Origin of the sequence: Pseudomonas sp. MYb327 (genome assembly GCF_040438925.1) — a bacterium.
In the GTDB taxonomy this organism is placed as follows: domain Bacteria; phylum Pseudomonadota; class Gammaproteobacteria; order Pseudomonadales; family Pseudomonadaceae; genus Aquipseudomonas.
Window position 1 is genome coordinate 6,082,501 of sequence record NZ_CP159258.1, and the last position, 57,241, is coordinate 6,139,741.

General features: G+C 58.5%; 50 protein-coding genes, 3 tRNA genes, 2 rRNA genes and 2 pseudogenes (1 of these 57 cut by a window edge). 25 read left to right on the forward strand and 32 right to left on the reverse strand.

Features of this window, described 5'->3' with window-relative positions; all coding sequences use genetic code 11:
* The first annotated feature begins 5 nt into the window (after positions 1-5).
* The 6 genes from ABVN21_RS27575 to ABVN21_RS27600 all read left to right on the forward strand — a co-directional run bounded on the left by ABVN21_RS27575 (position 6) and on the right by ABVN21_RS27600 (position 7,216).
* Positions 6-81, forward strand: a tRNA-Ala gene (locus ABVN21_RS27575).
* Between the two features lie 248 nt (positions 82-329).
* Positions 330-3,221: ribosomal RNA gene (locus ABVN21_RS27580) — 23S ribosomal RNA — on the forward strand.
* Between the two features lie 169 nt (positions 3,222-3,390).
* Positions 3,391-3,506 (forward strand): 5S ribosomal RNA (gene rrf / locus ABVN21_RS27585).
* Positions 3,507-3,650: 144 nt separating this feature from the next.
* The gene (locus tag ABVN21_RS27590) at positions 3,651-4,310 is read left to right on the forward strand and encodes a paraquat-inducible protein A (RefSeq protein WP_339554587.1); all 660 of its coding nucleotides are present in this window, start codon (positions 3,651-3,653) and stop codon (positions 4,308-4,310) included.
* The gene (locus ABVN21_RS27595) at positions 4,297-4,920 is read left to right on the forward strand and encodes a paraquat-inducible protein A (protein WP_339554588.1); all 624 of its coding nucleotides are present in this window, start codon (positions 4,297-4,299) and stop codon (positions 4,918-4,920) included. The genes ABVN21_RS27590 and ABVN21_RS27595 overlap by 14 nt, the downstream gene beginning before the upstream one ends.
* Complete coding sequence (locus ABVN21_RS27600; protein ID WP_339554589.1) at positions 4,913-7,216, forward strand: MlaD family protein; 2,304 nt, start codon at positions 4,913-4,915, stop codon at positions 7,214-7,216. The genes ABVN21_RS27595 and ABVN21_RS27600 overlap by 8 nt, the downstream gene beginning before the upstream one ends.
* Positions 7,217-7,284: 68 nt before the next feature.
* Here the strand turns inward: ABVN21_RS27600 and mksF are convergent, their stop codons facing one another.
* From mksF to mksB, 3 genes are read right to left on the reverse strand one after another with little or no spacing between them, the layout of a single operon-like run.
* Complete coding sequence (gene mksF, locus ABVN21_RS27605) at positions 7,285-10,125, reverse strand: Mks condensin complex protein MksF (protein WP_034149630.1); 2,841 nt, start codon at positions 10,123-10,125, stop codon at positions 7,285-7,287.
* A complete protein-coding gene (gene mksE / locus ABVN21_RS27610) occupies positions 10,122-10,820 on the reverse strand; it encodes an Mks condensin complex protein MksE (protein ID WP_339554590.1) in 699 nt (232 codons plus the stop codon). Before mksE ends, mksF begins: the two co-directional genes overlap by 4 nt.
* Complete coding sequence (mksB, locus tag ABVN21_RS27615) at positions 10,810-12,090, reverse strand: Mks condensin complex protein MksB (RefSeq protein ID WP_339554591.1); 1,281 nt, start codon at positions 12,088-12,090, stop codon at positions 10,810-10,812. Before mksB ends, mksE begins: the two co-directional genes overlap by 11 nt.
* Positions 12,091-12,297: 207 nt before the next feature.
* Between mksB and ABVN21_RS27620 the strand changes: the two genes are divergently transcribed.
* The gene (locus ABVN21_RS27620; protein WP_339554783.1) at positions 12,298-13,041 is read left to right on the forward strand and encodes an energy transducer TonB; all 744 of its coding nucleotides are present in this window, start codon (positions 12,298-12,300) and stop codon (positions 13,039-13,041) included.
* Entirely contained in the window at positions 13,034-13,486 is a 453-nt protein-coding gene (rimI, locus tag ABVN21_RS27625; protein ID WP_007981794.1) for a ribosomal protein S18-alanine N-acetyltransferase, read from the forward strand. The genes ABVN21_RS27620 and rimI overlap by 8 nt, the downstream gene beginning before the upstream one ends.
* A 124-nt stretch (positions 13,487-13,610) precedes the next feature.
* Here rimI and ABVN21_RS27630 read toward each other — a convergent pair whose 3' ends face one another.
* Positions 13,611-14,015: a serine kinase/phosphatase gene (locus ABVN21_RS27630; protein ID WP_339554593.1), complete on the reverse strand. Its 405-nt coding sequence runs from the start codon at positions 14,013-14,015 to the stop codon at positions 13,611-13,613.
* A 169-nt stretch (positions 14,016-14,184) separates the two neighbouring features.
* On the opposite strand from ABVN21_RS27630, the gene can reads away from it, so the two are divergent.
* Positions 14,185-14,829, forward strand: a complete 645-nt coding sequence (can, locus tag ABVN21_RS27635; RefSeq protein WP_339554594.1) for a carbonate dehydratase — start codon at positions 14,185-14,187, stop codon at positions 14,827-14,829.
* 80 nt (positions 14,830-14,909) lie between these two features.
* On the opposite strand, the gene ABVN21_RS27640 is transcribed toward can, so the two are convergent.
* Both ABVN21_RS27640 and ABVN21_RS27645 read right to left on the reverse strand, forming a co-directional pair.
* Positions 14,910-16,088, reverse strand: coding sequence for a hypothetical protein (locus ABVN21_RS27640; RefSeq protein WP_339554597.1), 1,179 nt, complete (start codon positions 16,086-16,088; stop codon positions 14,910-14,912).
* Positions 16,089-16,300: 212 nt separating this feature from the next.
* The gene (locus ABVN21_RS27645; protein ID WP_339554598.1) at positions 16,301-17,719 is read right to left on the reverse strand and encodes a TIGR00366 family protein; all 1,419 of its coding nucleotides are present in this window, start codon (positions 17,717-17,719) and stop codon (positions 16,301-16,303) included.
* 201 nt (positions 17,720-17,920) lie between these two features.
* Between ABVN21_RS27645 and ABVN21_RS27650 the strand changes: the two genes are divergently transcribed.
* The 5 genes and pseudogenes from ABVN21_RS27650 to ABVN21_RS27670 form a co-directional block, all read left to right on the forward strand.
* A complete protein-coding gene (locus tag ABVN21_RS27650; protein ID WP_339554600.1) occupies positions 17,921-19,240 on the forward strand; it encodes an MFS transporter in 1,320 nt (439 codons plus the stop codon).
* 138 nt (positions 19,241-19,378) lie between these two features.
* Entirely contained in the window at positions 19,379-20,695 is a 1,317-nt protein-coding gene (locus ABVN21_RS27655) for a PAS domain-containing methyl-accepting chemotaxis protein (RefSeq protein ID WP_339554602.1), read from the forward strand.
* A gap of 142 nt (positions 20,696-20,837) precedes the next feature.
* Positions 20,838-21,437 carry a flavin reductase family protein gene (locus ABVN21_RS27660; RefSeq protein ID WP_339554604.1) on the forward strand — a complete coding sequence of 200 codons (600 nt, stop codon included), beginning with the start codon at positions 20,838-20,840 and terminating at the stop codon, positions 21,435-21,437.
* 47 nt (positions 21,438-21,484) lie between these two features.
* On the forward strand, positions 21,485-22,579 hold the full coding sequence (ddlA, locus tag ABVN21_RS27665; RefSeq protein WP_339554606.1) for a D-alanine--D-alanine ligase: 1,095 nt from the start codon (positions 21,485-21,487) through the stop codon (positions 22,577-22,579).
* 13 nt (positions 22,580-22,592) lie between these two features.
* A pseudogene (locus tag ABVN21_RS27670) lies at positions 22,593-22,792 on the forward strand (TOBE domain-containing protein); the annotation flags it as partial.
* A 24-nt stretch (positions 22,793-22,816) separates the two neighbouring features.
* On the opposite strand, the pseudogene ABVN21_RS27675 reads toward ABVN21_RS27670, so the two are convergent.
* Positions 22,817-22,993 (reverse strand): annotated as a pseudogene (locus ABVN21_RS27675) (helix-turn-helix domain-containing protein); the annotation flags it as partial.
* A gap of 74 nt (positions 22,994-23,067) precedes the next feature.
* The gene (gene ggt / locus ABVN21_RS27680; RefSeq protein WP_339554608.1) at positions 23,068-24,912 is read right to left on the reverse strand and encodes a gamma-glutamyltransferase; all 1,845 of its coding nucleotides are present in this window, start codon (positions 24,910-24,912) and stop codon (positions 23,068-23,070) included.
* Between the two features lie 165 nt (positions 24,913-25,077).
* On the opposite strand from ggt, the gene ABVN21_RS27685 reads away from it, so the two are divergent.
* The gene (locus ABVN21_RS27685) at positions 25,078-26,187 is read left to right on the forward strand and encodes a DUF2817 domain-containing protein (protein ID WP_339554610.1); all 1,110 of its coding nucleotides are present in this window, start codon (positions 25,078-25,080) and stop codon (positions 26,185-26,187) included.
* A 107-nt stretch (positions 26,188-26,294) separates the two neighbouring features.
* Here ABVN21_RS27685 and ABVN21_RS27690 read toward each other — a convergent pair.
* Both ABVN21_RS27690 and ABVN21_RS27695 read right to left on the reverse strand, forming a co-directional pair.
* Positions 26,295-26,371 (reverse strand) — tRNA-Met (locus ABVN21_RS27690).
* 115 nt (positions 26,372-26,486) lie between these two features.
* Positions 26,487-28,544, reverse strand: coding sequence for a methyl-accepting chemotaxis protein (locus ABVN21_RS27695; protein WP_339554612.1), 2,058 nt, complete (start codon positions 28,542-28,544; stop codon positions 26,487-26,489).
* A 333-nt stretch (positions 28,545-28,877) separates the two neighbouring features.
* Here ABVN21_RS27695 and ABVN21_RS27700 point away from each other — a divergent pair, with 333 nt between their 5' ends.
* Positions 28,878-30,095 carry an MFS transporter gene (locus tag ABVN21_RS27700; RefSeq protein ID WP_339554614.1) on the forward strand — a complete coding sequence of 406 codons (1,218 nt, stop codon included), beginning with the start codon at positions 28,878-28,880 and terminating at the stop codon, positions 30,093-30,095.
* A 151-nt stretch (positions 30,096-30,246) separates the two neighbouring features.
* Here ABVN21_RS27700 and ychF read toward each other — a convergent pair whose 3' ends face one another.
* The 8 genes from ychF to ABVN21_RS27740 form a co-directional block, all read right to left on the reverse strand.
* Positions 30,247-31,347: a redox-regulated ATPase YchF gene (ychF, locus tag ABVN21_RS27705; RefSeq protein WP_339554616.1), complete on the reverse strand. Its 1,101-nt coding sequence runs from the start codon at positions 31,345-31,347 to the stop codon at positions 30,247-30,249.
* Positions 31,348-31,369: 22 nt separating this feature from the next.
* A complete protein-coding gene (gene pth / locus ABVN21_RS27710) occupies positions 31,370-31,954 on the reverse strand; it encodes an aminoacyl-tRNA hydrolase (RefSeq protein WP_008037207.1) in 585 nt (194 codons plus the stop codon).
* A gap of 170 nt (positions 31,955-32,124) precedes the next feature.
* Positions 32,125-32,724, reverse strand: a complete 600-nt coding sequence (locus tag ABVN21_RS27715) for a 50S ribosomal protein L25/general stress protein Ctc (protein ID WP_339554619.1) — start codon at positions 32,722-32,724, stop codon at positions 32,125-32,127.
* A 141-nt stretch (positions 32,725-32,865) separates the two neighbouring features.
* Entirely contained in the window at positions 32,866-33,807 is a 942-nt protein-coding gene (locus tag ABVN21_RS27720; RefSeq protein WP_003171603.1) for a ribose-phosphate pyrophosphokinase, read from the reverse strand.
* A gap of 45 nt (positions 33,808-33,852) precedes the next feature.
* Positions 33,853-33,927 (reverse strand) — tRNA-Gln (locus tag ABVN21_RS27725).
* Between the two features lie 36 nt (positions 33,928-33,963).
* Positions 33,964-34,815 (reverse strand): 4-(cytidine 5'-diphospho)-2-C-methyl-D-erythritol kinase, encoded by an 852-nt coding sequence (gene ispE, locus ABVN21_RS27730; RefSeq protein ID WP_339554621.1) that lies wholly within the window; start codon positions 34,813-34,815, stop codon positions 33,964-33,966.
* A 1-nt stretch (position 34,816) separates the two neighbouring features.
* Positions 34,817-35,434, reverse strand: a complete 618-nt coding sequence (lolB, locus tag ABVN21_RS27735; RefSeq protein WP_339554623.1) for a lipoprotein insertase outer membrane protein LolB — start codon at positions 35,432-35,434, stop codon at positions 34,817-34,819.
* Between the two features lie 4 nt (positions 35,435-35,438).
* A complete protein-coding gene (locus tag ABVN21_RS27740; protein WP_339554624.1) occupies positions 35,439-37,163 on the reverse strand; it encodes a tetratricopeptide repeat protein in 1,725 nt (574 codons plus the stop codon).
* A gap of 201 nt (positions 37,164-37,364) precedes the next feature.
* Between ABVN21_RS27740 and hemA the strand changes: the two genes are divergently transcribed.
* From hemA to ABVN21_RS27770, 6 genes are all read left to right on the forward strand, one after another.
* Positions 37,365-38,654, forward strand: coding sequence for a glutamyl-tRNA reductase (gene hemA / locus ABVN21_RS27745; protein WP_339554626.1), 1,290 nt, complete (start codon positions 37,365-37,367; stop codon positions 38,652-38,654).
* A complete protein-coding gene (gene prfA, locus ABVN21_RS27750) occupies positions 38,651-39,733 on the forward strand; it encodes a peptide chain release factor 1 (RefSeq protein ID WP_339554628.1) in 1,083 nt (360 codons plus the stop codon). Before hemA ends, prfA begins: the two co-directional genes overlap by 4 nt.
* The gene (gene prmC / locus ABVN21_RS27755; RefSeq protein ID WP_339554630.1) at positions 39,734-40,564 is read left to right on the forward strand and encodes a peptide chain release factor N(5)-glutamine methyltransferase; all 831 of its coding nucleotides are present in this window, start codon (positions 39,734-39,736) and stop codon (positions 40,562-40,564) included.
* Positions 40,558-41,313: a molybdopterin-synthase adenylyltransferase MoeB gene (locus tag ABVN21_RS27760; protein WP_339554632.1), complete on the forward strand. Its 756-nt coding sequence runs from the start codon at positions 40,558-40,560 to the stop codon at positions 41,311-41,313. The genes prmC and ABVN21_RS27760 overlap by 7 nt, the downstream gene beginning before the upstream one ends.
* Positions 41,306-42,097, forward strand: a complete 792-nt coding sequence (gene murI / locus ABVN21_RS27765) for a glutamate racemase (RefSeq protein ID WP_339554634.1) — start codon at positions 41,306-41,308, stop codon at positions 42,095-42,097. The genes ABVN21_RS27760 and murI overlap by 8 nt, the downstream gene beginning before the upstream one ends.
* Before the next feature lie 118 nt (positions 42,098-42,215).
* A complete protein-coding gene (locus ABVN21_RS27770) occupies positions 42,216-42,734 on the forward strand; it encodes an acyloxyacyl hydrolase (protein WP_339554636.1) in 519 nt (172 codons plus the stop codon).
* 139 nt (positions 42,735-42,873) lie between these two features.
* Here ABVN21_RS27770 and ABVN21_RS27775 read toward each other — a convergent pair whose 3' ends face one another.
* From ABVN21_RS27775 to ABVN21_RS27830, 12 genes are all read right to left on the reverse strand, one after another.
* Positions 42,874-43,179 (reverse strand): YkgJ family cysteine cluster protein, encoded by a 306-nt coding sequence (locus ABVN21_RS27775; RefSeq protein ID WP_339554638.1) that lies wholly within the window; start codon positions 43,177-43,179, stop codon positions 42,874-42,876.
* 54 nt (positions 43,180-43,233) lie between these two features.
* Positions 43,234-43,737: a DUF2878 domain-containing protein gene (locus tag ABVN21_RS27780; protein ID WP_339554640.1), complete on the reverse strand. Its 504-nt coding sequence runs from the start codon at positions 43,735-43,737 to the stop codon at positions 43,234-43,236.
* Entirely contained in the window at positions 43,730-45,001 is a 1,272-nt protein-coding gene (locus ABVN21_RS27785; RefSeq protein WP_339554642.1) for a cyclopropane-fatty-acyl-phospholipid synthase family protein, read from the reverse strand. Before ABVN21_RS27785 ends, ABVN21_RS27780 begins: the two co-directional genes overlap by 8 nt.
* Entirely contained in the window at positions 44,988-45,803 is an 816-nt protein-coding gene (locus ABVN21_RS27790) for a DUF1365 domain-containing protein (RefSeq protein WP_339554644.1), read from the reverse strand. Before ABVN21_RS27790 ends, ABVN21_RS27785 begins: the two co-directional genes overlap by 14 nt.
* Positions 45,800-47,047: an FAD-dependent oxidoreductase gene (locus ABVN21_RS27795; protein WP_339554646.1), complete on the reverse strand. Its 1,248-nt coding sequence runs from the start codon at positions 47,045-47,047 to the stop codon at positions 45,800-45,802. Before ABVN21_RS27795 ends, ABVN21_RS27790 begins: the two co-directional genes overlap by 4 nt.
* Complete coding sequence (locus ABVN21_RS27800; RefSeq protein ID WP_339554648.1) at positions 47,044-47,826, reverse strand: SDR family NAD(P)-dependent oxidoreductase; 783 nt, start codon at positions 47,824-47,826, stop codon at positions 47,044-47,046. Before ABVN21_RS27800 ends, ABVN21_RS27795 begins: the two co-directional genes overlap by 4 nt.
* Complete coding sequence (locus ABVN21_RS27805; protein WP_339554650.1) at positions 47,823-48,245, reverse strand: nuclear transport factor 2 family protein; 423 nt, start codon at positions 48,243-48,245, stop codon at positions 47,823-47,825. The genes ABVN21_RS27800 and ABVN21_RS27805 overlap by 4 nt, the downstream gene beginning before the upstream one ends.
* On the reverse strand, positions 48,238-49,686 hold the full coding sequence (gene phrB / locus ABVN21_RS27810; RefSeq protein WP_339554652.1) for a deoxyribodipyrimidine photo-lyase: 1,449 nt from the start codon (positions 49,684-49,686) through the stop codon (positions 48,238-48,240). Before phrB ends, ABVN21_RS27805 begins: the two co-directional genes overlap by 8 nt.
* Before the next feature lie 21 nt (positions 49,687-49,707).
* The gene (locus ABVN21_RS27815) at positions 49,708-50,649 is read right to left on the reverse strand and encodes a MerR family transcriptional regulator (protein ID WP_339554654.1); all 942 of its coding nucleotides are present in this window, start codon (positions 50,647-50,649) and stop codon (positions 49,708-49,710) included.
* Positions 50,649-51,608: a DUF523 and DUF1722 domain-containing protein gene (locus ABVN21_RS27820; protein WP_339554656.1), complete on the reverse strand. Its 960-nt coding sequence runs from the start codon at positions 51,606-51,608 to the stop codon at positions 50,649-50,651. The genes ABVN21_RS27815 and ABVN21_RS27820 overlap by 1 nt, the downstream gene beginning before the upstream one ends.
* A 114-nt stretch (positions 51,609-51,722) precedes the next feature.
* Positions 51,723-51,938: a TIGR02450 family Trp-rich protein gene (locus ABVN21_RS27825; protein WP_339554658.1), complete on the reverse strand. Its 216-nt coding sequence runs from the start codon at positions 51,936-51,938 to the stop codon at positions 51,723-51,725.
* Positions 51,935-52,921: an NAD(P)/FAD-dependent oxidoreductase gene (locus ABVN21_RS27830; protein ID WP_034149576.1), complete on the reverse strand. Its 987-nt coding sequence runs from the start codon at positions 52,919-52,921 to the stop codon at positions 51,935-51,937. Before ABVN21_RS27830 ends, ABVN21_RS27825 begins: the two co-directional genes overlap by 4 nt.
* 198 nt (positions 52,922-53,119) lie before the next feature.
* Here ABVN21_RS27830 and ABVN21_RS27835 point away from each other — a divergent pair, with 198 nt between their 5' ends.
* Complete coding sequence (locus ABVN21_RS27835) at positions 53,120-54,022, forward strand: TIGR01777 family oxidoreductase (protein ID WP_339554661.1); 903 nt, start codon at positions 53,120-53,122, stop codon at positions 54,020-54,022.
* A gap of 13 nt (positions 54,023-54,035) precedes the next feature.
* Positions 54,036-55,061, forward strand: a complete 1,026-nt coding sequence (gene hemH / locus ABVN21_RS27840; protein WP_339554663.1) for a ferrochelatase — start codon at positions 54,036-54,038, stop codon at positions 55,059-55,061.
* 86 nt (positions 55,062-55,147) lie between these two features.
* On the opposite strand, the gene ABVN21_RS27845 is transcribed toward hemH, so the two are convergent.
* The gene (locus ABVN21_RS27845; RefSeq protein ID WP_339554665.1) at positions 55,148-56,422 is read right to left on the reverse strand and encodes a uracil-xanthine permease family protein; all 1,275 of its coding nucleotides are present in this window, start codon (positions 56,420-56,422) and stop codon (positions 55,148-55,150) included.
* A 2-nt stretch (positions 56,423-56,424) separates the two neighbouring features.
* A complete protein-coding gene (upp, locus tag ABVN21_RS27850) occupies positions 56,425-57,063 on the reverse strand; it encodes a uracil phosphoribosyltransferase (protein ID WP_008060213.1) in 639 nt (212 codons plus the stop codon).
* Positions 57,064-57,238: 175 nt separating this feature from the next.
* Between upp and ABVN21_RS27855 the strand changes: the two genes are divergently transcribed.
* A protein-coding gene (locus tag ABVN21_RS27855; RefSeq protein ID WP_056853257.1) for a hypoxanthine-guanine phosphoribosyltransferase crosses the window boundary here: on the forward strand, positions 57,239-57,241 show its 5' end (the start). It continues 555 nt past the right edge of the window; 3 of the gene's 558 nt are visible here — the first part of the coding sequence; its start codon is at positions 57,239-57,241; its stop codon lies off the right edge, out of view.

A 57,241-nucleotide genomic window follows, 5' to 3' on the forward strand; every position in this document is an offset into this window, starting at 1 on the left:
AATACGGGGCCATAGCTCAGCTGGGAGAGCGCCTGCCTTGCACGCAGGAGGTCAACGGTTCGATCCCGTTTGGCTCCACCACTACTGCTTCTGTTAGTAAGAAAGCTTAGAAATGAGCATTCCATCGCTGTGATGATGAATGTTGATTTCTAGTCTTTGACTAGTTCGTTCTTTAAAAATTTGGGTATGTGATAGAAAGATAGACTGGACGTTACTTTCACTGGTAACGGATCAGGCTAAGGTAAAATTTGTGAGTTCTCTTAGTTGAGAAATTCGAATTTTCGGCGAATGTCGTCTTCACAGTATAACCAGATTGCTTGGGGTTATATGGTCAAGTGAAGAAGCGCATACGGTGGATGCCTTGGCAGTCAGAGGCGATGAAAGACGTGGTAGCCTGCGAAAAGCTTCGGGGAGTCGGCAAACAGACTTTGATCCGGAGATGTCTGAATGGGGGAACCCAGCCATCATAAGATGGTTATCTTGTACTGAATACATAGGTGCAAGAGGCGAACCAGGGGAACTGAAACATCTAAGTACCCTGAGGAAAAGAAATCAACCGAGATTCCCTTAGTAGTGGCGAGCGAACGGGGACTAGCCCTTAAGTGGCTTTGAGATTAGCGGAACGCTCTGGAAAGTGCGGCCATAGTGGGTGATAGCCCTGTACGCGAAAATCTCTTAGTCATGAAATCGAGTAGGACGGAGCACGAGAAACTTTGTCTGAATATGGGGGGACCATCCTCCAAGGCTAAATACTACTGACTGACCGATAGTGAACTAGTACCGTGAGGGAAAGGCGAAAAGAACCCCGGAGAGGGGAGTGAAATAGATCCTGAAACCGTATGCGTACAAGCAGTGGGAGCCCACTTTGTTGGGTGACTGCGTACCTTTTGTATAATGGGTCAGCGACTTATTTTCAGTGGCGAGCTTAACCGAATAGGGGAGGCGTAGCGAAAGCGAGTCTTAATAGGGCGTCTAGTCGCTGGGAATAGACCCGAAACCGGGCGATCTATCCATGGGCAGGTTGAAGGTTAGGTAACACTGACTGGAGGACCGAACCGACTACCGTTGAAAAGTTAGCGGATGACCTGTGGATCGGAGTGAAAGGCTAATCAAGCTCGGAGATAGCTGGTTCTCCTCGAAAGCTATTTAGGTAGCGCCTCATGTATCACTGTAGGGGGTAGAGCACTGTTTCGGCTAGGGGGTCATCCCGACTTACCAAACCGATGCAAACTCCGAATACCTACAAGTGCCGAGCATGGGAGACACACGGCGGGTGCTAACGTCCGTCGTGAAAAGGGAAACAACCCAGACCGTCAGCTAAGGTCCCAAAGTTATGGTTAAGTGGGAAACGATGTGGGAAGGCTTAGACAGCTAGGAGGTTGGCTTAGAAGCAGCCACCCTTTAAAGAAAGCGTAATAGCTCACTAGTCGAGTCGGCCTGCGCGGAAGATGTAACGGGGCTCAAACCATACACCGAAGCTACGGGTATCACTTAGGTGATGCGGTAGAGGAGCGTTCTGTAAGCCTGTGAAGGTGAGTTGAGAAGCTTGCTGGAGGTATCAGAAGTGCGAATGCTGACATGAGTAACGACAATGGGTGTGAAAAACACCCACGCCGAAAGACCAAGGTTTCCTGCGCAACGTTAATCGACGCAGGGTTAGTCGGTCCCTAAGGCGAGGCTGAAAAGCGTAGTCGATGGAAAACAGGTTAATATTCCTGTACTTCTGGTTATTGCGATGGAGGGACGGAGAAGGCTAGGCCAGCTTGGCGTTGGTTGTCCAAGTTTAAGGTGGTAGGCTGGAATCTTAGGTAAATCCGGGATTCTAAGGCCGAGAGCTGATGACGAGTTACCCTTTGGGTGACGAAGTGGTTGATGCCATGCTTCCAAGAAAAGCTTCTAAGCTTCAGGTAACCAGGAACCGTACCCCAAACCGACACAGGTGGTTGGGTAGAGAATACCAAGGCGCTTGAGAGAACTCGGGTGAAGGAACTAGGCAAAATGGCACCGTAACTTCGGGAGAAGGTGCGCCGGTGAGGGTGAAGCATTTACTGCGTAAGCCCACGCCGGTCGAAGATACCAGGCCGCTGCGACTGTTTATTAAAAACACAGCACTCTGCAAACACGAAAGTGGACGTATAGGGTGTGACGCCTGCCCGGTGCCGGAAGGTTAATTGATGGGGTTAGCTAACGCGAAGCTCTTGATCGAAGCCCCGGTAAACGGCGGCCGTAACTATAACGGTCCTAAGGTAGCGAAATTCCTTGTCGGGTAAGTTCCGACCTGCACGAATGGCGTAACGATGGCGGCGCTGTCTCCACCCGAGACTCAGTGAAATTGAAATCGCTGTGAAGATGCAGTGTATCCGCGGCTAGACGGAAAGACCCCGTGAACCTTTACTATAGCTTTGCACTGGACTTTGAATTTGCTTGTGTAGGATAGGTGGGAGGCTTTGAAGCGTGGACGCCAGTTCGCGTGGAGCCATCCTTGAAATACCACCCTGGCAACTTTGAGGTTCTAACTCAGGTCCGTTATCCGGATCGAGGACAGTGTATGGTGGGTAGTTTGACTGGGGCGGTCTCCTCCTAAAGAGTAACGGAGGAGTACGAAGGTGCGCTCAGACCGGTCGGAAATCGGTCGTAGAGTATAAAGGCAAAAGCGCGCTTGACTGCGAGACAGACACGTCGAGCAGGTACGAAAGTAGGTCTTAGTGATCCGGTGGTTCTGTATGGAAGGGCCATCGCTCAACGGATAAAAGGTACTCCGGGGATAACAGGCTGATACCGCCCAAGAGTTCATATCGACGGCGGTGTTTGGCACCTCGATGTCGGCTCATCACATCCTGGGGCTGAAGCCGGTCCCAAGGGTATGGCTGTTCGCCATTTAAAGTGGTACGCGAGCTGGGTTTAGAACGTCGTGAGACAGTTCGGTCCCTATCTGCCGTGGACGTTTGAGATTTGAGAGGGGCTGCTCCTAGTACGAGAGGACCGGAGTGGACGAACCTCTGGTGTTCCGGTTGTCACGCCAGTGGCATTGCCGGGTAGCTATGTTCGGAATAGATAACCGCTGAAAGCATCTAAGCGGGAAACTAGCCTCAAGATGAGATCTCACTGGGACCTTGAGTCCCCTGAAGGGCCGTCGAAGACTACGACGTTGATAGGTTGGGTGTGTAAGCGCTGTGAGGCGTTGAGCTAACCAATACTAATTGCCCGTGAGGCTTGACCATATAACACCCAAGCAATTTGATCCTCCTCGTTGAAAAGACGAACGAGACCAGATTGCGGTGTGTGAAGACGAAACGAACCGAAAGTTCGACGCTTACAAAACACCGAAAGCTGTCACATACCCAATTTGCTGAAGCGAGGCCATCTGGTCGCGACTCAGTACCCGAATTTCTTGACGACCATAGAGCATTGGAACCACCTGATCCCATCCCGAACTCAGCAGTGAAACGATGCATCGCCGATGGTAGTGTGGGGTTTCCCCATGTGAGAGTAGGTCATCGTCAAGATTAAATTCCGAAACCCCAATTGCGAAAGCAGTTGGGGTTTTGTTTTGTCCGCAGGAATACATCGCCTTCCCTTGCACAAATTGCACAGTTATTTTTGACTCAGGGCACTAGAATAAGCCCAACTTTTTCAGAGTCAGAGCCCTTATGCCAGATCCGCTTGACGCCTCCAGGCTGTCAGAATTACCGCTGGACGATTTGGTGGCGTGTCATGAGTGCGACTTGCTGATGCGCAAACCTGTACTCGCCCATGGCGAGAAAGCCCTGTGTCCGCGCTGCGGTTACGAACTCTACGCCCATCGACACAATGTCGTGCAGCGCAGCCTCGCCTTAGTCATCGCTGCGTTGTTGTTGTATGTCCCTGCGAACTTTTTACCGATCATGCAGCTCAATCTACTCGGGCAGTCATCGCAAGACACTGTCTGGAGCGGCGTTGTGAGCCTATTCAATACGGGCATGCAGAGCGTTTCGGTGATTGTGTTCCTGTGCAGCATGGCTATCCCGTTACTCAAACTGCTCTGTCAGCTGGCTGTCTTGCTGACTATTCGTCTTGATATCGGGCGCAGTTACGGTTTGCTGCTCTATCGCATTTATCACCATCTAAGAGATTGGGGAATGCTTGAGGTTTACCTCATGGGCGTGCTGGTAGCGATCGTCAAGCTGGCAGATATGGCAGCCATGAACATCGGTTTCGGTTTGGCATGCTTCGTTGGTTTGTTATTGGTCCAGGTCTGGTTGGAAGTCGTGATGTCGCCCCACCAGATCTGGCAGGCTTTATCAGGAGAGGATGCCCATGCGGGCGATTGATGCAGGCATTCTGATTTGCGCGGAATGCCATGAATTGAACAAGCAGGAAGCTGAGACCGATGAACAGGTCTGCACTCGTTGCGGGGCGTTGGTTCATGCGCGTCGACCGAACAGTCTGGTGCGGACCTGGGCATTGCTGATCACCGCCGCCATTCTTTATATACCGGCCAATGTGTTGCCGATCATGACCGTGAGCTCCCTGGGCAAGGGTGATCCCAGCACCATCATGACGGGCGTGATCCAGCTGGTTCAGCACGGCATGATTCCAATTGCCGCTGTAGTCTTTATCGCCAGCATCATGGTGCCCACGTTCAAACTCGTGGGTATCGCGCTGCTGCTGTATTCCGTGCAGCGTCGCCAGCCACTCTCGGCCCGGCAGCGCATATGGATGTACCGCTTTATCGAGTTCATTGGCCGCTGGTCCATGCTCGATATCTTTGTGATCGCCATCCTCGTGGCGCTCGTGAATTTTGGACGGCTCGCCAGTATCGAAGCTGATCTTGGCGCCATCGCCTTTGCCAGTGTGGTGATTCTGACAATGCTTGCCGCAGTAACTTTCGATCCCCGACTGATTTGGGATAACACGGAGTCGGACGACGACCATGACTGATTTGCCTACAGCGAAAACCCGACCGGCCTCGAACTGGTCAGCCATTTGGGTGTTACCTCTGATTGCCTTGATCATCGGTGGCTGGCTCGGGTGGCGTGCCTATAACGAGACGGGCATCGAAGTTCAGGTCCGTTTCGAAAGTGGCGAAGGCATTCAAGCCAACAAGACCGAAGTCGTCTACAAAGGCATGCCGGTCGGCAAGGTGAAGACGCTCAAACTCGATGACGAAGGCACTTCCAAAGGTGTGATTGCCACTGTCGAGATGAACAAGGACGTGGAGCAATACCTGCGCACCAGCACACGCTTCTGGCTGGTGAAACCGAGCGTTACCCTGGCCGGTATCACCGGCCTGGAAACACTGGTCTCGGGGAACTATGTGGCGATCAGCCCGGGCGAAGGCGAGCCCACCCGTAAGTTCAAGGCGCTGGCCGAAGAGCCACCGTTGTCGGACGCCCAGCCTGGCCTGCACCTGACAATCAAAGCTGATCGCCTGGGCTCTCTGAACCGTGGCAGCCCGGTGTTCTACAAGCAAATCAAGGTCGGGCAGATCAAAAGCTATTTGCTCTCCGAAGACCAAAGCACAGTCGAGCTTAAAGTATTCATCGAGCCGACCTACGCCAAACTGGTGCGCAAACACACTCGTTTCTGGAACGCCAGCGGCATCAGCATCGACGCCAACCTGTCGGGCGTGAAAGTGCGCAGCGAATCTCTGGCCAGCATCGTTGCCGGCGGTATTGCGTTCGCCACTCCGGAGAACCGCAAGGACAGCCCGCCAACAGATCCGAGCCTGCCGTTCCGTCTCTACGAAGACTTCGATGCGGCTGCGGCCGGGATCAAGGTCAAGGTCAAACTCAGTGACTTCGAAGGCTTGCAAGCCGGCCGCACGCCAGTCATGTACAAGGGCATTCAGGTCGGTACGCTCAAGGCGCTCAAGGTTGATGCAGACCTGACCGCCGCCAGTGCCGAATTGACGCTGGACCCATTGGCCGAAGATTACCTGGTCGATGGCACTCAATTCTGGGTGGTCAAGCCGTCAATTTCTCTCGCGGGTATTACGGGTCTGGAGGCGTTGGTCAAAGGTAACTACATCGCCGTCCGCCCTGGAGATAAAGGAGCGGCGCCGCAACGCGAGTTCGTCGCACGCCCCAAGGCGCCGCCGCTGGACCTGCGTTCGCCGGGGCTGCACCTGGTGTTGTTCACCGATAACCTCGGATCGCTTGAGGTTGGCAGCCCGATTCTCTACAAGCAGGTCAAGGTCGGCTCGGTTCAGAGTTATCAGTTTTCACGCAAGCGAAACCAGTTGGTGATCGGTGTCCATATCGAGAAGGAATACGAAAACCTGGTCAACGCTTCGACGCGGTTCTGGAACGCTAGCGGTATCACGCTGACAGGCGGACTGACAGGCGGCATTCAAGTCAAAAGCGAGTCGCTGCAAAGCTTGATGGCCGGAGGCATTGCTTTCGAAACACCAGAAGCCAAGGCGCCGCTACAGAAGCGGATTCCACGATTCCGTTTGTTTCCCAGTCATGAAGACGCCACGCAAAAGGGCTTGGTGATCACGATCAAAGTCGACCGCGCCGATGGTTTGCGCGCAGGTACGCCGGTTCGTTTCAAAGGTCTGGATGTCGGCAAGATTGAAGGCGTCGACCTCAGTAGTGATTTGCAGTCAGTGTTGTTGACGGCCCGCATCACTGAGGTGCCTGAGAGAATTGCGCGGGTCGGCAGCGAATTCTGGGTGGTCAAGCCTGAACTGGGGCTGATCAAGACCTCAAACCTGGAAACTTTGGTCACCGGGCAATACATTGAGGTGCAGCCAGCCGCGAAGAATCTGGGGCCGCAGAAAAACTTCGTGGCGCTGGCCAGCGCACCGGAGACGGCTAAGCAAGAAGCCGGGTTGAGCCTGGTGTTGAGCGCTGCTCGCCGTGGGTCTCTGAAACCGGGTGTGCCGGTGACCTATCGCGAAATAACGGTAGGCAAGGTGACTGGATATGAGCTGGGTCAGACCGCTGATCGAGTGCTGATTCACATCCTAATCGAGCCGAAGTATGCGCCATTGGTACGCAGCGGCACGCGTTTCTGGAACACCAGCGGCTTTGACTTTGACGTAGGTCTGTTCAAAGGCGCGACGGTGCGGACCGAATCGCTGGAAACCATGATTCAGGGTGGCGTTGCGTTTGCCACGCCGGATGGCGAGCGCATGGGCAGTGTCGCGCGACCGGAGCAGACGTTCCCGCTGTTCGACAAGTTTGAAGAGGAATGGCTGACCTGGGCGCCGAAAATTTCCCTCGGCAAGTAAGCTCAAGCAGAAATGAAAAAGGCCGCGATCCATTGGATCGCGGCCTTTTTTGCCTCAACTAAACAGAATCAAACCGCATCCAGCTCCGGTTCGTCTGCCTGTTCGATGACCGTCGCCTTCACCTGGTCGTGCCGGCGGATGTACTTCCAGTCCGCCTCATCGATGTAGATCCCTGCCGGGCCGCTGCCGCCTTCCAGGTCGATGGCGACACTGGCGCAGACCTGCGGTTTCACACTTGCCAGGATCGGCACGAAGCCCAGTTGCAGGCTGGTTTCCAGCAAGGCAGCCTGGTTTTTCTCATCGATGTCCGCAGCTTCGTCGAGGTAGTACGGCAAGCGCACACGACCGGCCAGGTCGCGGTCCATCAAGTGCAGCAACAAGTACATGTTGGTCAGCGCTTTGATGGTCATGGTGGTGCCGTTGGAGGCAGCACCGTCGATATCGGTGTGGATCACCGGTTGTCCATTGACCTTGGTGATCTCGAATGCCAGTTCGAACAAGTCCTTGAGGCCGAGCTGGTTGTGGTTCGCCGCCACCAACCGCGCCAGGTATTCCTTGGCCTCTTCGTTCTTGTTGTCCTGTTCCGCACTCTGGCTCAGGTCGAACACCGACAGGGTTTCGCCTTCCTCGTACTGACCCGCGCTGTGGATGATCTGGTCGATGTGCTTGAGGGCTTCCTTGTTCGGCGCGAGCACGATGCGGAAACTCTGCAGGTTGGAGACCTGACGCTTGTTGATCTCGCGGTTGAACAGCGCCAATTGGTGTTCGAGGCTGTCGTAGTCGCTGCGGATGTTACGCAATGTGCGGGCGATGTCGGTAACGGCTGCACGACGGGCCTTGCCCAACGTCAACGCTTCGTCGGTGCGGTGCGCGTAAGCGTTGATCAGCAGTGACAGACGACGCTCCATATCGTCTTCGCTGTCGAATTTGGCCACGCCCTTCAAACGCACTTGCGCGTACAAGGCCTCGATCTGCCCGTCGGCGCGCAACAGGCCTTGCCAGCTGTCCTGATAGTCGTTGAGCAGCGGCAATAGGTTGTCCATGGAATCGTCGATCGGGTCCATGAACGGTGTGCCGAACGGCAGGTCCGCCGGCAACAACTGACGGCGGCGCAGGGCGTCGTCGAGGGTGCGTTGCTTGGCTTCCATGTCGCCGATCTGGCGGCCGACCAGTTGCAACTTGGCCGACAGCTGTTGAACGCGCTCGGTGAAGGCGTCGCTGGAGCGCTTCAGCTCGTCCTGCGCGGCTTCCATCTGCGCCAGTTGCTCCAGCTTGTCGCCTTCTTCGGCGCTCAGGGTTTGCGCGCGTCGGAAATCTTCCAGTGCCTTCTGCGCATCCAGCACTTGCTGATATAACGCTTCGGTCTGGGTCTTGCTCGCGGCGCGGTCGGCGGCCACGGCTTGCTGGGTTTTCAGTTGCTTGAGTTCTTTTTCCAGGCGCTCTTTCTGGTCGCGCAGTGCCGCACGATCCGCCAGTGCTTGCAGAGCCGGTGGCTCGATGTGCGAGATGTCGATGGACAACCCCGGCACTTCGAAACGCTCACCCTTGAAGCCGTCGAGGATCAGTTCCACGGATTTCACCCAGTCGCCATTCTCGTCGAGGGTGATGCCGTGCTCGCCGAGCGGCAGGCTGAACAGTGCGCTGTTGAACAGACGCATCAGGCGCTCGACGTCCTGTTGCGAGAATTCTTCGCGCAAGCGGGCATAGCTATTGTTGTCGGCGTGATCGAGCTGTTGCTTGACCGACTTCAGGCGTTTTTCCAGATCCCGCAGACGCTCTTCCAGATCCTCGGCACTGAACTGACGGGACTGTGCCAGTGCACCGGCCAGTTCATCGTGTGCGTCCTTGGCCGCCAGCAGCTGTTGCTCCAGCACTTTGACGTCATCGACCAAGGCAAAGCGATGCTTGAGAACCGACAACTCGCCAAGCCAGCGCTGGATGCCGGAGATTTCCCGCTCCAGGCGCATCAGTTCCTGAGTGCCGCCGCGCTGGTCGTTTTGCAGGGCGTCCTGCTCGTTGCGGTAATGCTCGGCCTGAATGGTCAGTTCTTCCTTGCGCGCACTGGCGTAGTCGGACCAGGTGCCCAGTAACGAATCAAGCAGTGGTGAGATTCGGTGCAGCTTGCCGCGCAGGATGTCGCGTTGCTTCACGCCATTGGCCAGCGCTTCGACCAGCGGACCGGCGGCGACGAGGGAGTTGTAGTCCTGCTCCATGCGTCGCACATCGCGGAAGGCTTCTTCGCACGCGGCGATGTAGTCCACGCTGCCGGAACGCAGGCTGTGTTCGAAAGCATCAAGGAATAGCTGCTTGAGCTTGGCGGCGGTGATTTCGCGCATGTGCAGCAAGTTGATGAACAGCGCGCGGAACGTCTTCAGGCTCTGTTCGCTGGTGGAGCGCAATGGTATTAGCGTCAGGTCCAGCGGGATCGAGGTATGACCGCCGACCAACAAGCGGCGCAGTTCGTCCGGCTTCAGCTCGTAGGCTTTCAGGCCTTCGCGCTCAAGGTTGGTGAACAGTTCTTTCTGGCGCAGGCAAGTGTCGTTTTTCTGGTAGTGAGCCAGGTCGAGCTTGCCCGCATAAGCAAAGAACTGGTGACCGAAACCGCCGCCGGGGCCGCGACCCACCACGCCGATCACGTGTGGACCGTGGGGCAGCGAGACTTCCACGAGGATGTAACTGGTGTCCGAAGCGAAATAGAAACGCCGGGATTGTTCCAGGCTGTACTTGCCGAAACTCATGTCCGACATGCGCGCCAGGATCGGGAACTGCAAGGCGTTGATCGAGGCGGATTTACCGAGGTTGTTCGCGCCGTAGACCGACAGCGGCTCTTCCAGCGGGAACAGGCCGAGGCTGTAACCGGCAGTGTTCAAAAGGGCAAAGCGGCGGATGCCGTAGCGTTCCTTGCTCATGCGTCGAGCTCCTGTTCTTCGGCGATGGCGCGGGCCAAGGCGTCTTCTTCGCTTTCGCCTTCGAACTCACTAAGATCCAGCGGGTCGTCGGTCTGCAGCAGTTTTTCGCTGTCTTCGTCGATCAGCACCGGAACCGGCAGCGGCAATACGCTATGCAAACTGGCAGCCAAATCGCGGTCCTGCTGCACGGAGAGGCAGACGTCGAGGAAACGGTGCATCGGCGGCAGGAAGCGGTAGACACCGTTTTCTTCGCTGGCGAAACCGAGCTGGGTCATTCGGCGCATGATTTTTTCTTCCAGCTCATCCTGGGTCTGCACTTCGGCCTGGATGAACAGATCGCGGTATTTCTCCAGCAGCGATGGCAATTCATCTCGGCCCAGGCTGCCGCCGTCGAGCACGGCGATCGGGTCGCGGCCCTGGTCTGCCAGGTGCTCGACGAGGATGAAGGTGAACAGTGCCAGACGCTGGGCGGTCTTGTTCACCGCTGCTGCCGCGAGATCTGGCACGAAGTAGTAGAAACCACGGGTATCGCAGACCAGTTCAAAACCCAACGCCTTGAACAGCGTGCGGTATTGGTCCTGAAAGTTCGACAGTTGTGCGTACAGCTCCGGATCGCGGCGGCTGACGTGGTAACCCTTGAACAGCTCGCGAAAGATCGGCGCCAGCTGAGACAGTTCGGATAGATCAAGATGCATTTGGGATGCTCGCAGAATTCTCGGTGGCATCAGGGCCAGCCGAGAGCAGGGCGAAGGAGCGCAGGCTGACCTGATGCTCGTGTGTGAAGTAGTCGCGACGATCCAGGCGCTTGCGCGTGAAGCGTTTTTCCCGGGACAGGCGCGAGAACCAGTACAGCAATTCGTCGGTGGCGCCGTCCGGTTCCTGCTCCAGCAGCCAGGTCATCAAGTCCGGCATCGGCAGGGCGTCTTCGCAGCGCTCAAGCATTTCGCGAACCGTACGTGGTGCGCGCGGGGTATCGCCACCCTTGTGGGTTTTGTGTGCCTTGGGGAAGCGCGCCGGTTTCGGTTCGAAACGGGCCAAGGCGTAAACGTAAGCCTCGACCTGACTGGCGCTGCCGAGGAAGGTGCTTTGCGGGCGGGTGAACATCGGCATGGCCGCTTGGGGCACGGCGTCGATGCCCTTGCGCCGGATCATCGACAAGGCCAGCGCCGCGCCACGGGTCACGGCGTTGTGGCGGCGCGCTTCTTCACGTAGCGGCAGCAGCAGTTCGCGGGCGTGACGCAGGGTGAGCTGGGCGCTGGTCTGCATTTCCAGGATGCGCGCGTGGGTGCGCAGCAGCATGTCGTCATCGACCAGGTGACCGAGGCGTTGCTGTTCGCTGAGCATCTTCAGCAGCACGGTTTCGACCTTGCGCACACCTTGCTCGAAGGCCCCGTCGGCGTTGACCAGATCAATCATCGGCTCGACGTATTCGTCCCAAGTCGCCAGCACTTCAGCGTAACGCTGACGCAGCGGGATCTGCCGATCGCTGGTCTTGGCACGTTCGGCCACGGCCACCAAGGCCTGTTCGTCGTTGTCGAGCTTCTTCAATACGTCGCGAACGCGCATGTCGAGCAAACGCAGTTGGCGCGCCAGATCATTGCCGTCGCGGATATCGAAGGCGTCCTGGATGTAACCGGCCAGGCGCTCAAGGTGGCGCAGATAAGCTTCGATTTCCAGGCACAGGCCCAAACGGTGTTCACGGCGCAGGTAAGCGAGGAAGTCGTGGATCTGCGCGTTGAGCTCGAAGCGGTTCGGGCTTTTTGCCACGGGAACCAGAATGTCGAGGCGAATCCACACGTCCAGCAGGCTGGTGATGTCCTGCGGCGTACTGTCGAGTTGCTGGGCGGCCAACTGTGAACGCAATTCGTTGAGGCTCAATGTGCCTTGGTCGAAGTGCTCGCACAGTGGCTCCAGAAGTGCCCAGTGTTCAGCGAGGGCGCGCAAGACGCGCTTGGGTTCGATCATCGGAATGGCCGGCTGGTTGGCGATTAAAAGCCGCGATTGTACTGCATCAGGGGCGATGCGATTCACTCTCGGGACGGAGTGTCGCTTTTCTTATCGATCAACAGCAGGCGATCTTGAGCGAAGGGCGGTAGAATCACCGCACTTTAGTTATCCACAAGTGGCCGACCTTTGCTTATCGAGTCCCGTCGCCGCGCCTATTTGACCGCCATGCAGGTGGTCAACTGGCTGCCGCGCACCGAATTACCTTTTGCTGCGCCGTCGCGGCCCGAATTGCTGGAGCCGCTTGAGCCGTTGGTCGTCGCGCCGGTAACGCCTGCACCTGCGGCTCAAGCGCCTGTTGAACCGGCGGTCAAACCGGCCGAACGAGTGAAAGTCGAGGTGCCGCGGCCATCATTGGCGAGCACGCGCACCGGGGCCAAACCGGTGGAAGAGCTCGAAGAGGCGCCAGTTGCCAAGCCTGCACCTGTGCCGCCCCCGCGTTTCGCCCTGCAATTGCTGCGCGCGGGTCGTTGCCTGCTGCTAGTGGAGTTACCCACAGGCGGAGCGTTCCAGACCCGCGATCCCGCGTATTTGCTGCTCAAGGACATGCTGCGTGCCGCCGGTCTGCCGGACAGTCCGCAGATCGTCGGCGAGCCGGTGCGCTGGCCGCTGCTGGTACGGGGCACCATGGACCAGGGGCCGGACGCCGCTCGCGATTTCGTACAAGGTTTTCTCTCGGCCAGGCTGGAAGACGCACCGTGCGTCTGTTTGTGGCTGATCGGCCTGCCTGCGGTGCGTTTTGGCGGGGAAGGGGACGCCGAATCCTTCAACCGTGAACTCCAGGTCGAAGGCCTGGGGTCGGTCTGGGCCTTGCCGGGCCTGGAATTATTAATGGAAGAGCCACAGCGTAAGGCTGATGTCTGGCAAGCCATGCGTCGGCTGATGGCGCGCTGGAAAGAATCGAATGAGTGACGCTGTATCGTTCCGCCCGATGACCGAGGCAGACCTGGAAGCTGTACTGAAAATCGAATACGCCGCCTATAGCCACCCATGGACCCGCGGGATTTTTCTCGATGGCCTGGGCAAGTACCAGATCTGGCTGATGTTTGAAGGGCAGCAGCAGGTCGGGCATGGCGTGGTGCAGATCATCCTTGATGAGGCGCACCTGCTAAACATCACCGTCAAACCGGAAAACCAGGGGCGTGGGCTGGGCCTGACGTTGCTGGAGCATCTGATGTCGATTGCCTACAAGGCCGATGCCCGGGAATGTTTTCTCGAAGTGCGCGACAGCAATACCGCGGCGTTCAAGTTGTATGAGCGGTATGGATTCAACGAAATCGGCCGGCGCCGGGATTACTACCCGGCAGTGGGTGGGCGCGAAGATGCGGTGGTCATGGCCTGCACCTTGGTGGATTGAGCGTTGAAATCATCGCGGGCAAGCCCGCTCCCACAGAGTATTTGTTGTTCACAATAATTGAGAACGACACGAAGCCTTGTGGGAGCGGGCTTGCCCGCGATGGCGTACTTTCTGGCAAAGTCGATCAACGCTTCCTGTCGAGAGGCTCTCGCTGCGCCATCTCCGCTTCATCCAGCCCGTTGCCACCGCCAATGTCGTCTTCGTCGACAATGCTCAAATCCCAATCGGCCTGATCACCTTGGCCGGCTTCGTGGGCGTCCCGGGCGCCATCTTCGCGAATCAGGGTTTCGGGGCTCATGTCATCATCGGTCGATTCATGGTCGGCGGTCGAAGCGCCGGTCATCCCGGCTTCGCGTACGCGCTGTCGGGGCATCAGCTGTTCGCGTTCGTTCTCAGGCAGCTCGTCGCCGATCTTGGCGCTGGGTTCTTCCTCGTCGAAGTCCAGCTCCTGCATCGAGCCCATGCGGTCTTCGTTGTCATCGATGGGCTCTGGTTGCACCGCATCGTAAGGACGTCGTGAATCATTCATGGCATTTCCTCATACTGTGGGCCTTACTAGGGTGGACCCACTGGGCATGAGAGAATTCCACTGGCATGGAGCGCCGAATAAACGCATCAGGCAGGTATCTGCATCACGCGCGTGACCTCGACGGACGGTCGACTGTCAAAGCAGCGCATCATTACCGAGGCTTCATTGCATGAACGAATTACAAGATCTGATTGATAACAACGAGCGCTGGGCCGACGCGATCACCAAAGAAGATCCTGACTTCTTCGCCAAGCTGGCTCGTCAGCAGACTCCAGAGTACCTGTGGATCGGCTGTTCCGACGCCCGTGTACCGGCGAACGAGATTGTTGGCATGTTGCCCGGCGACCTGTTCGTACACCGCAACGTGGCAAACGTGGTGCTGCACACCGACCTTAATTGCCTGTCGGTGATTCAGTACGCGGTGGACGTGCTCAAAGTCAAACACATCCTCGTCACCGGCCACTATGGCTGCGGCGGCGTGCGCGCCTCGATGCAGGATCGCCAGTTCGGCCTGATCGACGGTTGGCTGCGTTCCATTCGTGATTTGTACTACGAGAAGCGCGAAGAAATTGCCAAGCTGGCCACCGAAGAGGAACAAGTTGATCGCCTCTGCGAACTGAACGTGATTCAACAAGTGGCCAACGTCGCCCATACCAGCATTGTGCAAAACGCCTGGCATCGCGGGCAGAGCCTGTCGATCCACGGTTGCATCTACGGCATCAAGGATGGTCGCTGGAAGAGCTTGAACACCACCATCAGTGGTTTCGAGCAATTGCCGCCGCAATACCGCCTGCGTCCGGTCGAGAAGTCGTAAGCCTCTGATCTGAGGCTTTGCCGACGCCAGTGTTGCAAAAAACATCTGGGCGTCGGCGCCTTCCATTAACTGACACCGATTTACAGCCCTGGAGCGGGAAGCGTAGTCGTGGGCGCGGGTGCCTTGAGTTGTTTGAGCTGGACCTGGACCGTTGCCGAGGCGCATTTGCCTGCGGCTTGTGGCGGTGTCAGGTTGCGGATCGAGGTGTAGAACAGCGCACAGGTTTTATCTTTCTGCGCCACTTGCCAGGTTTGCGTGCAACTTCTCAGCTCAATATCGGCATTGCTCTCCGTTTCGCGGCCCATGGCGGCTTGCCAGCACGCGGCGCTCAGGTCCTGTGCCATGACTTTCAGCCCCGCTGCATCGGCTTTGGCCTTGGCTTCCGCGCTAGTGCCGCTGTAGTTGGCCGGGTCGGCGGCGTACCAAATGTAGCTCGGGTGGTTGGCGCCCAATACGGGGACTTTCAGGCCGTCGGTCGGGCTGATACTCACCAGTCCCAATACATTCACCGTCGGGCCGTACTGCTGCTTGACCCAGTCACGCACCGGTGTACCAAACGCGACCATCGGCAATGCCTCGCCGCTGGTTTTGCGGGTGACATTCTTGACCATGGTGGTCTGGTAGTCGGTGAAGTAACCGTAGACACCTTCCAGGTCCTTTCCGGCGTTGGCCGGCGCGGCGATTGGCGCGATGTCGATGATGGTCTGGTAGTTCGGTGTCTGTTCGGCAGGAACGCCATTGACCGTCAGCAGCGAAGCCCAGCGATCCGTCGTGGCAGACTTCAGGTAATCCTGGGCCTGGATCAACGAATTGTCCGGCGGGAAGTGCAGCAGTTCGACGCTTTTGCGGTTCTCCAGTGCCATGCCCAGCGGCAGGAAAAAATGCCAGTTATACGCCCACTTGCCATCGGCATTCAGTTTGCTGGCGCCGCTGTAGGCCATATCACCGGCATCGAGCAACGCTTCCAGCGGTTTCTCATAGCCGTTGGGTACACCGCTGATTACGGCGAAAAGCTGATCGTTGTCGGTTTTGACCAGAGCCTTCGCTGCGCCATAGCCATCGCGCTGCAGGCTTTGGGTCAGGTAATGCTCCACAGTCTGCTCCAGCGTCCAGTTGCGAAAGCAGATCACGTTGCAGTTGTTGGGATACGCAAACAGACGGGTGACGCGTTCGGTGTTGCCCAGCTTCACGTAGAGATCGGCGTGGGCAGCGGCACTCAGGGTGAGGGCCGCGAGGGTGAGTCCTGCGAGTTTCAGCATGCTCAGATCCTTTTCAGCGTGGCTTCCCGGTAGTTGGGGCTACTACATACTTAGACTGCTGGTGGCTACTGGTCTAGAGCGAAACGCGAAAAGTTGACTGGCAATTTTCAAAGTGGAAGCGAGCCTGCTCGCGATAGCAGTCTGTCAGACAACGCAGATGTCGAATCCAGATCCGACATCGCGAGCGGGCTCGTTCCCAGAGGTGGGCCGGATTACGGCATCACCGGTGGTGTATACGCCAGCGTCGTCCCCAATGCCCACAGTAAAAACAACACGATCGGCGTGTGTACCAGCAACTGCACGAACGAGAATCCGATCAAGTCCCGCGCCTTCAACCCCAATACGCCCAATAGCGGCAGCATGTAGAACGGGTTGATCAGGTTCGGCAGGGCTTCGGCGGCGTTGTAGATCTGCACGGCCCAGCCCAGGTGGTAATTCAGATCATTGGCCACTTGCATCACGTACGGTGCTTCGATGATCCACTTGCCACCGCCGGACGGGATGAAGAAGCCCAGGATCGCCGAGTACACGCCCATCAGGAGAGCATAGGTGTCGTGGGACGCGATGCTGACGAAAAAGGTCGAGATGTGATGGGCCAGGGTCTGCGCATCAGCACCTTTGACCGTGGTCATCAATGCAGCGATCGAGCCGTAAAGAGGGAACTGGATCAGTACGCCAGTGGTGGTTGGCACCGCACGGGCCACGGCGTCGAGGAAGCTGCGCGGGCGCCAGTGCAGCAGGGCGCCGAGCATGATGAACAGGAAGTTGTAGGTGTTGAGCCCGGAAATCGCGCTGATTGCCGGTTTGGTCGAGAACTCATGGAACAGCCATCCGGCGGCCAGCAACACCAGCAGAATGGTCAGCAACGGGCTGTGTTCCAGCCATTCGCCGGGGCGGGTGCGTGGTTGCAGGGGCGGCAGGTTGAAACTCGGGTCAACGCCGCAGGCCTTGGCATCACGTGCTGAATTCGGGCCGGGAGCGGTGGCATAGGCAATGATGATCGAGATCACGACCAGCGCCAGCAGCATCACGCCGGACTGCCAGAGAAAGATTGTCTGGGTGAAAGGAATCACCCCGGTGATGGACAGAATCGATGGTGGCAGGCTGGCCGGGTTGGCCTGCAATTGGGCCGCCGAGGAAGACAAGCCCAAGGCCCACACCGCACCGAGACCCAGATACGCTGCGGCACCGGCGGCGCGGTAGTCCATCTTCAGATCGGTGCGGCGGGCGAGGGCGCGCACCAGCAAACCGCCGAATACCAGCGACAAGCCCCAGTTCAACAGCGACGCAACCATGGAAATCAACGCCACCCAAGCCACGGCGGAGCGGCCGTTTTTCGGCAGCTTCGCCAGGCGGTCAATCAGCTTCACCGCAGGTGGCGAGCTGGCGACGACGTAACCGCCGATCACCACGAAAGCCATCTGCATGGTGAAGGGGATCAGGCTCCAGAAACCATCACCAAACGCCATGGCGGCATCCGTGGGTTTCGCGCCCATGGCCATGGTGGCCAAAGCGACAATGATCACCGCCAACGCGGCAAACACCCAGGAGTCGGGGAACCAGCGTTCGGCAAAACTTGAGCAGCGCAGGGCAAAGCGGGCGGAGCGGCTATCTTCGATATCAGCGGCCACGGGAGTACCTCGAATTTTTATGTTTGTTGTGGTCTTCGGGACGTTGGCGGCCCCTCTGGACAGGCCCTTACAGTAAATCAAGACGCGGTTGTTTGCGGGCCTGTTTTTGCGGCTATGGGACTTTGGTCTAACGGGTTGTCCGTCGACGCGTTTGCGTAGACCATGGGCGCCTTGGTTTTTGCCTGTGCCAGAGTTCTGTTCATGACTGCCAACACTGATTCGCGCCCGACGCCGTTCAACCGCTCGGACTACAAGACCCTTGGCCTCGCGGCCCTCGGCGGGGCGCTGGAAATCTACGATTTCATCATTTTCGTTTTTTTCGCCCTGACCTTGAGCCAGCTGTTCTTCCCGCCGGAAATGCCCGAGTGGCTGCGATTGCTGCAAAGCTTCGGCATCTTCGTCACCGGTTATCTGGCGCGGCCGCTGGGCGGGATCCTGATGGCGCATTTCGCCGACCGGTTGGGCCGCAAGCGAGTGTTCAGCCTGAGCATCCTGATGATGGCGTTGCCGTGTCTGCTGATCGGAATCATGCCGACCTACGCGCAGATCGGCTACTTCGCACCGCTGCTGCTGTTGCTGCTTCGCGTGCTTCAGGGCGCTGCGGTGGGCGGTGAAGTGCCTAGCGCCTGGGTATTCGTTGCCGAGCATGCACCGGCCGGCCATCGCGGTTATGCCTTGGGTTTTTTGCAGGCGGGCCTGACCTTTGGCTACTTGCTTGGCGCTCTGACGGCAACGTTCCTGGCGCAGGCGTTCACCCCGGCAGAAATCCTCGATTACGCCTGGCGCTATCCGTTTCTATTGGGTGGCGTGTTCGGTGTAATCGGCGTCTGGTTGCGCCGCTGGCTCAGCGAAACCCCGGTGTTCATGGCCATGCAGGCCAAGCGAGATGCGGCCGTCGAGCTGCCGCTGCGCACGGTCTTGCGCGAGCATCGCCTGGCCATATTGCCGGCCATGATTCTCACCTGCGTGCTGACCTCGGCGGTGGTGGTGTTCGTGGTCATCACCCCGACCATGATGCAGAAAACCTTCGGCATGACCGCCAGCCACACCTTCGGGCTGAGCGCATTGGGCATCGTTTTCCTGAACATTGGTTGCGTACTCGCCGGGTTGCTGGTCGACCGCATCGGTGCCTGGCGCACGGTTATGTTGTATAGCCTGTTGCTACCGCTGGGCATCGGCGTTCTCTACACCTGCCTGATCAGCGGCGGCGACTGGGTGGGTCTGGCCTACGCGGTTGCCGGCCTCTGTTGCGGGGTGGTGGGCGCAGTGCCGTCGGTGATGGTTAGCCTGTTCCCGGCACGGATTCGTGTCTCGGGGATTTCGTTCACCTACAACATTGCCTACGCCGCGTGGGCGAGTATCACACCGCTGGTGTTGATCGGTCTGATGCCGTGGAGCCCGTGGATCTGCGTGATTTTCTCTGCGGTGATGGGTGCGGTGGGGGTGAGCAGTGCAGCGTACTTCTCTGCTCGGATGCCGAGGATCACCGGTAGTTCGGCCACGTGCACCGTAAAAGCATGAGGCGTACGCGTTCCCCTACACGTTTTGCGTGCTGTAAGTATTTTTGTAGGACAAAGCTGAAACGCTCTTCAGAAAACACCCGCAAGGCCGATGGTTAGGCTGCATATCGCTTTCTACCCTGTCCATCGGTGCGTCCCCATGTTCAATAAACGCTTGAAGCAGGAGCTGTCGGCTCTTCGCGAAGAACTTTCCAGCCTTCAGCAAGTGAAGGAAAGTCTGGAAAGCGAGATGCTCGTGCTGACCCTCGATAAAGATGGGCAGGTGCAATCGGTCAATCAGAACTTCCTTGGCGAGATGCACTACAAGAGCAGTGATCTGGTTGGCCGACACATCAACGATATCGTTCCGGAACATGTCAAAACCGACGAATTCCAACGACGCTTCAATAACGCGCTGACCCGTGGCGAGCATTTTGCGGGTGCTGTTCGCCTGCTGCGCGGCAATGGTCAGGAGGCGTGGTTGCGTTCGATCGTGCAACCGGTGCGGTGCGCAAACGGGCGGATCAAGCATTTCTCGATATACTCCAGCGACCTGACCCGTACCATCGAGGCCTCCCGCGAACATGAAAACCTCATCGGTGCGCTGGTGCGTTCGACGGCGGTGATCGAGTTCGACCTCAATGGCAACGTGCTGGCCGCCAACGACCGCTTTCTCAGCGGCATGGGCTACAGCCTGGCGCAGATCAAAGGCAAACATCACCGCACCTTTTGCCTGCCGGAAGAGCAGAGCAGCGCCGATTACCAGAACTTCTGGCGCCGCCTGAACGCAGGCGAATACGTCGCCGGACGTTTCAAGCGCATCGACAGCCATGGTCGTACGGTGTGGTTGGAGGCGTCCTACAACCCAGTGACCGATGCCAACAACAATCTCTACAAAGTGGTGAAGTTCGCCACGGTGATTACTGATCAGGTCAATCAGGAGCAAGCCGTCGCCGAAGCGGCCAATATTGCCTACAGCACCTCTCAGCAAACCGATCAAAGCGCCCAACGTGGCAACGCGGTGGTGACGCAAGCGGTAGATGTGATGCGTGACTTGGCCAAACACATGCAAACCGCTGGCGATGGCATCGAAGCCCTTAATGAGCAGTCGCTGGTGATCGGCACCATCGTCAAGACCATCAGCGGCATTGCCGAACAAACCAACCTGCTAGCGCTCAACGCGGCCATCGAAGCGGCTCGCGCCGGTGAGCAGGGCCGAGGTTTTGCCGTGGTGGCGGACGAGGTACGGCAACTCGCTTCGCGTACCAGTCAGGCCACTGATGAAATTGTCCTCGTGGTGCGTCAGAACCAGGACATGGCCCGCAACGCCGTGGCCCTGATGACTGATGGCAAGCTCCAGGCGGAACAAGGCTTGGCATTGGCGGCGGAAGCGGGCACGGTGATTATCGAGATCCAGGACGGCGCGCAGAAAGTGGTAAATGCAGTGGGTCAGTTTGCCAATCAGTTAGCGACTTGATGCACTGACCTCTAGAAGATCGCAGCCTTCGGCAGCTCCTACACAGGATTGGCGTACATCCTGTAGGAGCTGCCGCAGGCTGCGATCTTTTCAGATCTGGATATCGCTACAATCGGCTCTTTTCCCCAAGGAGCAGACTTCCATGAGCGCCTCCCATCGCCGTCCGGTCCCTTTGCCCAAGGCTTATCGTCTGCTCAATCACGGGCCGACCGTGTTGGTCAGCGCCGCCCATGACGGTCAGCGCAACATCATGGCTGCCGCCTGGGCCATGCCGCTGGATTTCGAACCGCCAAAAATCGCCGTCGTACTCGACAAGTCCACCTGGACCCGGCAGTTGCTCGAAGCCTCAGGCACCTTCGTGCTGAACGTTCCTTGCGCCGCCCAGGCCGATATCGTCCAGACGGTGGGCTCGACGTCAGGCCTGGAACTGAACCGTGACCAGGGGCTGGATAAATTCCAGGTCTATGGCTTGCCGACCTTCAGTGCCGAGTTGGTCGAAGCGCCGATGCTCGACGGCTGCGTCGCCTGGCTTGAGTGCCGACTGTTGCCAGAACCCGATAATCATCAGCAATACGACCTGTTCCTGGCCGAAGTGATTGCCGCGCAAGCAGACGAGCGCGTGTTCAGTGACGGGCGCTGGCACTTCGAAGGGCAGGACGCGTTGCGCACTTTGCATCACGTGGCAGGCGGGCACTTTTTGACCATCGGCGAGCCGGTGGACGGCAAGACCTTGCAGCCGTAAGGTGGCCGCTATCCGAAGCGTAAGCACATTCATTACGAGGCCAGGCAATGAGCAAGTTGCGTGTGGGAATTATCTTTGGTGGACGTTCGGCCGAGCATGAAGTGTCGCTGCAGTCGGCGAAGAACATCGTCGATGCGCTGGATCGTTCGCGCTTCGAGCCGGTGCTGATCGGTATCGACAAGCAAGGGCACTGGCACCTCAACGACCCGTCGAATTTCCTGCTGAACCAGGAGAACCCGGCGCTGATTGCGCTCAATCAATCCAACCGCGAACTGGCTGTTGTCCCGGGCAAGGCGAGTCAGCAGTTGGTGGAAACTTCCAGCCAGGAATTGCTGGGCCACGTCGATGTGATCTTCCCGATTGTCCACGGCACTCTTGGTGAAGACGGTTGCCTGCAAGGTCTGCTGCGTATGGCTGACCTGCCGTTCGTCGGCTCCGATGTGCTCGGCTCGGCGGTGTGCATGGACAAGGACATCAGCAAACGCCTGCTGCGTGACGCCGGGCTGGCGGTCACACCCTTCGTGACCCTGACCCGCACTACAGCGGCGCGCCACGGATTCGCCGAAGTTAGTCGCAAACTCGGTCTGCCGCTTTTCGTCAAACCGGCGAACCAGGGCTCTTCCGTAGGCGTGAGCAAGGTCCCCGGCGAAGCCGAATATGTGGCGGCGGTCGAACTCGCATTGGGCTTTGATGAGAAAGTCCTGGTCGAGTCCGCCGTCAGCGGCCGAGAGATCGAATGCGCGGTACTCGGCAATGAAGACGCCATCGCCAGTGGTTGCGGCGAGATCGTGGTGAAAAGCGGTTTCTATTCCTACGACAGCAAGTACATCGACGAAAAAGCCGCTGAAGTGGTTGTCCCGGCAGATATCAGCGTCGAGACCAGCGATCGCATTCGTGCCATGGCCGTCGAGGCGTTCCAGATTCTAGGATGTTCCGGGCTGGCACGAGTCGATGTGTTCCTGACCGACGGCGGCGAAGTCCTGATCAACGAAATCAATTCGCTGCCTGGTTTCACCCGCATCAGCATGTACCCGAAACTGTGGCAGGCGGCCGGGATGACCTACAGTGAACTGGTTACGCGACTGATCGAGCTGGCGCTGGAAAAACATCAAGCTCGGCGATCATTGAAAATCAGCCGATAAGCGAGATGCGATATCGCGCAACTACCTGGAAGGCAAAGTCACCAGCGTCACCGACGGCGCAGTGAGCGCCGAAGTGGTCATCCAGTTCGACCGCGGCGCGGACGTTTACTCGATTGTCACTCGCGACGCGGTGGCTGAATTTGGCTTGATTCGAGTGTTAGCGCGACGGCTGTGATCAAGGCGTCGCACATCATTCTGGGTGTGCCGGCCTGATTCAGAATTCTGTTTGATATCAGATCAGGCCGGTTTTACTGGCTTGATCAGGCTCTGCGCGGGTATCCCGAACAGATCGTGCAGTTTCCAGATCATCGGAAGCGTCAACGCGCGTTTTCCATTAAGTACCTCGTAGACCCGGTTTGTCCGGCCAATGGCAGGCGCAAGGTCCGCGGCGGACAATCCGGATTGCTCCATTCGAATCACGATGAGGAGTTGTTATCTATAGAAAAGGGCCGACCTCCGGTAAGCCCTTTCTCATTCGTGCGTGCGACTCAATCCCCCAACGCTTCCCCCTCACGCCGAGGATCGGCCCCGCCTGCGAGTGATGCTTTCCCGTGCGCATCCCTGGCCCGGACAATCGCCTGAGTGCCGCTGGTCATATCGATTTCGTTAACTCTGTGTCCTTTATCCTTCAGCGCTTGAATCAACGTCGGGCTGAACTGCCCGCGTTCCAGTTCGGTCGGGCCGTTGCGGCTGCCAAAGTTGGGCAGGTTGATCGCCGCTTGCGGATCGAGATTCCAGTCGAGCATCCCGATGGTGGATTTTGCGACGTACTCAATGATCTGCGAGCCGCCGGGTGAGCCGAGGGTGGCGAGGAATTCGCCGCTCTGGCGGTCGAAAATCAACGTTGGGGCCATGGACGAGCGTGGGCGTTTGCCTGGTTCGACACGGTTGGCGACCTTCTGGCCGTTCTCTTCAGGGATGAACGAGAAGTCGGTCAATTCATTGTTGAGCAGGAAGCCCTGAACCATAACGTGCGAGCCGAACCCGGATTCGATGGTGGTGGTCATGGAAACCGCGCCGCCCTCGTCATCGACCGCCACCACTTGTGAGGTGGAGATGCGCAGCGGTGAACGGTCCGGCGCGTAGGCGACCTGAATACCCGGTGGCGTGCCGGGTTTGGCTGTGCCCATGCTGCGTTCGCCGATCAAAGCAGCGCGGCTGGTCAAGTAAACCGGATCCACCAAGCCTTTGACTGGCACCGGCACGAAATCCGTATCCGCGACGTACTGCGCGCGGTCGGCATAGGCCAGGCGCTCGGCTTCGGTTATCAGGTGCACGGCTTCGGGAGACGGTTCGATGCCAGCGGGGGCGGTGGATTTGACCGGCGGCATAAGCGCCAGAGCGAGGCGTTTGTCGCGGCTTTCCAGGGCTTGCAGCGTCCCGAGGATCTGCGCCACGGCGATCCCACCCGACGACGGTGGCGGCATGCCGCAGACCTGCCAGCGTTTGTAGTCGGTACACAACGGCGCGCGCTCCTTGGCTTTGTAGTCCTTGAGGTCATCGAGCGACAGACTGCCGGGATTGGCGTGACCCTGAACCTTGGCCACGATTTCCTGGGCGATGGGGCCTTTGTACAAAGCGTCCGGGCCTTCTTTGGCAATGCGTTGGAACACGGCAGCCAGCGCCGGGTTTTTCAGGATTGTGCCAGCGGCTTTCGGGCTGCCATCGGCATTCAGAAAGTAAGCCACCATGTCCGGGGATTTTCGTATCGATGAATCCGATGCGATCAACAGATGCAGGCGCGGCGAGATTGCAAAGCCTTGATCCGCCAGTTTGATGGCCGGTTCGAACAGCTGTGCCCATGGCAGGCGGCCGTGTTTTTGATGCGCCAGTTCAAGGGCTCGCAACACGCCCGGCGTCCCCACTGAGCGACCGCCAATCTGCGCCTGGGTGAACGGCATGGGTGTGCCATCGGCTTGCAGGAACAGTTTCTCGGTGGCACCGGCCGGTGCGGTTTCGCGACCGTCGTAAGTGCGCACGTTTTTACCGTCCCAAAGCACGATCAACGCACCGCCGCCGATACCTGACGATTGCGGCTCGACCAGAGTCAGCACCGCTTGCATCGCAATCGCGGCATCAATGGCCGAACCGCCACGACGCAGCATCTCCCGCCCGGCTTCGGCCGCCAGTGGGTTAGCGGCCGCTGCCATGTGTTTCGAGGCGTGACGAGTCTGCAGGTCGGTGCGATAACCGGAGGCGCTTTCCGGCGCGACCGGCAGTGTCGAAATCGACGGTGAAGAGGGCGGGGCGTTGCAGGCCGCAAGGGTCAAAGTGGCGGCAATCAGCGACAACGCCGATCGGCGATAGCGGCTCAAGTGGAAGGCTGAGAACACGCGGGGCACTCCGTCCGTTGGAAAAGGGTTCGTGGACTTTATCGGCCACCACCGAGTGACGCAAACCGGGTCCCTCGAGCAGGATGTTTTGGTCCTTCTTCAATGGATGGATTTTCTGTAGGGTCGATCCCAAGAGAGAGGCCAGAAGATCAACAAGAGGCAATCATGCAGACCGAGTTCCCGACCCATCCCAGCTACCGTTCCCAACGTGAACAATTCCTCGCGGCAGCGTCCGCGGCAGGGGCGACGCTGACCGAGTACCAACACCCGCTTAGCGGGCCTTTTGGCGAACCTCTGAGTACGGACGTGGCGGTACTCGGCGATCCTGCCGCCAAACGCCTGATGATCGCGCTCAGCGGCACTCATGGAGTGGAAGGCTTCTATGGCTCGGGGTGTCAGATCAAATGGTTGCAGGAACTTGGGAATCGCTCGTTGCCAACGGATGTCGCGGTGGTGATGATCCATTCGATCAATCCGTGGGGCATGGCGTGGTTGCGCCGGGTCAACGAAGACAACATCGACCTGAACCGCAATCACCTGAATTTCAATGGGCCGCTGCCGGACAACCAGGCTTATAACGACCTTCATGAAATCTATGCCTGCGCTCAATTAAAAGGTCCCGAGCGTGATCGCGCCGATGCCTTGCTTGATGCGCAAATCCGCGCACATGGCTGGCCGGCGGTGATGTCAATTGTCGAAGGCGGGCAGCATGCGCATCCCGATGGACTGTTCTATGGCGGGCGGGCGCCCAGTTGGTCTAACCGTACGTTGCATCAGATTATCCAGAAGCATGTATCTCATGCCGATGTCGCCATGTGCTTCGACTTGCACACCGGTGCCGGGGAATACGGTCACCCGATGTTGCTGACGATTACCGAAGCAGCCTATCCGGCACTGAGCGACGCGCAGGCGATATATGGCCCGTGGCTTTACGCCTTGCAAACCGGCGCCGACACCCTGAGCGAAACCGGTGTGGCGGCCACCGCCACGGGCTATACCTCGCAGGCCTTGATCAATAAATTGCCGCAGGTGCGCTTGATGCCGTTCGTCATTGAGTGCGGGACGTATCCGGGGCCGGACGTGCATCGTCATCTGCGCGATGATCACTGGCTGCATCTGCACGGTAATCCGAGCGACGCGGTGGGGCATCAAATCAAATTGAATCTGCTTGAGCAGTTTTTTCCCGCCGACAGCGACTGGCAGGCCATGGTCTGGCTGCGCACCTGGCAGATTTGGGAGCGGGCGTTGTCGGCGCTGGCGTCAACGCGCTCCTGAAGCAGTTTTCCGATGGCCCGGTGAGTGATGACCGGGTTGTACTTCGGAGCCACTTTTTTCGAGGCATAAAAAAACGGCCTACCTTTCGGTAAGCCGTTTTTAGTACTTGGTGGCTACACAGGGACTTGAACCCCGGACCCCAGCATTATGAATGCTATGCTCTAACCAACTGAGCTATGTAGCCAAGTGGCGCGCATTATTCACCGGTAATGCAGATGCGTCAAGCGTAAATCTAAAATATTTCTCTACACTTTCAACCGCTTATCCTCCGAACCCGAAAAACTGGACGCAGGAGGGCATCAATTGAGCTGAAACCGGCCGGTATTGGCACTCAAGGCCTTGCTTCCCTGGCTCAAGGTATCGGCTGCAAGGTTCACTGCCCGCGCGCCTTCGAGCAAGCGGACAGCGGCTTGATCGACTTGCTGGATGTTGCCGCTGACTTCGTCGGCGGTGCTTGCTTGCTCGTCGACCGCCGTGGCGATCTGCGTCAGGGTGTCGGTGACACCTTGTACGGCACTGGCAATCTCGCCCAATCGTTCGCCCAGGCCAGTGACGGCATGGGCATCGGATTGGGCCTGGCCGCAAGCCGCTTCCATCAGGCTGACAGCTTCGTTCACGGTGCTGCGCAGGCTATCCACAGTGCCGGCGATTTGTGCGGTCGAGGACTGGGTGCGTTGTGACAGGCTGCGCACTTCATCGGCTACCACGGCAAAGCCGCGCCCCTGTTCGCCGGCGCGCGCGGCCTCGATGGCGGCGTTAAGCGCCAACAGGTTGGTCTGCTCGGCGACACCACGAATTGTGTCGACCACCAGTTGGATCTGTTGACCTTGCTCGCTGACCCGGCCCAGAGCCGCCGCTGTGTCATTCAAACGCTGATTGAGCTGCTGAATGCTCGCCGTCGTGCGCTGACTGTCGCGGCTGCTGTCGGCGGCGATGCGCTGCGTGTGCTGAGCGCTGCCTGAAGCCTGTTCGCAGCTCTTCGCTACACCTTGGGAGGTCGCGGCCAATTGCGTCGCTGCAGCGGCAATCTGGCTGATCTGCAATTGCTGGGCTTCGACTTCGCCCAAGGCACCGCTGGAGTGATGATTGAGGGTTTGCACCGCATCGCTCAGTTGCAGGGTCTCGTGATCGACGCCCAACAGGCTGGTGCGCAACTGCACCACGGCGACGTTGAGAGCGGTACTGATGGCCGCCAGTTCGTCACGGCCCTGAACCGGCACTTGCAAGCTCAGATTGCCGTCGCGCAACGCTTCGGCCAGCAAAGTAATGCCGCTGGCGCTGCGGCGTATCGAGGCCTGCAAGCAAATGAACAGATAAAGCGCGGCCAGCAACAGGCAGCTGAATATGCTCGCCACAACGATGAACTGGCGAATCGCCGAATCGTGGTAGTAATTCAGGCGTTGATCCAGTGAGACCAATGATTGCTGGCGCAGTGAGGCGAGGTCAGCGAGCAGGGCGTCCAGGCTGCGCTCGAAGTCCTCTGGCTTGAGATTGATACTGCCGCCGAATACACCGTCATCCAGGACTTTCAGGCCGGCATCGAGGTGCTTGAGGCTGTCATGGTACTGCCCGGCCCAAGTTTGCAAGGCGCTGGGCAATCGCGCTTCGAGCAGCCCGGCGGTTTTGACCAACTGCTCACGGGCATCGCCGATACGACTGCGCAGATCCCGCAGTTGCAGGCGACTTTGCAGGGTGAATTGCCCGGACACCACCGATGCCTGACCGACGCTGGCCAGACGACCGACGCGCTCGATCAGGTCTGGCGCGTGCTGGGTGGAGATCTGTGTCAGCAAGTAAGTTTCCAGCCATGGCGCCAGCGTCAGGCGATTGTCCATGGCGATCTGCTCACGTAAAGCTTGCAGGGCGCTCAAGGCATTAGTGAAACGATCGTAGCCGTCCGGCCACCAACCGACGCTGCTCAGGCTTTTCGAATCCAGGCCATTGAGGGTGGTTTGCAAGGTTTGATAACGAGACAGGGTTTCGCCATCGGCGCCTTCGGTAATCAACGCGTTGCCGAGGTCCGAGGTGGCTTGCGCGACGGCGGGCTGAACTCCATCAAACGCGGCCATGGCGGCGAGTGTGGCAGGGGTCGGCTGGCGATTGGTTTCGGTGGCGCGCCAACGTGCTGCACGGTCACGCTGGGCGGCCAGCAGGTTGTCGAGCGCATCGAGGGCGAGCAGTTGTCGAACCCCGGCACGTTCGCCGGAAATCAGGCTCAGTTTGTCGCGATAGTCCTGACCGATCATCCACAGGCTGCCGGCCAATGGCAGGATAAACAGCAGAAACAAGAGCTGAAATTTGCGTGCGAAACCAAAACGCCCCAGCAGTGCGATCCCCGGTGATAAAAATGCCTGCATGCCCCATGACTCCTTTGGACACCACGCACCATTGGCGTGCATCGACGCCATTGCGGCCCCGACCTGTGCCCTTCTAAAAGGCCTCGAAAGTTCACCTTTACCCGCTCTGTAGGCCGGCTCTGTGGCGAAACTTCCCATTCTCGGTCCCCTTTGTAAGGGGGCCGCGTTGAAGCGGATAAGCAAGGCAAGATTCAGACCATGGCTTTACGCTATCAGCGATATCGCGATGAATATCGAGGTCGTTAGCAGGCTAAGGGGATGGCGCCGGTGCACTGAAAAATGGCACATTGACGCACCTGCACACGTGCACCTACCTGTTGTCCGGAAATCCTCATGGCTATCACCAACGCCCAGCCTGCCACCACCGCGGCGCCCGCAACTTCGCAAAGCAGTCCTCTGGTCATGCGCATCATCGGCGCGGTGGCGCTGGCGCATCTGATCAACGACCTGATTCAGTCGGTATTGCCGTCGATCTATCCGATGCTCAAGGCCAACTACGGCCTGACGTTCACCCAGGTCGGCCTGATCACCTTGACCTTTCAACTGACGGCTTCGTTGCTGCAGCCTTGGGTCGGTTATCACACCGATCGTCATCCCAAACCATGGCTGTTGCCGGCCGGTACGGTCTGCACCTTGATCGGGATTCTGATGATGTCCGTCGTTGGCACTTTTCCGCTAATCTTGCTCGCGGCGGGATTGATCGGCATTGGCTCTTCGACCTTTCACCCGGAAGCCTCTCGTGTCGCGCGACTGGCTTCGGGCGGACGCTTCGGGTTGGCGCAATCGACTTTTCAGGTGGGCGGTAACGCGGGCTCGGCCTTCGGTCCGTTGCTGGCGGCAGCGATCATCATTCCATTCGGTCAGGGCCATGTCGCATGGTTCGGCTTGTTCGCAGTGTTTGCGCTGTTCGTGCTCTATCGGATTAGCCGTTGGTACGCTAATCACTTGAACCTGTTCAAGCTCAAGCAGGGCCAGGCGGCGACTCATGGGCTGTCAAAGGGGCGGGTGATCAGTGCGCTGGTGGTGCTTGGGTTGCTGGTGTTCTCCAAGTATTTCTACATGTCCAGCCTCACCAGTTACTTCACCTTTTACCTGATAGAGAAGTTCGACCTGTCGGTCGCCAGTTCGCAGCTGCACCTGTTCCTGTTTCTCGGCGCGGTAGCGGCGGGGACGTTCTTCGGTGGGCCGATTGGCGACAAGATTGGCCGCAAGGCGGTCATCTGGTTCTCGATCCTGGGCGTTGCGCCGTTCACACTGCTGCTACCCCATGTCGACCTGTTCTGGACTACTGTTCTCAGCATCGTCATCGGCTTCATCCTGGCCTCGGCGTTCTCGGCCATCGTGGTGTACGCGCAGGAGTTAGTGCCGGGCAATGTGGGGATGATCGCAGGGGTGTTCTTTGGCTTGATGTTCGGGTTCGGCGGGATTGGTGCGGCGTTGCTGGGGCATCTGGCGGACATTCACGGCATTGAGTACGTGTACTTCCTGTGCTCGTTCTTGCCGTTGTTGGGTGTGTTGGCGATCTTCTTGCCCAGAACAAAAAAAGCCTGACCCACCTATAGGAGCAGGCTTGCTGGCGATGAACGATAACGCGGTACACCTGATGCACCGCGTCGTCTGGATCGCCAGCAAGCCGGCTCCTACATGAATTTCGCGCACAAAAAAGCCGCGTATCAAACGCGGCTTTTCCTTGAGCGATGTTTTACACGTTGAAGCGGAAGTGCATCACGTCGCCGTCTTTAACGATGTAATCCTTGCCTTCCAGGCGCCATTTACCGGCTTCTTTGGTGCCGGCTTCGCCCTTGTACTGGATGAAGTCGTTGTAGGCGATCACTTCGGCGCGGATGAAGCCTTTTTCGAAGTCGGTGTGAATCACGCCGGCGGCTTGTGGTGCGGTGGCGCCGACGCGGACGGTCCAGGCGCGGACTTCTTCGACACCGGCGGTGAAGTAAGTCTGCAGGTGCAGCATCTCGTAACCAGCGCGGATCACGCGGTTTAAGCCAGGTTCTTCGAGGCCCAGGGCTTCGAGGAACATGTCTTTCTCTTCACCGTCATCGAGCTCGGCGATTTCTGCTTCGATCTTGTTGCAGACCGGAACAACCATGGCGCCTTCTTCTTCAGCGATGGCCTTGACCACGTCCAGGTGCGGGTTGTTTTCGAAACCGTCTTCAGCGACGTTGGCGATGTACATGACCGGCTTTGTGGTCAGCAGGTGGAAGCCCTTGATCACCGCTTTTTCGTCGGAGCTCATGGTCTTCATCAAGCTGCGCGCAGGCTTGCCGAGGGTGAAGTGAGCGATCAATTGCTCCAGCAGGCCTTTCTGAACCACGGCGTCCTTGTCACCGCCCTTGGCGTTGCGCGCAACTTTCTGCAGTTGCTTCTCGCAGCTATCGAGGTCGGCGAAGATCAGTTCCAGGTCGATGATTTCGATGTCGCGTTTCGGGTCGACACTGTTGGAGACGTGAATCACGTTCTCGTCTTCAAAGCAGCGGACCACGTGGGCGATGGCATCGGTTTCGCGGATGTTCGCCAGGAACTTGTTGCCCAGGCCTTCACCTTTCGACGCGCCGGCAACCAGGCCCGCGATGTCGACGAATTCCATGGTGGTCGGCAGGATGCGCTTCGGATTGACGATGGCTGCCAGGGCTTCCAGACGCGGATCCGGCATCGGCACGATACCGCTGTTGGGTTCGATGGTGCAGAAGGGGAAGTTCTCGGCCGCGATCCCGGATTTGGTCAGGGCGTTGAACAGGGTGGACTTGCCGACGTTAGGCAGGCCGACGATGCCGCAATTGAATCCCATGGTGTTTCCCCTCGGATAAGAGTCAGGCCTTCTGGCTGTGCAGGTTTTTCATCGCGCGGTTCCATTCACCGGCGAGGATATCCGGCAGCACGCCGAGGGCAAAGTCGATGCTGGCATCGAGTTTTTCCTGTTCGGCGCGTGGCGCACGACCCAGGACGAAATTTGAAACCATACTGGCGACGCCCGGGTGGCCGATGCCAAGCCGCAGACGGTAGAAAGTATTCTGATTGCCCAGTTGCGCAATGATGTCGCGCAACCCGTTGTGACCGCCATGGCCGCCGCCCTGTTTGAGCTTGGCGACGCCCGGAGGCAGATCGAGTTCGTCGTGCGCCACGAGGATTTCTTCAGGCTTGATGCGGAAGAAGCCAGCGAGAGCCGCTACAGCCTGGCCGCTGCGGTTCATGTACGTGGTGGGAATCAGTAGACGAACATCCTGACCCTGGTGCGAATAGCGCCCGGTCAGGCCGAAATATTTGCGATCGGCCACAAGGTTGACGCCTTGTGCGTTCGCGATGCGCTCAACAAAAAGGGCCCCTGCGTTATGCCGGGTCTGTTCGTATTCAGCACCTGGATTTCCCAGGCCAACGATCAGTTTGATGGCAGTCACGATAGGGGCCCTTCCTTGGAGTGGTGGATAACATCGCCGCAATCAGAGAGAGCGGCGAAAGTGGACGAAAAATGCTCATTTACCATGATGTAAACTCCGCGTTCTCGCCCGCTTTCTCGCTACGTTCCAGTCCGCGATGTTACTTGATCACTCCGGCTTCACAGAGTGAATTACTCTGCAGCGCCTTCGGTAGCTTCTGGAGCAACACGTGGAGCGTGGACGTTGGCAACAGCCTTGTCATCGCCGTGTGCCAGAGCCACGAACTCAACGCCTTTAGGGGCTTTGAGGTCAGACAGGTGAATGATCGAGCCGATTTCGGCGTTAGCCAGATCGACTTCGATGAATTCAGGCAGGTCTTTCGGCAGGCAGGAAACTTCGATTTCCGAAGTTACGTGCGAGATTTCGCCGCCTTTCTTGGTCGGTGCTTCTTCGTTGACGAAGTGCACTGGAACGATAGCGGTCAACTTCTGGCCAGCTACTACGCGTACGAAGTCAGCGTGCATCACGTGGCCTTTGGCCGGGTGACGCTGCAGGGCTTTGATCACGACGTTCTGCTTGGTGCCACCAACGTTCAGCTCGATGATGTGGCTGTAAGCCGCTTCGTTTTCGAGCAGTTTGGCAACTTCTTTGGCCAGCATGCTGATGGATTCAGGGGCTTTTTCGCCACCGTAAACTACAGCTGGAACCAGGCTTGCGAGACGACGCAGGCGGCGGCTCGCACCTTTCCCCAGGTCGGAACGCACTTCAGCATTCAGAGTAAAATCGTTCATGTTGTATCTCCAAAATAACCACATTCGCCCCAGCGTTTGCGACCAGCGCTAAAGGCGATATGGGCAAAAAAGCCCCGCCCCGACAGGAATGCCGGGGCGGGGCGCTTTTCGTCAACGAGATGTTCGAGAAGGGCAGGGCCCTTAACGGAACATCGCGCTGATCGATTCTTCATTGCTGATGCGGCGGACCGCCTCGGCAACTACCGGTGCGATATCCAGTTGACGGATACGCGCACAGGCTTGTGCTGCAGCGGACAGCGGGATGGTGTTGGTCACCACCAGCTCGTCCAGCACGGAATTTTCAATGTTTTCGATCGCCCGACCCGACAGCACAGGGTGCGTGCAGTAGGCGAAAACCTTGGCAGCGCCATGCTCTTTCAAGGCCTTGGCCGCGTGGCACAGGGTGCCGGCGGTATCGACCATGTCATCGACCAGAATACAGGTACGCCCTTCGACATCACCGATGATATGCATCACTTCAGAGTGATTGGCTTTCTCACGGCGTTTGTCGATGATCCCGAGATCCACGCCCAGCGACTTGGCAACGGCACGTGCTCGCACGACGCCACCAATGTCCGGGGACACGATCATCAGGTTTTCGAAGCGCTGATCTTCAATGTCATCCACCAGAACCGGGGAGCCGTAGATGTTATCTACCGGAATATCGAAGAAACCCTGGATTTGGTCAGCATGCAGATCAACCGTGAGAACACGGTCGATGCCGACTACGGTAAGCATGTCAGCAACGACTTTCGCGCTGATAGCTACACGTGCGGAGCGCGGACGGCGATCCTGACGGGCATAACCAAAGTAAGGAATAACAGCAGTGATACGAGTAGCCGAGGAGCGGCGGAAGGCATCAGCCATCACTACCAGTTCCATCAGGTTATCGTTGGTCGGAGCGCAAGTCGGCTGAATAATGAAGACGTCTTTACCGCGAACGTTTTCATTGATCTCGGCTGTAATTTCGCCGTCGGAGAATTTACCGACAGAGATGTCACCGAGAGGGATATGCAGCTGACGTACGACACGCCGAGCCAGATCGGGGTTAGCGTTCCCCGTAAAGACCATCATCTTGGACACGCGCAGTACCTAGAGGCTGAGGGTAACCTGGATGAGTATAGAAAATGGCAGGGGCGGCTGGATTCGAACCAACGCATGGCAGGATCAAAACCTGCTGCCTTACCGCTTGGCGACGCCCCTGTATCTGTTGCAACGATTACCCAGTAATCGGTTCCTTTAGAGCAGACTTTGAAGCTTGCGATGCAACATCGAAATGTTGCTTCCTTTTGCTACAAAACCTGTAAGGGTCTCTGTAAGAAGGGCCGAGACTTTATCAGCTTCAGCTTTGCTTGGGAAGCCCCCAAACACACAACTTCCAGTTCCGGTGAGTTTTGCTTCGGTAAATTTACCTAACAAATTCAACGCGTTACGTACCTCTGGATAACGCCTTGCTACTACCGGCAAGCAGTCGTTTCGACTGTTTCCCTTGGGAACGGGGCGCACTTTAATGGGCGGCGTGTTACGTGTCAACAACGGATCGGAAAAAATTTCTGCCGTACTAACAGATACTTGCGGCACCAGCACCAGATACCACGGTTCTTCCGGATATTCAGGGGTCAGTTTCTCCCCCACACCCTCAGCGAAAGCCGCGTGTCCGCGCACGAAAACCGGGACGTCGGCGCCAAGCGTCAACCCCAGCGCGGCCAGCCGGTCTTCATCCCAGCCCAATTGCCAGAGGTGATTCAGACCCAGCAAGGTCGTCGCGGCATTCGAACTGCCGCCACCGATTCCGCCGCCCATGGGCAGGATCTTGTCGATCCAGATATCAATCCCGAGTGAGCAACCGGATTGCTCCTGAAGTTTTTTCGCGGCTTTGACGATCAGGTTGCTGTCGTGCGGGACACCGTCAAACTCGGTGTGCAGATGAATGACACCGTCATCGCGCACGGCGAAGGTGATCTCGTCGCCGTAGTCGAGAAATTGAAACAGCGTTTGCAACTCGTGGTACCCGTCTTCACGGCGACCCAGAATGTGCAGCATCAAATTAAGCTTGGCCGGGGAGGGCAGGGTCAGGCGATTGGCTGGCATGTCATTGACCCAGTTTGCGCGGTTGCCAGGCCTTGATCACCAGCGTGACATCAAGGTCGGTGCCGTGCAGTTTGATTCGCTCGGGCAGCCAGTAGCCGTTTTGCTCGATGTACGAGGAGTATTCGATCTGCCAGCCGTCCTGCTCAAGATTGGCCAGGCGGCTGTCAGCGTCGAGAGTCAGACGACTCTTGCTGTCCGGAGCCGGCAGCCCGCGGACCCACCAGGCCAGATTGGCGACAGGTAGCTTCCAGCCGAGTTGCTCTTCAAGCAGTGCATCCGGGGATTCGGCTTCATAACGACCCTGGTTGGCGACTTCCAGAGAAACCTTGCCTGGACGTCCGGTCAGGCGTGCCGCGCCGCGACCCAGGGGGCCGGAAAGGCGGATGTCGTAGTAATCCTGGCGCTGCAGCCAGAACAGCGTGCCGCTTCCGGAATCCTTTGGCGCACGAATGCCGATCTTGCCGTCGATTTGCCAGCCATCGAGGTTGGTCAGTTGCTGTTTATGCTCGCGCCATTGGGTGGGATTTCCGTGGCCCTCGACCGATTCGCGGGCACCGAAGCCCGCGCAACCGGCGAGCAGGGTGATGAAACTGAAAACGATGATGTGGCGCAAAAACATAATCTTAAAGAGTCTCTGATCCGGTCAGGCGCTTGATGGTGCTGCGCAGGGTTGGGCTGTCAGGCTGTTCCTTGAGGAACTTGCCCCAGATTTGTTTGGCTTCGCGTTGCTTGCCATTGGCCCACAGGACTTCGCCCAGGTGCGCGGCGATTTCCTGATCGGGGAAGCGCTCCAGCGCCAGGCGCAGGTAACGTTCGGCCTCATCGAGATTGCCCAGGCGGAAATTCACCCAGCCGAGGCTGTCTAGGACCGCCGGGTCTTCCGGATTTATCTTGTGCGCCTGTTCGATCAGGGCCTTGGCTTCGGCGTAGCGCGTCGTGCGATCGGAAAGGGTGTAGCCGAGGGCGTTCAACGCCATGGCATTGTCCGGATCGCGCTTGATGATCAGGCGCAGATCTTTCTCCATTTGCGCCAGATCGTTGCGCTTTTCCGCCTGCATGGCACGGGTGTAGAGCAGATTCAGGTCGTCCGGGTATTTTTGCAGGGCTTGGTCCAGGACTTGCCACCCCTTGTCTCCCTGTTTGTTGGCGGACAGGGTTTCGGCTTCGATCAGATATAGCTGGATCGCGTAATCCGGTTGCTCGTCACGTTCTGCCGCCAGCTTGCGCTGGGCTTCGGCCGTCTTGCCGTTGTTCATCAGGATGTCGGCCTGACGCAACTGCGCCGGCAAGTAATCGTTGCCAGGGCCGACCTGGCCGTATTCGATGAGCGCGCCTTGTGGGTCATTGCGTTCTTCGGCAATGCGACCCAGGTTCAGGTGTGCCGAATCCACGTGGCTGTCCCGGGCAATCAAGTCTTCCAGATAACCTTTGGCTTCATCCCAGGCCTTGGCTTCCAGGCATACCAGGGCCAGGGAATAACGCAGTTCGTCGTCGTCCGGATATTGCTGGACCAGGCTGGAAAATTCGGCTTTGGCGTCGTCCATGCGGTCCTGTTCGACCAGCATGCGCGCGTAAGTCAGGCGCAGGCGTTTGTCGTCCGGATATTTTTTGATGCTTTTTTGCAGCAGCGGCAAGGCTTCGTCGCCGCGATCGAGGCTTTGCAGCAGACGTGCGCGCAGCAGGATTGGAGCAATCTCGCCGTCGTCCGGCGGATTATCTTCCAGCAAGGCCAGTGCGCCTTTCGCGTCGCCATCCTGTTGCATCAATAAGGCCTTGCCGAAAATCAGCTGACTATTGTTCGGGTGGCGTTGCAGCAGGCGGTCAAAACTTTTCATCAAGCCATCGCGCGTGTCCTGGTCGGTGTCGGCCGCGGACAGGGCGAGAAAGTCGAAGTGGGTGTCGCCCTTGCCCAGCAGGACTTTCTCCATATAAACCATGGAATCGTCATAGCGCCCGGCACGTGCCAGTTGCACGGCTGCTGCGCGCTGCGCTTCAAGGTCGTCGGGGGCATTTTTCGCCCAGATCAGCGCGGTATCGAGGGCAGCCTGGTCGGCACCCAGGTACTCGGCAATGCGAAATGCCCGCTCGGAAATGCCCGGATCCTGGGTATTGACGGCTTGGGTGACATAGTTGTCCAGGGCAATGTCGAAGCGATTGCGCTGACCAGCCAGCTCGGCGCTCAGCAAGCTGAAGACTGTGTCTTCGCTGAACGAGCTGTATACCTTGGGCTTTTCAGGTGCCGGAGTGCTGCCTTCGACCGGCGACGGGTCGTCCGTCGACACGGGCGCAAAGGCTTGGCAGCCGCTGAGCAAGACAAAGGCGAGGAGCAACGCGGAAGATCTATTCATATAGGAAGAGGACGACTAACCTGCGGTCGGATCATCATGACACAAGCTTTGTGGCAAACATAACCGCCCCGTTATATTCCCGAAACAAGAATGGCTCGCAAGCCGAGGCGTCTCCCATCGGGGCGATAGATATCGAGTAGTTGTTCTGAATCTGACGAAGTAGGACAATTGCCGGCTTCACGTCACCATCAGCGACTTTGAATGGCCTTCCTTGCACTCGGCATCAACCACAAGACTGCTTCAGTAGACGTCCGCGAGCGCGTGGCCTTTACCCCTGAGCAGCTGGTGGAGGCCTTGCAGCAGCTCTGCCGACTCACCGACAGCCGCGAAGCTGCGATCCTCTCCACCTGCAATCGCAGCGAACTGTATATAGAACAGGATCACCTGTCGGCGGATATCGTGCTGCGCTGGCTGGCCGAATATCATCATTTGAGCCTCGAAGAGCTGCGCGCGAGCAGTTATGTGCACGAAGATGATGCGGCAGTTCGTCACATGATGCGGGTGGCTTCCGGGCTCGATTCGCTGGTGTTGGGCGAGCCGCAGATCCTCGGCCAGATGAAATCCGCCTACGCCGTGGCGCGTGAGGCCGGCACCATCGGTCCGCTGCTCGGGCGCCTGTTCCAGGCCACGTTCAATGCCGCCAAGCAAGTGCGCACCGACACCGCCATTGGTGAAAACCCGGTGTCCGTGGCGTTTGCCGCGGTCAGTCTGGCGAAACAGATTTTCAGCGACTTGCAACGCAGTCAGGCCCTGTTGATTGGTGCCGGCGAGACCATCACCCTGGTCGCCCGTCATCTGCATGACTTGGGTGTAAAGCGCATCGTCGTGGCCAACCGCACGTTAGAGCGCGCCAGCACACTGGCTGAACAATTCGGCGCGCACGCGGTGCTGCTGTCGGACATTCCGGCTGAACTGGTGCGTAGCGATATCGTCATCAGTTCCACCGCCAGCCAGTTGCCGATCCTTGGCAAGGGTGCGGTGGAAAGCGCTCTGAAACTGCGCAAGCACAAACCGATTTTCATGGTGGATATTGCCGTTCCTCGGGATATCGAACCCGAAGTCGGCGAGTTGGACGACGTTTACCTGTATAGCGTCGACGATCTTCACGAAGTGGTCGCCGAAAACCTCAAGAGCCGTCAGGGTGCCGCGCAAGCGGCCGAAGAGATGGTCTCGGTCGGTGCTGAAGATTTCATGGTGCGCCTGCGTGAATTGGCGGCGGTGGACGTACTCAAGGCCTATCGTCAACAAAGCGAACGCTTGCGCGACGAAGAACTGCAAAAGGCCCAGCGCCTGCTGGCCAACGGTACGAGCGCCGAAGAGGTGCTGGTGCAATTGGCGCGTGGCCTGACCAACAAACTGTTGCACGCACCGAGCGTGCAGTTGAAAAAGCTCTCTGCCGAAGGTCGCCTCGATGCGCTGGCGATGGCTCAGGAACTCTTCGCCCTCGGTGAGGGCTCATCGGAAAGCTTTTCGGATAAGAAACCGCAATGAAAGCGTCACTGCTCAATAAGCTGGACATCCTCCAGGACCGTTTCGAGGAATTGACCGCCTTGCTTGGCGATGGCGAGGTCATTTCCGATCAAAACAAATTCCGCACCTATTCCAAGGAATACGCGGAAGTCGAGCCGATTGTCGAAACCTATAAACAGTTGCTGAAAGTGCAGGGTGACCTTGAAGGCGCCCAGGCACTGCTCAAGGATAGCGACCCGGACATGCGTGAAATGGCCGTGGAAGAAGTCCGCGAAGCCAAGGAACGTCTGGTCGAACTGGAAGCCAATCTGCAACGCATGCTGTTGCCCAAGGACCCTAACGACGGGCGCAACGTGTTCCTCGAAATCCGTGCCGGCACCGGTGGTGACGAAGCGGCGATTTTCTCCGGCGACCTCTTCCGCATGTATTCGCGTTACGCCGAGCGTCGCGGCTGGCGGGTGGAGATCCTCTCGGAAAACGAGGGTGAGCACGGTGGCTATAAAGAAGTCATCGCCCGGGTTGAAGGCGATAACGTCTACGGCAAATTGAAATTCGAATCCGGCGCACACCGCGTACAGCGAGTCCCGGCCACCGAATCCCAAGGTCGCATCCATACCTCGGCCTGCACCGTGGCGGTGTTGCCCGAGCCGGACGAGCAGGAAGCGATCGAGATCAACCCGGCGGATTTGCGGATCGATACCTATCGCTCCTCCGGCGCCGGCGGTCAGCACGTCAACAAAACCGACTCGGCGATCCGTATTACGCACTTGCCGTCCGGTATTGTCGTGGAATGCCAGGAAGAACGTTCGCAGCACAAAAACCGTGCGCGGGCGATGTCCTGGCTGTCGGCCAAGCTCAACGACCAGCAGACCAGCGCCGCCGCCAATGCCATCGCCAGCGAGCGTAAATTGCTGGTGGGTTCGGGCGACCGCTCCGAACGTATCCGTACTTATAACTTTGCCCAGGGCCGGGTCACCGACCATCGGGTCAACCTGACGCTCTATTCCCTCGACGAAATCCTCGCCGGTGGCGTCGATGCGGTGATCGAGCCGTTGTTGGCCGAGTACCAGGCCGATCAACTGGCGGCGATAGGTGAGTAAATGACGATCATTGCCAGTTTGTTGCGCGCCGCCGATTTGCCCGATTCGCCCACGGCCCGTCTGGATGCCGAATTGTTGCTGGCGTCGGCGTTGGGCAAGTCCCGCAGCTTTCTGCACACCTGGCCGGAGCGCATCGTCCCGAGCGAAGCGGCGTTGATCTTCGCCGAGTATCTGCAGCGTCGTCGCGGCGGTGAGCCAGTGGCCTACATTCTCGGCCAGCAAGGTTTCTGGAAGCTTGATCTGGAAGTCGCACCGCACACGCTGATCCCGCGCCCGGACACCGAGTTGCTGGTGGAAGCCGCACTCGAACTGCTACCCGCCACGCCGGGCAAAGTCCTTGACCTCGGCACCGGCAGCGGCGCGATTGCCCTGGCCCTGGCCAGCGAGCGTCCGGCGTGGAAGGTCACCGCCGTGGATCGCGTGCTGGAAGCCGTGGCTCTGGCCGAACGCAATCGCCAGCGCTTGCACCTGAACAACGCCACCGTGCTGAGCAGTCATTGGTTCAGCGCTCTACAAGGACAGCGTTTTCAATTGATCATCAGCAATCCGCCGTACATTGCTGCAGCTGATCCGCATCTGGTGGAAGGCGATGTGCGCTTCGAACCGGCCAGTGCGTTGGTGGCCGGGGTCGACGGTCTCGACGACCTGCGTTTGATTGTCGCCGAAGCGCCGGATCATCTCGAGGCCGGTGGCTGGCTGATGCTCGAACACGGTTACGATCAAGCCGAGGCGGTGCGTGATTTGTTGCTGACGCGTGGCTTTGAAGAGGTTCATAGCCGCACCGACCTCGGCGGTCATCAACGCATCAGTCTGGGACGCTTGCCATGCTGAGTGATCAGGAATTGCTGCGTTACAGTCGGCAAATTCTGCTGCACCACGTCGATATCGACGGACAGTTGCGTTTGAAAGAAAGTCGCGTATTGATTGTCGGGCTCGGTGGCTTGGGCGCGCCGGTGGCCTTGTACCTGGCTGCCGCGGGCATCGGCGAGTTGCACTTGGCGGACTTTGATACGGTCGATCTGACCAACCTGCAACGCCAGATCATTCACGACACCGACAGCGTCGGGTTGAGCAAGGTCGATTCGGCGATCAAGCGTCTGACGGCGATCAATCCCGAGATTCAACTGATCGCCCATCGCACGGCGCTGGATGAAGATTCTTTGGCGGCTGCGGTGGCCGCGGTGGATCTGGTGCTCGACTGTTCCGACAATTTCTCGACCCGCGAAGCGGTCAACGCTGCTTGCGTGGCTGCGGCCAAGCCCCTGGTCAGCGGCGCGGCGATTCGCCTCGAGGGGCAGTTGTCAGTGTTCGATCCGCGTCGTCCGGAGAGTCCGTGCTACCACTGTTTATACGGGCACGGCAGTGAGGCTGAATTGACCTGCAGCGAAGCCGGAGTGGTGGGGCCGTTGGTAGGCCTGGTCGGCAGCCTGCAAGCCCTTGAAGCGTTGAAGTTGTTGGCGGGTTTTGGCGAGCCGCTGGTGGGGCGCCTGTTGCTGATCGATGCTTTGGGCACGCGCTTCCGTGAATTGCGGGTCAAGCGCGATCCGGGTTGCAGCGTTTGTGGGCCGAAGCATGCGTGAAGCGCCGATCGGCGTGTTCGACTCCGGTGTCGGTGGGCTTTCGGTGCTGGCCGAGATCAAGCAGCTGCTGCCCAACGAGTCTTTGTTATACGTCGCCGACTGCGGGAACATTCCCTACGGCGAGAAAACCCCGGAATTTATCCGCCAGCGTTGCAGCGTCATGGCCGATTTTTTTCAGAAGCAGGGCGCCAAAGCCCTGGTACTGGCTTGCAACACCGCCACCGTGGCCGGTGTTGCCGATTTGCGACGGGACTATCCCGAATGGCCCATCGTCGGCATGGAACCTGCGGTCAAGCCCGCGGCCGCCGCGACCCGTAGCGGTGTGGTCGGCGTGCTGGCCACGACCGGCACGTTGCAGAGTGCCAAGTTCGCCGCCTTGCTCGACCGTTTCGCCACTGACGTTCGGGTGATCACTCAACCTTGCCCCGGGTTGGTGGAGCACATTGAAAATGGCGATCTGCACAGCCCCGCTTTACGTCAATTGCTGGCCGGTTATGTCGCGCCGCTACTCGGCGCAGGTGCTGACACCATTATTCTGGGCTGCACTCACTATCCTTTCCTCAAGCCGTTGCTCAAGCAGATGATCCCGGACGACATCAGTCTCATCGACACTGGCGCGGCTGTCGCACGACAACTTCAGCGTCTTTTGGTCGAGCGCAACTTGCTCGCCGAAGGGCCAGTAAGGGCCGCGCAATTCTGGACTAGTGCCGATCCGGATCACTTCAGAAATATATTGCCGATCTTGTGGAATACCGCTGGCGATGTGCGAAGCTTTAAAGGTTAGAAAAGTCTTGGGGCAAGCGAATAATTGGAGTGAACTTCTGATAAATCGCCGACTTCTATAGCAAGGTGCGTCGAGCATAAAAAAATCAAACGAAATCGTTCGGAAAAGGAAGTTTCTAATGAAGCGTCTATTCTGTTTGGCCGCGATTGCGGCTGCGTTGATGGGGCATAGTTACACTGCACAAGCGGCAGGCGTGGAGTTCGCGGTTGGCCAGACCGGTGAATCGACCATGACTTACCGTTTGGGGATGCAATTCGATTGGGACCAGAGTTGGTGGCAGAGCGACGTAGGTCGCCTGACCGGTTACTGGAGCGGTGCCTACACCTATTGGGACGGTGACGAGAAATCCAGCAATCACAGCCTTTCGTTCTCGCCCGTGTTGGTTTACGAGTTCGCTGGTGAGAGCGTTAAACCCTATGTCGAACTTGGGGTTGGCGTGGCGCTGTTCGCCAGTACCGAAGTCGAGAACAATGATCTTGGCAGTGCCTTTCAGTTCGAAGACCGCTTCGGAGTTGGTCTGCGCTTTGCCGGCGGACATGAAGTCGGCATTCGTGCGACGCACTATTCCAACGCCGGGATCACTACGCCGAACGACGGTGTAGAAAGTTACGCGTTGCACTACACGATGCCGTTGTAAGGATTGCTGCCGCAACCATTTGTCATATACCTGTAGGAGCGAGCTTGCTCGCGATAGCGGACCCGGGCTCAACATCGATGTTGACTGACAGGCCGTCATCGCGAGCAAGCTTGTTTCTACAGGGGTATGTGTTTCTCTTTCAGCGATACGCCGTCGAAATGCCTTGGCGTTCTTCGATGCATTCCGGTGCCCCCATCTCGAATTCCCGGCAGATCAACGGGCGTTTTTCATAGATGGTGCACATCATCGTGTTGCGATCCAGCGCGGCGCACCAGCCGTCATCCAGGCGCAACATGACTTCCCCGCCCCAATCATCGGTATCGATAAACCGTTCGGGCACGCCTGTGTCGGTGATCAACATGACTTCAAGCTGACAGCAGCAGGCTGCACAGGTCGAGCACGTGACCGCCGGTGCGGTGATTTGCGTGTGCGGGATGATTTTCATGGCGCGCAGTGTAAGGCAGTCAGTCAGCCCTGTGTGAAAGGCCTGACAGGACGTTCATTCGCGTGCATCGACAACGAGGCGTGGCGCCATGGCATGCAGTAGCGGAAACAGCAGCGCCCAAAGCAGTCCGATACCGATCAGCGTCGATAGTTGCCCGTAGGGAAATTGCACCCCCGCCAGATGTCCACCGGCGTAATACGACAGCGGGCCGCCTACCGCGCCCAACACACTTGCCCGCCACCAGGGCCTGGCCGTCCACGACAGGCAGTGGCGCAAGGTAGTCGCCAACAGGGCCCACAGCAACATCAACCACAGCGGAATCAAGGGCGAGTCATCACTGAAACCGAAAACCCCCAGCCAGCGCAACGCGCTATCGACCAGCGTGCCGACGATCACCACGCTGAGAATCAATCGACCTTCCTCGGCCCAACTACTTATCCACAGCAGGTGAATCACCAATGCCCCCAGTGGGACTAGCAACCACAGACTGTTGCCACCCATGACACACGCGAACCAACCGAGCTGAAATAGCGCGGCATTGGCCAAGCGATCAAGCATCGAAGCGTCCGAGCAGCGGCGCGGTGATCGCCGCCGGTTTAGCCAGCAGTAGCTGTGCGGTACCGATGGTGCGTTCCAGAAACCCCCCTTCGCAGTAACACAGGTAAAACTCCCATAGCCTCAGGAATTGCTCGTCGTAGCCCAACTCGCCCAGGCGAACTTGCGCACGGCGAAAATTTGCATGCCACAGGCGCAGGGTGCGTGCGTAGTGCAGACCGAAATCTTCCATGTGCAACAGGTTCATGTCGGTGTCGCGACTGACGACTTCCAGCATCTTTTGCACGCTGGGCAGGGCGCCGCCGGGAAAGATGTAGCGCTGGATGAAGTCGACACTGCGCCTGGCCTGTTCGTAGCGCTGTTCGCGAATGGTGATGGCCTGCAACAACATCAAGCCGTTGCTCTTGAGCAAATGCGCGCATTGCTTGAAGTAGGTGGACAAAAAACGATGGCCCACCGCTTCGATCATTTCGATCGACACCAGCTTGTCGTATTGCCCACCGAGATCGCGGTAGTCCTTGAACAACAGTGTGACCTGATCCTGAAGCCCCAAGGATTCGATCCGTCGAGCCGTGTAAGCATGCTGCTCCCTGGAGAGCGTCGTGGTGGTCACTTTGCAGCCGTAATGTTGCGCCGCGTACAGCGCCATGCTGCCCCAGCCCGTGCCGATTTCCAGCAAATGATCGCTGGGTTTGAGGTCGAGCTTCTGGCAGATGCGCTTCAGTTTATTCAGCTGCGCCTGTTCGAGGCTGTCCTCGGGGCTCATGAATTGAGCGGCCGAATACATCATGGTCGGGTCGAGGAATTGTTCGAACAGGTCATTGCCCAGGTCGTAGTGGGCGGCGATGTTTTTCTGCGAGCCCTTGCGCGTATTGCGATTGAGCCAGTGCAGTGCCTGGATTAATGGCCGACCGAGTTGCGCCAGACCGCCTTCCATCGCATCCAGCACCTCAAGGTTGCTGACGAAGACCCGGATCACCGCCGTCAGGTCCGGCGAACTCCAGTAGCCATGAATGTAGGCTTCGCCCGCGCCGATCGAGCCATTGCTCGCCACCAGTCCCCAGGCCGCTGCGTCGTGGATCTGGATCTCCCCGAGAAAATGACTGCCGACAGTGCCGAACACATGGCGCTCGCCCTCCTCGACAACCACCAGTTGCCCGTGTTGAAGGTGCGCCAGTTGTCGCAATACGCCATGGCGCAGCAGCGATCCGGTCAAGCCGTTCGTGCTCAGCAAACTGGCTTTCGCCAAGAGACTAGAGGATTTCATGGTGGCGATCCTTGGGCGTAACAATGGCGGTCTGGAAGCGGCCATCGGCAGCTTGATGAGCAAAAATCGGTAGGCGTTTGAACAGCAGGCGCAGGGCTTGCCAGTAAATCCCCAGGCAGGTTTTTGCCGTCATCCAGGGAAAACGCCGCAAATAGCGGTGCAGGCCCGCGCGATCGAGGGTTTCGCGTTGGAGGTTCAGCGTGGCGTCGAACATTTTCAGATCGCCTTGCCAGTCAGCCATGTACACCCCCAGCTTTTGCGCGGCGGGGCTGAAGCTCATGCGGTGTTCAAGATCCCGGGGCAAAAACGGCGACACGTGAAAAGCCTTGGCAACGGTGAAATGTTGATGGAAGTCGTTGAGGTCCTCCGGCGTCCTGGCTGGTAACACGTAGTGATAGCGTTCACGCCACGGGGTATTGGTGACTTCAGCGAGAATCGCGGCCAGTTGACCATCGGCTTCGTAGCAATAGAAAAAACTGACCGGGTTGAACGCCAGTCCCCAGCTGCGAGGCTGGGTCAGCAGGCAGATCGAGCCTTGTGGCGCACGGCCGATCGCTTGGCGAACTTGTTCGCGCACCACATCGCTCAAGCGCATGCCGCGAGAGGTGAAGGCTTTGAGGTAGTCGCTTTCACGAAACGAAAAGGGTGAGAAGCGTTTTCTGCCCGACAGAGGCGACAACGCCAGCACGGCGTCTTGTTCGTCGAGGTCGATGTACAGCAAGCCGATCCGATAACGGAATTCGTGGGTTTTCGGTGAGAACCGCCGATGAGCGATCCAGCCATTGTAAAGGGCGCTGTTCATAACGTTTCACCGAACGAACGGGCAACGCGCAGTGCGCTGACCACGCCATCTTCATGGAATCCGTTAGCCCAGTAGGCGCCACAATAAAAGGTGTGTTGCGCGCCGTTCAGTTCTTCCCAGCGCTCTTGGGCCGCCACGGCTGTCAGGTTGTATTGTGGATGCGCATAGGTGAACCGGCCGACTACCAGGGAAGGTTCGATGGCCGCGCTCTGGTTCAGGCTGACGCAAAAGGTGGTAGCGCTCTGGATGCCTTGCAGGATGTTCATGTCATAGGTCACCGCGGCGCGCGTGTGACCGGCGCCGCCGAGGCGATAATTCCAGCTGGCCCATGCCAGTTTTTTCGATGGCAGCAGGCGGGTGTCGGTATGCAGCACCACTTCGTTGTCGGCGTAGGGCAGGGCGCCGAGGATCGACTGTTCGGTGGCGCTCGGTGTGGCCAGCAGGGCCAGTGCCTGATTGCTGTGGCAGGCGAACACGACCTTGTCGAAGCGTTCACTGCTGGCGGCGCTGTGGATAACGACGCCGGTTTCATCGCGTTCCACTCGCGTCACGGGGCAGTTGAGGCGAATTTTCTCTTTGAAACTTGCAGTCAACGGTGCGATGTAGGCACTCGAGCCCCCCTCGATCACGCACCATTGCGGACGATGATTGACCGACAGCAATCCGTGATTCTTGAAAAACCGGATAAAGCCTCGCAGCGGAAAGTTCAGCATGTCGGCCATGGACATCGACCAGATCGCCGCCCCCATGGGCACGATGTAATGCAGGATGAACCGTTCACCATAACCGCCGGACTTGAGGTATTGATCCAGCGTGATGTCGTCGCTGATCCGACCTTCGGACAGGTCAGCCTGAGCTTGCCTGTTGAAGCGCAGGATGTCGCGCAACATGCCCCAGAACCCCGGCGACAGCAGGTTGCGACGCTGGGCGAAGAGGCTGTTGAGATTGTTGCCGTTGTATTCCAGGCCGCTGTCCGGGTCGGTGACCGAGAAGCTCATTTGCGTCGGTTTGAAACCCACGCCAATCTGGCTCAGCAAGCGGATGAAATGGGGGTAGGTCCAGTCGTTGAACACGATGAAGCCGGTGTCTACGGCATGGCGCTGGCCGTTGGACACCACCTCCACGGTGTGGGTATGGCCACCGATCCGGTCACCGGCCTCGAACAGGGTGATGTTGTGGTTTCGGTTGAGCAGGTAGGCGCTGGTCAGACCCGAGATACCGCTGCCGATGATGGCGATGTTCACGGCGAACCCTTGATGGGCGGATTGCCGCGCACCATTCGCTTGCCGATGGCGAGCTTTACCCGGTTGGGCATTTTAGACAACGGCCAGAGGGCTGCCATGAACAGGGCCGGAAAGGCGATCTCCAATGGACGATGTTGCAGTTTGGCGAAGATATGCCGCGCGGCTTTGCCCGCCGGCCAACTGAGGGGCATCGGGAAGTCATTTTTCGCGGTCAGCGGTGTGTCGACAAAACCGGGGCTGACCACGGTCACTTCGATGCCTTCCGGGGCCAGGTCAATGCGCAACGATTCGAACAGATAGCGCAGCCCGGCTTTGGACGCGCCGTAAGCTTCGGCCCTGGGCAATGGCAGGTAGGTCACCGAACTGGCGACGCCTACCAGATGCGGCGCCAGTCCGGCCCGCAATAAAGGCAGGGCCGCTTCGATGCAGTAACTGCTGGCCAGAAGATTGGTGCGCACGACGTGTTCGATTATCGAGGAGTCGAACTGCTGGACGTCGATATATTCACAAGTGCCGGCATTGAGGATCACGGTATCGAGCGAGCCCCAGACTTCTGCGATGTGCTCACCGATTTCGCGTACGGTCTGGCTGTTGGTCAGGTCACCGGGGACAACCAGCACTTGCCCGGGATAACGCTGCGACAACACTTTCAATGGCACCACCGAGCGTGAGCTGACGGCCAGGTGGGCGCCGGACTTGAGAATTTCTTCGGCCAGCGCAGCGCCAATGCCGCTGCTGGCGCCCGTCAGCCAATATCGACGCGGAGATGTAAGTCTCATCCCATTCTCCTTTTCAGCCAGGTGATCGCCCGGCCCAATACGGGTAAATGTTCGTAAAGCAGCGCCCCGGCGTCGAAGTAGTCGCGGTGGCGATAAACCTTGTCTCGCCAGTGCAGGTGTGAGCAGCCGTCGACTTGTATCAACCGCCCGCCGGACAGGCGTGGATGTCGGTAGCTCATGACCCAGCGCAGATAGCCTTCGCCTTCAGCCACCTGGTCGTAGCCGTGAAAGTCGAAATGCAGTTCGCTGACGTTGGCGTAGAGCTCGCCGAAGTAACTACGCAAATGCCCGATGCCCTGCACGTCATGCAACGGATCAGTGAAACGCACATCAGCGGTGTACAGCTCATCCAGGCGATGAAGATTGTTTTTGTCCAGACCGGCGAACCGATCTGCAAAGCGTCGAAGAAAATCACTCATAGCCACCTCCGGCATCCTGTTGTCGCGATGGCAGGTTTTTGAACGCCGCCAGCGCCCGTGTGCGAGAGGTGCTGAGGTTGACGATCGGTGAGGGATAGTCCGCCACCCCGAACAACCCGCCCAGGTTCGCCGGGTTGTGCACGTCTTTTTTGTTCAGCGCCATCAGTTCCGGCAGCCAGTGCTTGATGAAAAGGCCTTCAGGATCGAATTTTTCCGACTGACTCAGCGGGTTGAAAATACGGAAATACGGCGCAGAGTCGGTGCCTGTGGACGAACTCCACTGCCATCCGCCGTTGTTCGCGGCCAAATCGCCATCGATCAGGTGTCGCATGAAAAAGCGTTCGCCTTCGCGCCAGTCGATCAACAGATTCTTGGTCAGGAACATCGCCACGACCATGCGCAGTCGGTTGTGCATCCAGCCGGTTTCCAGCAATTGGCGCATGGCGGCGTCAATGATAGGCAGCCCCGTGCGCGCTTCTTGCCAGGCGGCCAGTTCTTCGGGGGCATTGCGCCAGGCCAGGGCTTCAGTCTCCGGGCGAAAGGCGCGGTGACGCGAGACGCGCGGATAGCCGACCAGTATGTGTTTGTAGAATTCGCGCCACAGCAACTCGTTGATCCAGGTGACAGCGCCGACTTTGCCACTTTCGAACTCCCCCTGATTGCTTTGCAGGGCCGCGTGCAGGCACTGGCGGGGGGAAATGACACCGGCCGCCAGGTAAGGCGAGAGCTGGCTGGTGCCGGGTTTGGCCGGAAAGTCTCGTTCGTTTTTGTAGTAGTCGATCTGCTCGTCGGCAAAGGCGTCGAGGCGATGTCGGGCTTGGGCTTCACCGGCAGGCCATAGGGCACGCAGGGCCTCGGTTGGCGTGGCGAAGCCTTCGACGCTGGAGGGTATCGGATCGCTGTCGATACCCAACGCCGATTGCGCCATGGGTGTGCTGACCAGATTCGGCAGTGAGCGATGCAGGCGCTCGTAACACACCTTGCGGAACTGACTGAAGACCTGGAAGTAGGTGCCGGATTTTGTCAGTACGGTTCCAGGGGCGAATAGCAATTGGTCGAGATAGCGGTGGAATCCCGTGCCGTGGGCCTTCAGCAGTGCGCTGACCGCCGCGTCACGTCGGCATTCGTGAATGCCGTATTCTTCGTTGACGTGCACGGCGTCGATCTTCAGTTTCTGGCAAAGATCGAGCAAGACCTTCGGTGCGTCGTCCCAACGAGGAGCGTGGCGGATCAGCAGGGGGATGTTCAGTTCGCTCAACGCGGCACTCAATAGCGTGAGGTTGCGCAGCCAGAAATCCACTTTGCACGGAGCGTCGTCATGCGCCTGCCATTGTTCCGGGCTCAGCAGGTACACCGCCACACAGGGGCCTCTGGCCGCGGCAGCCGAGAGGGCGGTGTTGTCGTGTAGGCGCAAGTCGCTGCGCAGCCAGATCAATTGCATGGGTATGTCCGCACGATTCATTTAGATAAGCCCGCGCTGAACCAGGTCCTGGTGGGCCGATATTGGATCGGCGGCCAGGAACAGATCAGACGTCTGGGAAGTTCTTGCGGACAACTCGGCGTGGTGGATGCACACCGTGGGTCCGACGATCATTTTTGGGCAGGCGACGCCATTTAAAAGCTTCGCCAGCAGTGAGAGGTTCATGGCTTTGCTGGAATACAGCAGTACGCCCCGGGGCTGCAGATGATCGACCGCCAGCGCCAACTCACCGGCGGGCAGCGGCCAGTCGAACACCTCTACCGGGCAATCGGCGCTGCTGATCAGCCACGCGGTCAGCCACAGGGAGGGTTCCAGTGGCAGGTCCGAGTGGTTGATCAACAGCAGTGGCGCAGTGTGTAACTGGCGATTGTTATGGTAGATGCGCGCACCGAATTTGCTGCGTAACCAGGAGTAAAAAAACACTCGCTCCATCTGCGCGCCGAACTGGCCCTGCCAGCGTTGTTCCAGCTCCGACAGCAATGGCATCAGCAATTGTTCGCACAAGGTCCGCGGCGGATACAGCGCCATGGCCTGATTCACGGTGTCATCCAGGCTGCGTTCATTCAGTTGGGTGACCGCTTGCAGCAATGTCCGGAGCAGCAGTTGCCAGTCGTTTTCCACCGATTGGTCAAAGGCCTGCGGCGTGTCGAGCAGTTGCTTGACCTGGCTGACGGCGACGCCGCGGTTGAGCCAGGTAAGGATGGTCAGAATGCGTTGTACATGCTCGACCGAGAACAGCCGATGCCCCTTGGGCGTGCGTTGCGGCACAATCAGGCCATAGCGCCGTTCCCAGGCGCGCAAGGTGACGGCGTTGACGCCCGTTTGCCGCGCCACTTCACGGATCGGCAACCAGCCTTCGTCTAGCGCTTTCTTGAAGTCGCTGCCGAGGTCTTCGCTGGCGCTGGCGTCGAGGGTACCTTTCATTAGATGGCGTTTCGCAGGCTGAGGTTTTCCGGGTGCGGTTGCAGGTAAACCTGCTGCGCAATGTACGGATCCGGGTGCAGGCGAAAGTGATGCTTGAGCAGCGTCAATGGCACCACCAACGGAACGATGCCGTGGCGGTACTGGCCAATCACATGTTGCATTTCCTGCTTGTCCTCGGCAGTGATCGCCTGTTTCAAGTAACCGCTGATGTGTTGCAAGACATTGGTGTGGGTGCGGCGCGTGGCGCATTTTTTCAGGGCGGCCATCAATTCGCTGAAATAGCGTGGGCCGAGTTCTTTCGGGTCGGTGTCGCCCATGTTGCCCAGCAGACTGCCCAAAGCTTTGTATTGCAGCGGGTTGTGGGCCATCAGCTGGTATTTGTAGCGTGAGTGAAAGTCCGTGAGGCCGCGGCGACTTAAACCTTCCTGTAACAATCGCTGCCAGGCGCTATAGGCAAATACGCGGGTGAGGAAGTTTTCCCGCAGCACCGGGTCGTTAAGTCGGCCGTCTTCTTCCACCGGCAAGTCAGGGTGCAAGTCACAGAACGCCTGGGCATAAATGCCTCGGCCACCACCGTCTACCGGTGCGCCATTGGCGTGGTAGACCTTGACTCGTTCCAGCCCGCAAGACGGGGATTTCTGCATGAAGATGTAGCCGCAGATATCGCCGAGCTCTGCCGCCATTTTCCGAGCGAAATCGGCCAATGGGCGGGTGACGTTGACCGTGTGGTCCACAGTACCGACGGCTTCTGGCTGAAGCGGATCACCCACCAGTCGAATGGGCTCGCGCGGAATGCCCAGGCCGATGGCGACCTCCGGGCAGACTGGAACGAAATCAAAATATTCGGTGAGCGTTTGACTGCACAGACGGGATGCCTTGTGCCCGCCGTTATAGCGCACCTCGGCGCCCATCAGGCAGGCGCTGATAGCGATTTTCGGTTTGGTGGGTGGTAGGGGCATCGGAGTACCTCGGAATCTAAACCTGTACAGATTTAAAAGTCTGTACAACATAGGTTCATCATAGATTCAAAGGTGTACGTGTCAAATTATTTGTACAAGTTTATATCGGGAAGATTAGACCCAGCCAAACCTCCAGTGATCCTGATTGGAAAGGTCATGCCACGCCAACCGTTCACTGCGTTTGGTCAACACCGCCTGCAATTCGATGCCTATTACTGCCCCTTCCTCATCGCGGAACAACTCGGTCACCAGAAAGTGTTTTTCGCGGTTTTGCGGGTGGGCTGCTGTCCATTTCGACAGCAGCAATTTGCTCGGATTGATGCGATTCACTGCAGGTGCTCATGCAGGCGGCGGGCGGCTTCCTGGCCGCTCAACCATGCCCCTTCGACACGCCCGGACAGGCACCAGTCGCCGCAGGCATACAGGCCCAGATCGGCGTCGGCCAAAGTGCCCCATTCGTGGCTGGTGGCGGGGCGGGCATAGAGCCAGCGGTGGGCGAGGCTAAAGGATGGTGCGGGCATGGCGCTGTGCAGCAGTTCGGCGAAAGCGCCGTGCAGTTGCTCGATCACCGCTTCTTTCGGCAGGTCTATGTGTTGCCGGCTCCAGGCGCTGGTGGCATGCAGCACCCAGGTGTCGAGGGTGTTGTCGCGCCCGGGCTTGCTGCGGTTGCGCGCCAGCCAGTCAAGTGGGCTGTCTTGCACGAAGCAACCTTCCATGGGGGTGTCCAGTGGTGTTTCGAACGCCAGTGCGACGGCCCAGGTCGGGTCCATTTTCACCCCGGCGGCGGCTCCGGCGAGCTTCGGCGCAGAGGCCAGCAATGCCGTGGCTTGCGGGGCTGGCGTGGCGATCACGACATGGCTGAACGGCCCATGAGTGAAACCTTCAGCGTCCTGCAAATGCCAATGTTCTTCGCCGCGATAGACCTCGGTGATCCGGCAGGCGAAATGTACTTCGAGGTCGCCGATCAAGGCGCGGGTGATCGCGCTCATTCGCGGCGTGCCGACCCAGCGCGTCTGTTCGTCCGGCGACAGATTGAGCTGACCGCCATGGAAGGTGTACAGCTGCGGCGTCCATTCGGCGACCCAGCCATTGGCTTGCCAGCGTTGGACCTCGGTGACAAAGCGGCGGTCGCGAGCGGTGAAATATTGCGCGCCCATGTCCAGGGCACCCGCATCGCTGCGCTTGCTCGACATGCGTCCGCCACTGCCGCGGCTTTTATCGAAAAGTTGCACGACGTGCCCTGCGTCTGTCAGGGCTTGCGCGGCTGAGAGCCCGGCTATGCCGGTGCCGATGATTGCGATAGGTACAGTCATAAGGGCCTCGTTTACCTTTCTGTACAGACTACGCCGGGGTTGAAACCTGTACAATAATGTTTTTTGGTATAACTTTTAGCGTTCTTGTTCTGACAGCTTGGCCTATTGTTAAACACAGAGCCTGCCCGATACCAAAAGATCCCTTGCTTATAAAAATAGACTAGTGATCAGGGTAAAACGCCACGCGAGGAAGAAGTCATGCACATATTGCTGACCGGCGGTACTGGTTTGATAGGACGTCAGCTCTGTCGTCACTGGTTGGGCCATGGGCATCGCCTGACAGTCTTGAGTCGGACGCCTGAAAAAGTCGTGAAAATCTGTGGCGCGCAGGTGCGAGGAATCGCTCGGCTTGAGGACGTAGGGCAGGAGTCGGTTGACGCCATCGTCAATCTTGCCGGTGCGCCAATTGCCGATCGGCCCTGGACTTCCAAACGCAAGGCACTGCTCTGGGGCAGCCGGATCACGTTGACCGAAAATCTCCTGGCCTGGCTTGAAAGCCGCGAGCAAAAACCTCAGGTGCTGATTTCAGGCTCCGCCGTTGGTTGGTATGGCGATGGTGGCGAACGGGAATTGACCGAGCAATCGCCCCCTGTCATCGATGATTTCGCCAGCCAGTTGTGCATCGCCTGGGAGGAAACGGCGCAGCGGGCCGAGGCCTTGGGGATCCGCGTCATTCTCATCCGCACCGGGCTGGTGTTGTCCGCCGAGGGCGGCTTTTTGTCGCGGCTGCTGTTGCCGTTCAAGTGGGGGCTGGGCGGGCCGATTGGCAATGGTCGGCAGTGGATGCCGTGGATTCATATCAACGACCAAATTGCCCTGATTGATTTTCTTCTGCATCGCAATGAAGCCAGCGGTCCATATAATGCGTGCGCACCGAAGCCGGTCCGCAATAGCGAGTTTGCCAAAAACCTGGGCAGCGTGTTGCACCGCCCGGCGTTCATGCCGATGCCGGCCCTGGCTTTGAAAGTGGGTTTGGGTGAGTTGTCACTGTTGTTGCTGGGGGGCCAGAAGGCCATTCCGGCGCGGCTGCTGGAAGCGGGTTTCACTTTCCAGTTCACTGATTTGCGCGCGGCCCTGGACGATCTGTCCAGCCGCCTCTGAAATAGGACGTTGCATGACAGATCACGCGTTGCTTCTGGTCAACCTGGGCTCACCTGCCTCCACCTCGGTGGCGGATGTGCGCAGCTACCTCAATCAGTTTCTGATGGATCCGTATGTGATTGACCTGCCATGGCCGGTGCGGCGTCTGTTGGTGTCGCTGATCCTGTTCAAGCGCCCCGAGCAGTCGGCCCATGCCTATGCCTCGATCTGGTGGGAGGAGGGCTCACCACTGGTGGTGCTCAGTCGTCGCCTGCAACAGGCGATGACGTCCCAGTGGCATCAGGGCCCGGTTGAACTGGCGATGCGCTACGGCGAACCGTCGATTGAATCGACACTGTTGCGTCTGGCGACGCAGGGCGTGAAGAAGGTCACGCTGGCGCCGCTTTATCCACAGTTCGCTGACAGCACCACGACCACGGTGATCGAAGAAGCCAAGCGCGTACTGCGGGAGAAAAAACTCAATTTGCAGCTGTCGATCCTCCAGCCGTTTTACGATCAACCGGAATACCTCGACGCTTTGGTGGCCACCAGCAAACCGCATCTGGAACAGGATTTCGATCATCTGCTGTTGAGCTTTCACGGGTTGCCGGAGCGGCATCTGACCAAGCTCGATCCGACCGGCCAGCATTGCTTCAAGAATGAGGATTGCTGCAAGAATGCTTCGCCTGCCTCCCTGGCGACCTGTTATCGCGCCCAATGCCTGCGTAGCGCGGCTGAATTTGCCAAACGCATGGGCCTGCCGGATGGCAAGTGGTCGGTGTCGTTCCAGTCGCGTCTTGGTCGCGCGAAATGGATTGAACCCTACACCGAGGCGCGCCTCGACGAATTGGCTAAAAGTGGCGTGAAAAAGCTGCTGGTGATGTGCCCGGCATTCGTGGCCGATTGCATCGAGACACTGGAAGAGATTGGCGATCGCGGTAAGGAGCAGTTCCGCGAAGCGGGAGGGGAGGAGTTGGTGCTGGTGCCTTGCCTCAACGATGATCCGCAGTGGGCGCGGGCGTTGAATACCTTGTGTGAGCGAGCGCCGTTGGCGCTTTAAAAGCATCGCCAGCAAGCCGGCTCCTACAAGGTTGCGTACAGACCTGTAGGAGCCGGCTTGCTGGCGATAGCATTCCTGAGCCTCGCTTAGATCAGTGGCTCATCCGCCTTCTTGTGCTTCCAGCTGTCATTGCCCGGCAAAATAAGGTTCAGCGCAATCGCCACCACCGCGCACAGCGCGATGCCTTTGAGGCCGAAGTCATCCGGACCTGTGCCGGTGCCGACCAGGACGCCGCCAATCCCGAACACCAGGGTCACCGAGACAATCACCAGATTGCGTGCTTCGCCCAGATCGATCTTGTGGCGAATCAGCGTGTTCATCCCCACCGCCGCAATCGAACCGAACAACAGGCAGAGAATCCCGCCCATCACTGGTACCGGAATGCTTTGCAGCAGTGCACCGAACTTGCCGATAAACGCCAGGCTGATGGCGAAGATCGCCGCCCAGGTCATGATTTTCGGGTTGTAGTTTTTGGTGAGCATCACCGCGCCAGTGACTTCGGCGTAAGTAGTGTTGGGCGGACCGCCGAACAGGCCGGCAGCGGTGGTGGCAATGCCATCGCCGAGCAGGGTGCGGTGCAGGCCTGGCTTCTTCAGGTAATCGCGACCGGTGACGCTACCCACGGCAATTACGCCGCCGATGTGCTCAATGGCCGGGGCCAAGGCTACTGGAACGATGAACAGAATCGCCTGCCAGTTGAATTCCGGCGCAGTGAAGTTCGGGATGGCAAACCACGGTGCAGCGGCAATTTTCGCGGTATCGACCACGCCGAAATAGAACGCCATGCCAAAGCCGACCAGCACGCCGGAAATGATCGGCACCAGGCGGAAAATGCCTTTGCCGAACACGGCGACGATCAGGGTGGTCAGCAGCGCCGGCATCGAGATCAGCATCGCCGTCTGGTAATGAATCAGTTCACTGCCGTCGCCAGCCTTGCCCATCGCCATGTTGGCGGCAATGGGTGCCATGGCCAGGCCGATGGAGATGATCACCGGGCCGATCACCACGGGCGGCAGCAAACGGTCGATGAAACCGGTGCCTTTGATCTTCACGGCCAGGCCGAGGAAGGTATAAACGAAACCAGCCGCCATCACACCGCCCATGGTCGCCGCCAGGCCGAACTGGCCTTTGGCGAGAATGATCGGGGTGATGAACGCAAAACTCGATGCCAGGAACACCGGCACCTGACGCCCGGTGACGATCTGGAACAGAATCGTCCCCAGGCCAGCGGTAAACAGCGCCACGTTCGGATCGAGGCCGGTAATCAGCGGCATCAACACCAAGGCGCCGAAGGCCACGAACAGCATCTGCGCGCCGGACAGCACCGTGCGCCAGAGCGGATCGTTGAACTCTTGCTGCATGCTCACGCGTCCTTCTGCTTGGTGCCGAAGATCTTGTCACCGGCATCACCGAGGCCCGGGATGATGTAACCGTGTTCGTTCAGTTTTTGATCAATGGATGCGGTGTAGATGATCACGTCCGGGTGAGCTTTCTCGACCACGGCGATACCTTCCGGCGCGGCGACCAGCACCATGGCGCGGATGTCCTTGCAGCCCGCTTTTTTCAGCAGATCGATGGTAGCGACCATCGAACCACCGGTGGCGAGCATCGGGTCGATGATCATGGCCAGCCGTTCGTCGATTTCCGGGACCAGTTTTTCCAGGTAGGTGTGGGCTTCGAGGGTTTCTTCGTTGCGTGCCACGCCCACGGCGCTGACCTTGGCGCCCGGAATCAGGCTCAGCACGCCTTCGAGCATGCCAATACCGGCACGCAGGATCGGTACTACAGTAATTTTCTTGCCGGCGATTTTCTCGACCGACACGGTGCCGCACCAACCTTCGATATCGTAGGTTTCCAGCGGCAGGTCTTTGGTGGCTTCATAGGTCAGCAGGGCACCGACTTCCTGAGCGAGCTCACGGAAATTCTTGGTGCTGATGTCTGCGCGGCGCATCAGGCCAAGTTTATGACGGATCAGCGGATGGCGGATCTCGAGGATGGGCATGGGAAAGGCTCCGGCGGCGGGCAAAAAAACCGGCCTAGATTAATCTATCCGAGGGTGTTGTCCTATAGACATACAGTACGTTAGTCCACAAACGCTTGATCTGGCCGTGCGGGATGCGTACCTTTGCCCGCTTTTCCGCACTTAGTCCCCCCGATACCACCCCCAGGAGAGCGCCATG

Coding starts and splice junctions, on each gene's coding strand:
- ddlA (WP_339554606.1), top strand. CDS start 21,485: ATGAGCAAGTTGCGTGTGGGAATTATCTTTGGTGGACGTTCGGCCGAG.
- prmC (WP_339554630.1), top strand. CDS start 39,734: ATGACGATCATTGCCAGTTTGTTGCGCGCCGCCGATTTGCCCGATTCG.
- ABVN21_RS27785 (WP_339554642.1), bottom strand. CDS start 45,001: ATGAAATCCTCTAGTCTCTTGGCGAAAGCCAGTTTGCTGAGCACGAAC.
- ABVN21_RS27695 (WP_339554612.1), bottom strand. CDS start 28,544: ATGCAGGCATTTTTATCACCGGGGATCGCACTGCTGGGGCGTTTTGGT.
- ABVN21_RS27820 (WP_339554656.1), bottom strand. CDS start 51,608: ATGCCCCTACCACCCACCAAACCGAAAATCGCTATCAGCGCCTGCCTG.
- lolB (WP_339554623.1), bottom strand. CDS start 35,434: ATGTTTTTGCGCCACATCATCGTTTTCAGTTTCATCACCCTGCTCGCC.
- ABVN21_RS27830 (WP_034149576.1), bottom strand. CDS start 52,921: ATGACTGTACCTATCGCAATCATCGGCACCGGCATAGCCGGGCTCTCA.
- ychF (WP_339554616.1), bottom strand. CDS start 31,347: ATGGGATTCAATTGCGGCATCGTCGGCCTGCCTAACGTCGGCAAGTCC.
- ABVN21_RS27800 (WP_339554648.1), bottom strand. CDS start 47,826: ATGAGACTTACATCTCCGCGTCGATATTGGCTGACGGGCGCCAGCAGC.
- phrB (WP_339554652.1), bottom strand. CDS start 49,686: ATGCAATTGATCTGGCTGCGCAGCGACTTGCGCCTACACGACAACACC.
- ABVN21_RS27775 (WP_339554638.1), bottom strand. CDS start 43,179: ATGAAAATCATCCCGCACACGCAAATCACCGCACCGGCGGTCACGTGC.
- ABVN21_RS27685 (WP_339554610.1), top strand. CDS start 25,078: ATGCAGACCGAGTTCCCGACCCATCCCAGCTACCGTTCCCAACGTGAA.
- prfA (WP_339554628.1), top strand. CDS start 38,651: ATGAAAGCGTCACTGCTCAATAAGCTGGACATCCTCCAGGACCGTTTC.
- hemA (WP_339554626.1), top strand. CDS start 37,365: ATGGCCTTCCTTGCACTCGGCATCAACCACAAGACTGCTTCAGTAGAC.
- ABVN21_RS27650 (WP_339554600.1), top strand. CDS start 17,921: ATGACTGCCAACACTGATTCGCGCCCGACGCCGTTCAACCGCTCGGAC.
- mksE (WP_339554590.1), bottom strand. CDS start 10,820: ATGCATCTTGATCTATCCGAACTGTCTCAGCTGGCGCCGATCTTTCGC.
- ABVN21_RS27715 (WP_339554619.1), bottom strand. CDS start 32,724: ATGAACGATTTTACTCTGAATGCTGAAGTGCGTTCCGACCTGGGGAAA.
- ABVN21_RS27600 (WP_339554589.1), top strand. CDS start 4,913: ATGACTGATTTGCCTACAGCGAAAACCCGACCGGCCTCGAACTGGTCA.
- upp (WP_008060213.1), bottom strand. CDS start 57,063: ATGCCCATCCTCGAGATCCGCCATCCGCTGATCCGTCATAAACTTGGC.
- ABVN21_RS27760 (WP_339554632.1), top strand. CDS start 40,558: ATGCTGAGTGATCAGGAATTGCTGCGTTACAGTCGGCAAATTCTGCTG.
- ABVN21_RS27805 (WP_339554650.1), bottom strand. CDS start 48,245: ATGAGTGATTTTCTTCGACGCTTTGCAGATCGGTTCGCCGGTCTGGAC.
- ABVN21_RS27640 (WP_339554597.1), bottom strand. CDS start 16,088: ATGCTGAAACTCGCAGGACTCACCCTCGCGGCCCTCACCCTGAGTGCC.
- mksB (WP_339554591.1), bottom strand. CDS start 12,090: ATGATCGAACCCAAGCGCGTCTTGCGCGCCCTCGCTGAACACTGGGCA.
- ABVN21_RS27655 (WP_339554602.1), top strand. CDS start 19,379: ATGTTCAATAAACGCTTGAAGCAGGAGCTGTCGGCTCTTCGCGAAGAA.
- can (WP_339554594.1), top strand. CDS start 14,185: ATGAACGAATTACAAGATCTGATTGATAACAACGAGCGCTGGGCCGAC.
- ABVN21_RS27790 (WP_339554644.1), bottom strand. CDS start 45,803: ATGAACAGCGCCCTTTACAATGGCTGGATCGCTCATCGGCGGTTCTCA.
- ABVN21_RS27845 (WP_339554665.1), bottom strand. CDS start 56,422: ATGCAGCAAGAGTTCAACGATCCGCTCTGGCGCACGGTGCTGTCCGGC.
- ABVN21_RS27700 (WP_339554614.1), top strand. CDS start 28,878: ATGGCTATCACCAACGCCCAGCCTGCCACCACCGCGGCGCCCGCAACT.
- ABVN21_RS27780 (WP_339554640.1), bottom strand. CDS start 43,737: ATGCTTGATCGCTTGGCCAATGCCGCGCTATTTCAGCTCGGTTGGTTC.
- rimI (WP_007981794.1), top strand. CDS start 13,034: ATGAGTGACGCTGTATCGTTCCGCCCGATGACCGAGGCAGACCTGGAA.
- ABVN21_RS27660 (WP_339554604.1), top strand. CDS start 20,838: ATGAGCGCCTCCCATCGCCGTCCGGTCCCTTTGCCCAAGGCTTATCGT.
- ABVN21_RS27835 (WP_339554661.1), top strand. CDS start 53,120: ATGCACATATTGCTGACCGGCGGTACTGGTTTGATAGGACGTCAGCTC.
- ABVN21_RS27770 (WP_339554636.1), top strand. CDS start 42,216: ATGAAGCGTCTATTCTGTTTGGCCGCGATTGCGGCTGCGTTGATGGGG.
- ABVN21_RS27740 (WP_339554624.1), bottom strand. CDS start 37,163: ATGAATAGATCTTCCGCGTTGCTCCTCGCCTTTGTCTTGCTCAGCGGC.
- hemH (WP_339554663.1), top strand. CDS start 54,036: ATGACAGATCACGCGTTGCTTCTGGTCAACCTGGGCTCACCTGCCTCC.
- mksF (WP_034149630.1), bottom strand. CDS start 10,125: ATGAGCAAGGAACGCTACGGCATCCGCCGCTTTGCCCTTTTGAACACT.
- ABVN21_RS27620 (WP_339554783.1), top strand. CDS start 12,298: ATGCAGGTGGTCAACTGGCTGCCGCGCACCGAATTACCTTTTGCTGCG.
- ABVN21_RS27815 (WP_339554654.1), bottom strand. CDS start 50,649: ATGAAAGGTACCCTCGACGCCAGCGCCAGCGAAGACCTCGGCAGCGAC.
- ABVN21_RS27595 (WP_339554588.1), top strand. CDS start 4,297: ATGCGGGCGATTGATGCAGGCATTCTGATTTGCGCGGAATGCCATGAA.
- murI (WP_339554634.1), top strand. CDS start 41,306: ATGCGTGAAGCGCCGATCGGCGTGTTCGACTCCGGTGTCGGTGGGCTT.
- ABVN21_RS27630 (WP_339554593.1), bottom strand. CDS start 14,015: ATGAATGATTCACGACGTCCTTACGATGCGGTGCAACCAGAGCCCATC.
- ispE (WP_339554621.1), bottom strand. CDS start 34,815: ATGCCAGCCAATCGCCTGACCCTGCCCTCCCCGGCCAAGCTTAATTTG.
- ABVN21_RS27590 (WP_339554587.1), top strand. CDS start 3,651: ATGCCAGATCCGCTTGACGCCTCCAGGCTGTCAGAATTACCGCTGGAC.